The sequence below is a fragment of the Colidextribacter sp. OB.20 genome (assembly GCF_009911595.1).
Taxonomy (GTDB): domain Bacteria; phylum Bacillota; class Clostridia; order Oscillospirales; family Oscillospiraceae; genus Lawsonibacter.
The window spans coordinates 1-56,838 of record NZ_QWKG01000023.1 but is presented as its reverse complement, the minus strand read 5'-3'; the positions used below and the strand labels follow the sequence as shown (position 1 = coordinate 56,838).

At 58.6% G+C, this 56,838-nt stretch carries 54 protein-coding genes (1 of these 54 only partly in view); 12 read left to right on the top strand and 42 right to left on the bottom strand.

The window, feature by feature from the left end:
* The 8 genes from D1641_RS07605 to hsdR form a co-directional block, all read right to left on the bottom strand.
* Positions 1-698 carry the 5' portion of a viral replication protein gene (locus D1641_RS07605; RefSeq protein WP_243149309.1) on the bottom strand. Its footprint begins 256 nt before the window's first position, so the window shows 698 of its 954 coding nt (coding positions 1-698); its start codon is at positions 696-698; its stop codon lies beyond the left edge, outside the window.
* Positions 699-845: 147 nt separating this feature from the next.
* Positions 846-1,166 (bottom strand): hypothetical protein, encoded by a 321-nt coding sequence (locus tag D1641_RS07600; protein ID WP_160664297.1) that lies wholly within the window; start codon positions 1,164-1,166, stop codon positions 846-848.
* Between the two features lie 141 nt (positions 1,167-1,307).
* A complete protein-coding gene (locus D1641_RS07595; protein ID WP_160664295.1) occupies positions 1,308-1,730 on the bottom strand; it encodes a helix-turn-helix transcriptional regulator in 423 nt (140 codons plus the stop codon).
* A gap of 799 nt (positions 1,731-2,529) precedes the next feature.
* Positions 2,530-4,245 (bottom strand): hypothetical protein, encoded by a 1,716-nt coding sequence (locus tag D1641_RS07590; RefSeq protein ID WP_160664293.1) that lies wholly within the window; start codon positions 4,243-4,245, stop codon positions 2,530-2,532.
* Between the two features lie 234 nt (positions 4,246-4,479).
* Positions 4,480-5,481: a hypothetical protein gene (locus tag D1641_RS07585; RefSeq protein WP_243149308.1), complete on the bottom strand. Its 1,002-nt coding sequence runs from the start codon at positions 5,479-5,481 to the stop codon at positions 4,480-4,482.
* 9 nt (positions 5,482-5,490) lie between these two features.
* Positions 5,491-6,810, bottom strand: coding sequence for a restriction endonuclease subunit S (locus D1641_RS07580; RefSeq protein WP_160664291.1), 1,320 nt, complete (start codon positions 6,808-6,810; stop codon positions 5,491-5,493).
* Positions 6,810-8,228, bottom strand: a complete 1,419-nt coding sequence (locus D1641_RS07575; protein ID WP_160664289.1) for an N-6 DNA methylase — start codon at positions 8,226-8,228, stop codon at positions 6,810-6,812. Before D1641_RS07575 ends, D1641_RS07580 begins: the two co-directional genes overlap by 1 nt.
* Complete coding sequence (hsdR, locus tag D1641_RS07570; RefSeq protein WP_160664287.1) at positions 8,225-11,491, bottom strand: type I restriction-modification system endonuclease; 3,267 nt, start codon at positions 11,489-11,491, stop codon at positions 8,225-8,227. The genes D1641_RS07575 and hsdR overlap by 4 nt, the downstream gene beginning before the upstream one ends.
* A 65-nt stretch (positions 11,492-11,556) precedes the next feature.
* Between hsdR and D1641_RS19145 the strand changes: the two genes are divergently transcribed.
* Positions 11,557-11,724 (top strand): hypothetical protein, encoded by a 168-nt coding sequence (locus D1641_RS19145; protein ID WP_201757283.1) that lies wholly within the window; start codon positions 11,557-11,559, stop codon positions 11,722-11,724.
* A 39-nt stretch (positions 11,725-11,763) separates the two neighbouring features.
* Here D1641_RS19145 and D1641_RS07560 read toward each other — a convergent pair whose 3' ends face one another.
* The 7 genes from D1641_RS07560 to D1641_RS07535 all read right to left on the bottom strand — a co-directional run bounded on the left by D1641_RS07560 (position 11,764) and on the right by D1641_RS07535 (position 17,113).
* Positions 11,764-12,615: an SPASM domain-containing protein gene (locus D1641_RS07560; RefSeq protein ID WP_160664285.1), complete on the bottom strand. Its 852-nt coding sequence runs from the start codon at positions 12,613-12,615 to the stop codon at positions 11,764-11,766.
* 53 nt (positions 12,616-12,668) lie between these two features.
* On the bottom strand, positions 12,669-13,163 hold the full coding sequence (locus D1641_RS07555) for an amidase domain-containing protein (RefSeq protein ID WP_160664284.1): 495 nt from the start codon (positions 13,161-13,163) through the stop codon (positions 12,669-12,671).
* Positions 13,164-13,220: 57 nt separating this feature from the next.
* Entirely contained in the window at positions 13,221-14,006 is a 786-nt protein-coding gene (locus D1641_RS07550) for a helix-turn-helix transcriptional regulator (protein WP_160664282.1), read from the bottom strand.
* A 155-nt stretch (positions 14,007-14,161) separates the two neighbouring features.
* On the bottom strand, positions 14,162-15,016 hold the full coding sequence (locus tag D1641_RS07545) for a GyrI-like domain-containing protein (protein WP_160664280.1): 855 nt from the start codon (positions 15,014-15,016) through the stop codon (positions 14,162-14,164).
* A gap of 111 nt (positions 15,017-15,127) precedes the next feature.
* Positions 15,128-16,096: a class II fructose-1,6-bisphosphate aldolase gene (gene fba, locus D1641_RS07540; RefSeq protein WP_160664278.1), complete on the bottom strand. Its 969-nt coding sequence runs from the start codon at positions 16,094-16,096 to the stop codon at positions 15,128-15,130.
* A gap of 129 nt (positions 16,097-16,225) precedes the next feature.
* Positions 16,226-16,396: a hypothetical protein gene (locus D1641_RS19140; protein ID WP_201757282.1), complete on the bottom strand. Its 171-nt coding sequence runs from the start codon at positions 16,394-16,396 to the stop codon at positions 16,226-16,228.
* 156 nt (positions 16,397-16,552) lie between these two features.
* Positions 16,553-17,113 carry a YdeI/OmpD-associated family protein gene (locus D1641_RS07535; protein WP_160664276.1) on the bottom strand — a complete coding sequence of 187 codons (561 nt, stop codon included), beginning with the start codon at positions 17,111-17,113 and terminating at the stop codon, positions 16,553-16,555.
* A gap of 164 nt (positions 17,114-17,277) precedes the next feature.
* Between D1641_RS07535 and D1641_RS07530 the strand changes: the two genes are divergently transcribed.
* Both D1641_RS07530 and D1641_RS07525 read left to right on the top strand, forming a co-directional pair.
* Positions 17,278-18,516, top strand: a complete 1,239-nt coding sequence (locus D1641_RS07530; protein ID WP_160664274.1) for a 6-phosphofructokinase — start codon at positions 17,278-17,280, stop codon at positions 18,514-18,516.
* A 130-nt stretch (positions 18,517-18,646) separates the two neighbouring features.
* Positions 18,647-19,078 carry a GyrI-like domain-containing protein gene (locus tag D1641_RS07525; RefSeq protein ID WP_160664272.1) on the top strand — a complete coding sequence of 144 codons (432 nt, stop codon included), beginning with the start codon at positions 18,647-18,649 and terminating at the stop codon, positions 19,076-19,078.
* Here D1641_RS07525 and D1641_RS07520 read toward each other — a convergent pair.
* Positions 19,068-19,955 (bottom strand): radical SAM protein, encoded by an 888-nt coding sequence (locus D1641_RS07520; protein WP_160664309.1) that lies wholly within the window; start codon positions 19,953-19,955, stop codon positions 19,068-19,070. The genes D1641_RS07525 and D1641_RS07520 overlap by 11 nt on opposite strands.
* Positions 19,955-21,127 carry a DUF6348 family protein gene (locus D1641_RS07515; RefSeq protein ID WP_160664270.1) on the bottom strand — a complete coding sequence of 391 codons (1,173 nt, stop codon included), beginning with the start codon at positions 21,125-21,127 and terminating at the stop codon, positions 19,955-19,957. Before D1641_RS07515 ends, D1641_RS07520 begins: the two co-directional genes overlap by 1 nt.
* Before the next feature lie 135 nt (positions 21,128-21,262).
* Here D1641_RS07515 and D1641_RS07510 point away from each other — a divergent pair, with 135 nt between their 5' ends.
* From D1641_RS07510 to D1641_RS07500, 3 genes are all read left to right on the top strand, one after another.
* Positions 21,263-22,507 (top strand): DNA polymerase IV, encoded by a 1,245-nt coding sequence (locus tag D1641_RS07510; protein ID WP_160664268.1) that lies wholly within the window; start codon positions 21,263-21,265, stop codon positions 22,505-22,507.
* Positions 22,508-22,707: 200 nt separating this feature from the next.
* Positions 22,708-23,736: an inorganic phosphate transporter gene (locus D1641_RS07505; RefSeq protein WP_160664266.1), complete on the top strand. Its 1,029-nt coding sequence runs from the start codon at positions 22,708-22,710 to the stop codon at positions 23,734-23,736.
* Positions 23,737-23,934: 198 nt separating this feature from the next.
* Positions 23,935-24,666 (top strand): ZIP family metal transporter, encoded by a 732-nt coding sequence (locus D1641_RS07500; RefSeq protein WP_201757287.1) that lies wholly within the window; start codon positions 23,935-23,937, stop codon positions 24,664-24,666.
* A 105-nt stretch (positions 24,667-24,771) separates the two neighbouring features.
* Here the strand turns inward: D1641_RS07500 and sigG are convergent, their stop codons facing one another.
* The 7 genes from sigG to D1641_RS07465 form a co-directional block, all read right to left on the bottom strand.
* Positions 24,772-25,542: an RNA polymerase sporulation sigma factor SigG gene (gene sigG / locus D1641_RS07495; protein ID WP_160664261.1), complete on the bottom strand. Its 771-nt coding sequence runs from the start codon at positions 25,540-25,542 to the stop codon at positions 24,772-24,774.
* Positions 25,543-25,725: 183 nt separating this feature from the next.
* Positions 25,726-26,166, bottom strand: coding sequence for a DUF523 domain-containing protein (locus D1641_RS07490; protein WP_160664259.1), 441 nt, complete (start codon positions 26,164-26,166; stop codon positions 25,726-25,728).
* A gap of 125 nt (positions 26,167-26,291) precedes the next feature.
* Positions 26,292-26,543, bottom strand: a complete 252-nt coding sequence (locus D1641_RS07485) for an IreB family regulatory phosphoprotein (protein WP_160664257.1) — start codon at positions 26,541-26,543, stop codon at positions 26,292-26,294.
* Positions 26,544-26,657: 114 nt separating this feature from the next.
* Positions 26,658-27,860 carry an MFS transporter gene (locus D1641_RS07480; RefSeq protein WP_160664255.1) on the bottom strand — a complete coding sequence of 401 codons (1,203 nt, stop codon included), beginning with the start codon at positions 27,858-27,860 and terminating at the stop codon, positions 26,658-26,660.
* 238 nt (positions 27,861-28,098) lie between these two features.
* Positions 28,099-28,611: a hypothetical protein gene (locus tag D1641_RS07475; protein WP_160664253.1), complete on the bottom strand. Its 513-nt coding sequence runs from the start codon at positions 28,609-28,611 to the stop codon at positions 28,099-28,101.
* Positions 28,608-31,559 carry a DNA translocase FtsK gene (locus D1641_RS07470; RefSeq protein ID WP_160664251.1) on the bottom strand — a complete coding sequence of 984 codons (2,952 nt, stop codon included), beginning with the start codon at positions 31,557-31,559 and terminating at the stop codon, positions 28,608-28,610. Before D1641_RS07470 ends, D1641_RS07475 begins: the two co-directional genes overlap by 4 nt.
* Positions 31,560-31,733: 174 nt before the next feature.
* On the bottom strand, positions 31,734-32,597 hold the full coding sequence (locus D1641_RS07465) for an undecaprenyl-diphosphate phosphatase (RefSeq protein WP_243149307.1): 864 nt from the start codon (positions 32,595-32,597) through the stop codon (positions 31,734-31,736).
* 197 nt (positions 32,598-32,794) lie between these two features.
* Between D1641_RS07465 and D1641_RS07460 the strand changes: the two genes are divergently transcribed.
* Positions 32,795-33,976, top strand: coding sequence for a nucleoside recognition domain-containing protein (locus D1641_RS07460; protein WP_160664249.1), 1,182 nt, complete (start codon positions 32,795-32,797; stop codon positions 33,974-33,976).
* Positions 33,948-34,226, top strand: coding sequence for a hypothetical protein (locus tag D1641_RS07455; RefSeq protein ID WP_347707398.1), 279 nt, complete (start codon positions 33,948-33,950; stop codon positions 34,224-34,226). The genes D1641_RS07460 and D1641_RS07455 overlap by 29 nt, the downstream gene beginning before the upstream one ends.
* Positions 34,227-34,270: 44 nt before the next feature.
* Here the strand turns inward: D1641_RS07455 and D1641_RS07450 are convergent, their stop codons facing one another.
* Positions 34,271-34,729, bottom strand: coding sequence for a hypothetical protein (locus tag D1641_RS07450; RefSeq protein WP_160664247.1), 459 nt, complete (start codon positions 34,727-34,729; stop codon positions 34,271-34,273).
* 10 nt (positions 34,730-34,739) lie between these two features.
* Positions 34,740-35,984 carry a glycosyltransferase family 2 protein gene (locus tag D1641_RS07445; RefSeq protein WP_160664245.1) on the bottom strand — a complete coding sequence of 415 codons (1,245 nt, stop codon included), beginning with the start codon at positions 35,982-35,984 and terminating at the stop codon, positions 34,740-34,742.
* Between the two features lie 161 nt (positions 35,985-36,145).
* Here D1641_RS07445 and D1641_RS07440 point away from each other — a divergent pair, with 161 nt between their 5' ends.
* Positions 36,146-36,379 (top strand): YlmC/YmxH family sporulation protein, encoded by a 234-nt coding sequence (locus D1641_RS07440; protein ID WP_160664243.1) that lies wholly within the window; start codon positions 36,146-36,148, stop codon positions 36,377-36,379.
* Positions 36,380-36,433: 54 nt separating this feature from the next.
* On the opposite strand, the gene D1641_RS07435 is transcribed toward D1641_RS07440, so the two are convergent.
* The 7 genes from D1641_RS07435 to D1641_RS07405 form a co-directional block, all read right to left on the bottom strand.
* Positions 36,434-36,631: a hypothetical protein gene (locus D1641_RS07435; RefSeq protein ID WP_160664241.1), complete on the bottom strand. Its 198-nt coding sequence runs from the start codon at positions 36,629-36,631 to the stop codon at positions 36,434-36,436.
* Positions 36,632-37,017: 386 nt separating this feature from the next.
* Positions 37,018-40,737 carry a helicase-exonuclease AddAB subunit AddA gene (gene addA / locus D1641_RS07430; protein WP_160664239.1) on the bottom strand — a complete coding sequence of 1,240 codons (3,720 nt, stop codon included), beginning with the start codon at positions 40,735-40,737 and terminating at the stop codon, positions 37,018-37,020.
* Between the two features lie 145 nt (positions 40,738-40,882).
* The gene (locus D1641_RS07425) at positions 40,883-41,716 is read right to left on the bottom strand and encodes a pyridoxamine kinase (protein ID WP_160664237.1); all 834 of its coding nucleotides are present in this window, start codon (positions 41,714-41,716) and stop codon (positions 40,883-40,885) included.
* 20 nt (positions 41,717-41,736) lie between these two features.
* On the bottom strand, positions 41,737-42,564 hold the full coding sequence (locus tag D1641_RS07420) for a hypothetical protein (RefSeq protein ID WP_160664235.1): 828 nt from the start codon (positions 42,562-42,564) through the stop codon (positions 41,737-41,739).
* A 33-nt stretch (positions 42,565-42,597) separates the two neighbouring features.
* Positions 42,598-43,278 carry an alpha/beta hydrolase gene (locus tag D1641_RS07415; RefSeq protein ID WP_160664233.1) on the bottom strand — a complete coding sequence of 227 codons (681 nt, stop codon included), beginning with the start codon at positions 43,276-43,278 and terminating at the stop codon, positions 42,598-42,600.
* A 13-nt stretch (positions 43,279-43,291) separates the two neighbouring features.
* A complete protein-coding gene (locus D1641_RS07410) occupies positions 43,292-43,654 on the bottom strand; it encodes a hypothetical protein (RefSeq protein WP_160664231.1) in 363 nt (120 codons plus the stop codon).
* Entirely contained in the window at positions 43,651-46,986 is a 3,336-nt protein-coding gene (locus D1641_RS07405; RefSeq protein WP_160664229.1) for a PD-(D/E)XK nuclease family protein, read from the bottom strand. Before D1641_RS07405 ends, D1641_RS07410 begins: the two co-directional genes overlap by 4 nt.
* A 148-nt stretch (positions 46,987-47,134) precedes the next feature.
* Between D1641_RS07405 and D1641_RS07400 the strand changes: the two genes are divergently transcribed.
* The 3 genes from D1641_RS07400 to D1641_RS07390 all read left to right on the top strand — a co-directional run bounded on the left by D1641_RS07400 (position 47,135) and on the right by D1641_RS07390 (position 49,948).
* Complete coding sequence (locus D1641_RS07400) at positions 47,135-47,725, top strand: TetR/AcrR family transcriptional regulator (protein ID WP_160664227.1); 591 nt, start codon at positions 47,135-47,137, stop codon at positions 47,723-47,725.
* Positions 47,726-47,900: 175 nt separating this feature from the next.
* A complete protein-coding gene (locus D1641_RS07395; RefSeq protein WP_160664225.1) occupies positions 47,901-49,436 on the top strand; it encodes a sodium/proline symporter in 1,536 nt (511 codons plus the stop codon).
* Positions 49,437-49,681: 245 nt separating this feature from the next.
* On the top strand, positions 49,682-49,948 hold the full coding sequence (locus tag D1641_RS07390) for a DUF6514 family protein (protein ID WP_160664223.1): 267 nt from the start codon (positions 49,682-49,684) through the stop codon (positions 49,946-49,948).
* A 3-nt stretch (positions 49,949-49,951) separates the two neighbouring features.
* On the opposite strand, the gene D1641_RS07385 is transcribed toward D1641_RS07390, so the two are convergent.
* From D1641_RS07385 to D1641_RS07345, 9 genes are all read right to left on the bottom strand, one after another.
* A complete protein-coding gene (locus D1641_RS07385) occupies positions 49,952-50,074 on the bottom strand; it encodes a sodium pump decarboxylase gamma subunit (RefSeq protein ID WP_160664221.1) in 123 nt (40 codons plus the stop codon).
* Between the two features lie 15 nt (positions 50,075-50,089).
* A complete protein-coding gene (locus D1641_RS07380) occupies positions 50,090-51,235 on the bottom strand; it encodes a sodium ion-translocating decarboxylase subunit beta (RefSeq protein WP_160664219.1) in 1,146 nt (381 codons plus the stop codon).
* A gap of 338 nt (positions 51,236-51,573) precedes the next feature.
* Positions 51,574-52,461, bottom strand: coding sequence for a helix-turn-helix transcriptional regulator (locus tag D1641_RS07375; RefSeq protein WP_160664217.1), 888 nt, complete (start codon positions 52,459-52,461; stop codon positions 51,574-51,576).
* 75 nt (positions 52,462-52,536) lie between these two features.
* Positions 52,537-52,902, bottom strand: a complete 366-nt coding sequence (locus tag D1641_RS07370) for a thioesterase family protein (RefSeq protein ID WP_160664215.1) — start codon at positions 52,900-52,902, stop codon at positions 52,537-52,539.
* 111 nt (positions 52,903-53,013) lie between these two features.
* Positions 53,014-53,820, bottom strand: a complete 807-nt coding sequence (locus D1641_RS07365) for an ankyrin repeat domain-containing protein (RefSeq protein WP_160664213.1) — start codon at positions 53,818-53,820, stop codon at positions 53,014-53,016.
* The gene (locus tag D1641_RS07360; RefSeq protein ID WP_160664212.1) at positions 53,817-54,023 is read right to left on the bottom strand and encodes a DUF4177 domain-containing protein; all 207 of its coding nucleotides are present in this window, start codon (positions 54,021-54,023) and stop codon (positions 53,817-53,819) included. The genes D1641_RS07365 and D1641_RS07360 overlap by 4 nt, the downstream gene beginning before the upstream one ends.
* A 72-nt stretch (positions 54,024-54,095) precedes the next feature.
* Positions 54,096-54,761: a TIGR03936 family radical SAM-associated protein gene (locus D1641_RS07355; RefSeq protein WP_160664210.1), complete on the bottom strand. Its 666-nt coding sequence runs from the start codon at positions 54,759-54,761 to the stop codon at positions 54,096-54,098.
* The gene (locus D1641_RS07350) at positions 54,754-56,592 is read right to left on the bottom strand and encodes a TIGR03960 family B12-binding radical SAM protein (RefSeq protein WP_160664208.1); all 1,839 of its coding nucleotides are present in this window, start codon (positions 56,590-56,592) and stop codon (positions 54,754-54,756) included. The genes D1641_RS07355 and D1641_RS07350 overlap by 8 nt, the downstream gene beginning before the upstream one ends.
* A 63-nt stretch (positions 56,593-56,655) precedes the next feature.
* Positions 56,656-56,838 (bottom strand): hypothetical protein (locus D1641_RS07345; protein WP_160664206.1); only part of this gene is annotated, 183 nt, incomplete at its 5' end.

Below are 56,838 nucleotides of genomic sequence, written 5' to 3'. Positions count from 1 at the left end.
AATTCTTCAAAAACAAGTACTTTTTGCCCGTGATAGGCGTCAAACCGTAGTCCTGTCCTACCTCCGTAATCAGTCAGGCGGCAAATCTCCGCTACTGGGTGTTTGGCGAAAATTCCTCGGGTCTTGCCGGTCCCAGTATCTCCATATAGATAGTGGACTTTCAGCTCCCGGCTTTCTGTACGATACCGCTCTGATTGCAAGCTCTCCCGCAAGCTATCAATATCCCTGCCCTTAAACGCAAATCCGGGATTGTTTTTAATGATCTCCACAGTAGTAAAACCATCCGTCACATCCTGGAGCAGCTGAAACATCTTAGGGGCGCTCTCTTCTGCAGGAGTTGGCATGGAACCAAATTCCACAAAACTTCCATCCACTCTTGTCTCGGCTTTTGCGGTCTCCGCCCACTTGCCCTCTTTGCGGATATAATCTCGATTTTCCTGGGCCGTCCCATTAGCCCTGTCGATATGGGCGGGAGGAAACCGGCGTTTGACAGTTCCAAACCGCATCGGAGAATGTGAGTACAGAAAAATATGTGTATGATAGGTTCCAGTACTGGCAATTTCATCGGCCAGACAGAAGTAGTCAGGGCGAAACAGCTGCAACAATTCGAGGATACGGTGGTGATCCAGACCACAGGTTTGTGGATTGTTGATGGTTATCATCCATTTTCTGGACTGTGTATTCATATTCTCTGGCATAGTTGTTTTCTCCTTTTGCTACTGCTACTCCGCTCGCATGGGTAATACTACCCATGCGAGCGAGGGCAGCGCGGCGTGACCGCCGGGGGACATCTCCCCAAAAGGCGAGCTGTCTACCCCCGTCTGCCCCACCGCGCCGCCTTTGTGTCATGCTTTGCGATTGACCAGAGCGATCCCGGTGGCTTTTGCGGTAAAACGCACCCCTTCCTTGGTCTCGTAGACACCGACTTCCAGGCCGGAGAACTCCACCTCTGCGAAGCCATCCGGCTTGTCCATCAGCTGCTTGCCGTCAATTTTGACGCTCAGCTTTTCCAGGGCGTGCTCCGGCAAGGCAACGACATAGCGGTAGCCGGTCAGCGTATCCGTCCTCTTTCCGTCTTTATACTCGTAGGCAGGTGCAATGTCCACCAACAGTTTCTTGGCACCCAGTGATGCAGGATCAATGCGCAGGTCTCGGATATTCAACATAATAATTCCTCCAAAATGATGATTTGTCGCGGCGTCGGCCAATTACCTCTGCAATCTCGACTGCATGGCCATCATAGCAAAAGGCGGAGAACAAAACCTATTCCAAAAAGGAATAATTTCGTTCTCCGCCTGTCTCTCTTTTTAGTCCAGATTTGCGTTGGGCAGTTCTGTAAACTTTCTTTCTCTTAGATACGCATCCGCATACTCCAAAATCGTTGATAAATTTTGAGGAGTTGTATCATAAATGATCTCTTTCTTGGAATAAATCCGAATCAATTCCAAGTAGGCCTGATGAGCCGGTTCCGCTGGTGAGAATGCTCTCTCCTGGCGCGCAAGCAGGTCACAAGTTTCATCCTCATTCAGTCCAAGGGCCAGACAAATACAGACAAGGGTATCAACACCGACATTCTTGATTGCCCCATTATAAATCTTGTTCAGACGCGACTGATTGATCCTGGCGCAGACAGCCAACCTGTTTTGGCTCAAGCCCACTCGATCCATATAGTAATTTAGATAATCTTTGAAAGGTGCTGTTTTAGCTGGTTTGGTTGCGGAATAGGCCATAGGCCTGTCCTCTCCGCAAAATCATACCATATAGCTTCAATTTATATATAAGTCCCGCTGCCGGAGGTGATAGACATGAATAAGGGAAATATGCCATAGGTAAAGAGCGCAAAAGAATATGTCATACGCATCACCTCCCTGGAGAAGATTGCCGGTGGATAGGAACTACCCCCGACATCAGGAATAAATGTCATGTGAAACAGAAAGAGCACAGCTCTCTCAATGAGCTGCACTCTTTCAAAATCTTAGCATTCAACGCTATACATTTTTTGATTTCTGGAAAAGGGTATAATTCCCCCTTTCCCCCATACTTCCTTCGTATCATCAGCAACCTCACAGCCGCGTCGCTGTGTGCCAACGATAGGCGGACTCGCTCCTCCTCATTCCGTGGATCATACGGAAACGCTCACGCCCGCCCATCATCCGCCAGGACAAGCGTTTTACATTCGGCAACTGGTCATCATTTCTGACGCAATTCGGGCAATTCTAGTAAAAGCGGAGTTGACCAGAAAACACCTTAGCAGGGTACGCCTCCCTGCATGTCCTCTGCTCCGCTGGGCAATATATGCTTTCCCACGAAAGCTGCCCTCATTCCTCATGCACAGCCCATCCATAATTCCCGGATGCACTTATGGCCCGCTCATAACGCCGGGTGGCAAGCTGGCGTATCAAAAATTGTTTTCGTTTCTACAAATCCGATCTATTGTCCAAATCGAATTTGCATATACGCAATCTTTGATAGTTAAATAATAGATTATTCTGGTACAGATGTCAAGTGTCCTACAGTTATTACTAGCATTCATAAAATCTCTACTTCGCGTGCAGTTAAAGTAGTGTTATTCAGTTTTGACGGGATGAAACGGACTCGATCTCCGACATGAAACCGCACTTTTTTACCAGATGCTATTACTGCATCTGTTGTTATAAAATATGACTGGTTATCAGAACCTTCTACAAAACCATTGAGGGATGCTTTGTCAAGATAGGTGATTCTCCCTTCAATTTTTCCTCTTAATTCAGATTGAATAAGTATTTCATCTGATAGTTGAGCTACGCGCTTAATTGGTTCTCCCAAAACTGAACTACGTGATTTGTCTATTTTCTCAGAATCTTTAACATAATGTGTTGGAATATCTTTGTAGATACAGTATGCATAGTCAAATCCATATACTGTGCTTTGACGACCACTCCCGGCCTGCCTAATATTGATAACATTGTATTCTTCTGATAAACTTGTATATTTATTTACAATAGTTGATTTGTTTGGAAAGGTAAATTTATAAGTAGACCTACTCCGGCAAACTTTTGCTAAACGCCCAAGAAATTCTTTATCTGAATCTTGATACTGCCCCTCCATTTCAGATCCTTGCCTTGCCAAGGATTCTAAAACATCCTCTACAGTAATTCGGTCTGTTCCATGGCAGCGTGAATATGCATAGGTCATAGAAGAGTCTAATAAATGAACCAATCTACGCATATTTCCTTCAGAAGCGTTAATTAATTGCTCAATAAGAATTTGATCTTCTCTAGATATCTTAAAAACATCTTCGGCATGACATTTTTCTCCATAAGATTTTTCAATATATCGTTCAATTAACGAAACAGTTTTTATCATAAAGTTTTGAAATTGAACATTATTATTCGATACATCACATTCTAATTCAATAATATCTCCATAACGAGTTTCTTTAAGAATATCAGAATAAGAATGTGGGTAAACTGCAAGTTTTGTCCGAACATAGGGAAGCGTACGTAGTTGATTCATTAGAGTTTCAAAAAATGAATCACCTACGTCAGTATTCTTGAAAAAGTTTTTGTCTATTGACCCAACCTCATCAAAAAGGATCAGTAACTTTCCACTGAAAGGACTCAAAAGTCGCTGGCACGTATCCACCACATTTTGGAAAGAGGGTTTATCCCTACGCTTCATTTCACAAACATCTGATGACTCATAATTTGTACAAAGTTCCACAAAAGAGGCTGTAATACTACCTTCAGTCGTAAAACTTTTAGATACTTTTTCGATATATTCATCTGCAGTTAATTTTCTTAGTTTCTCAAGTATCTGTAAAAGTTCTTTGTCAGTCGACCAAAGACTGCATATTGTACACGCTCCCGTATGTAGCCTATAAAGTTCATCTGTAGACTGTAAATGTTTACAAATAGAAACTATTTCTTCAATAATTTTAACTATTATAGCATAATATATATTTTCTGAATTGTGCATATTTTGAAAATCACTAAGCCTAATATATACTGGTAAAACAACAGGACTCGAATCTAATAAGCATGGAACAAGTATATACAAATAATATGCATAATTTGCCCGTAAATACATCGTTTTTCCCGATCCCATTTTTCCTTTAATGATACTATTAGAAAATTCAAATGGACCAATCAGTCCATCAGTAGGATCAATAAATAAGTCCAAAACATTCTCTAAATCATATTCATCAGCATTACGCGTTTTAAAGGGGCGAGAGAGATAAACCTTTTCTAGTTCTTTTTCTGTCATAAGAATCTCCTTTTTGTATCAACAATATTACACAGTTAAAATTCTCTCTATCATCTCTACCGAGCTCTCCTCGCCCGGCTCATTCCTCCCCAGTTCACCACAGAGCACACGGACTAAGATTACCTTTTTCATGGTGTCAATCTAAGACAGGACAGCTTCGTCGGTTTGCTTAGCTAACTGTCCCTCACTAAAAAGGCTAAAAAGCTGAGTGATTTCCTTCTTCATCAGAGAAGATTACTCAATCGTTGCAATGATCCGCTTCTGAAGTAATTCGGGAATGTCATCTTCTGTCTCCCACATAATCGTATTTTTCTGTGCTATATCAAAATGGAGCTTTACCCCTTGTTTGCACAACTGAATGACAGGTTTCCCTAAACCCATAGAATATCCTTCCTCGAAGTAGGCACCATTGTTCTGATGTGTCAGGTCAACCACAACGAATTTGCTATCCCTAATATACTTCAAGAGTTCTGGTGTAATAAAATCATTGTGCTGAACCTCGTCAATAAAAATGGCGTGGTATTCTGCTGATTCAATTCCCTTGCGGATAGCCTCCCGCAACGGCCTTGTCTCATCTCCAAATTGCATAGCAACAAGAACATTTCTGCCACTTGCCGTGTATCTTTGAATCTCATCAATTCTGGCGTATCCATAAGGCGTAAGCGTAAATAGTTGGGCTGCAGCAAATGGTTGTTTTCCTCTATCCGCAATAAGTCCTTGCTGTATCAGACAACTGATAATGAACCTAGCTTCAGCTTCTAATGTATCACCTTTTCTTGAAACATATTGTCCATTCACAAAATCATATCTGTCTATGAAAAGAAAACTGTAAAGCGTTTGCGGTGTAAAGTGAATGGTTTGCCCAATGTGTGGCGCGTGTTTATGCAGATACAGTAAAACCAGGTCTATCTTTTCTGCAAAACTCCTTGGATACCATGCCTCTACGATTTCAGAATCTATATGTACAGGGTGGCCCTTTCCCTCTTTCTGTAGTTCGTCACAGACTTCTCTGCTTGCTGTCGTATAATATCGCTGTTCAAAATCACTTGCAGGGTAAGCATTATGTGCCAGAAAAGCTGCAAGATGGTTCATGTTAAAGCCTTGCTCTTTCCAATAAATGTCAAGCTGATATTGACCACATACGGGGCAACGATAAAAAGTCAAATATAGGTCATGGTTATAACTGCTCGGGACTTCTGTGCCGCAAACTGGGCATATCTTTTTCTCTTCTTCCATAATATCTCCTTATAATGCCTTTTTCACCAATTCCCCCGCCCATTCCTCCGCTGGATCATTCGTCCCCAGCTCGCCCCGGAACGCACGGGCCAGGATGGATTTTTTAATGAGTTCGATTTGAGCAAGGGCGGCTTCGGCGGCTTCTTTGGCTTGTTGTTCTTTGCCTAAAGACTCATTAAGCGTATGAACAATTTTTTCCTGTTCAGAAATCGGAGGCACATTCAGTTGGACCTTTGAATATCCCTTCACGTTAAAGTGGGCTAAGGCCATGCCCCGCTTGCCCTCTGTAACTGATTGCTTCCCTAATGGCGAATTGGTAAACAGGCAAAGATAGTTAGGTAAAATAAGTTCTTGATTCGGAACCGCAATTAAAATATCTATAGCATTGTAACCATCAAACTTTTCGGACACAACACAAGCTGTACCCGGATTACCTGAGCGAACGACTAAAACATCACCCGTATGGACAATGCTTCTTTTGTTGTTAACCATGCCTTCTTCGTTTAGATATACCCAATCAAAATCATCTATTCTATATTCTCTAACATTTGCAGATCTGAAAGCCGGTGTTCCCTCATTTTTGTCAGTGTAATATTGGGAAGGCTTAATAACAATTCCAACCTTAACATCATTACATACACTACCAACAGTACAACGTTTCCAGCTCTCCATCCCCACCCCATACTCTTTTCTCCACCGCTCCGTCAGCTCCCCCGTAAACGCCTTATGCAGAATGGCGGACTTCCGCAGTTCAAAGCTGTCTACAACCGCTTGGGCCTTTTCCTTCGCCTCATCCAGCTTGGCAAACAGGCTTTCTATGCGAGAGACAATACGGTGTTGCTCGGAAAGAGGCGGAACGGGAATACTAAATTGCGGAAATAGCGGATAGTGTCGCCTGTATCCCATGTTAGGGATTTCTACAGACTGTAACGCAAAAAAGAAGGCTCTTGTATCATAGAATGTTTTAGGTGACAAAACTTTCACACTATCTGCACCTTGTGAGAAAGGAAAATCAATGTACTTTATGCATCTTGTATGATCTCCAAAAATAATAACAGGTAATTCTCCTGAATAAGACATACTCTCATCATCTGTATAACCACCGACTAATTCTTGCCCTTGGTCAACTATGGCTAATTTCCCATTTTTTAAATATTTTTTACTTTGTACCTTCTTCTTACTATCAGTATGGTTTTCAAACGAAGTGAGTAAATGAATCCAGCACCAATTCCCAGGAATCGGATACGGTTGCTCCTCTGCCGGCACAAGGGCTTGTTGCAGTTTTTCTTCTGGCGATAGTTCTTTTGCCGCCTTTTTCCCCCTTGCCATCACTCCACCTCCGACAGGGCCTTCAGCTCATTCACCACACTTTGCAAGAGGTCCACCGCCTCTTCCAGCTGCGCAATGGCCTCCTCGCCGCTCTCAATCGGGTCGGGCAAATCATCATAGTCAACCACAGAATCATCCCGTATCAAACCCAAATCCAGGCTGTTGCCCTTCTGGGCAATCTGCTCCCTGGTGAACACGCTCCACCGCTCATCCTGCACAGCCTGGCGGTCTGCGGCCTCAAACGCCGCCTCAAAGTCTGCGAAATGCTCCGTTTTCAGCGGGGTTGTCTTACCGAAGGAGGGCATATTGGTACGAAGATCATAGAACCAGACCTCCTTGGTGTTGTCCTTATCGGTACGGCCCCGGGTGAAAAACAGCACGTTGGTTTTAACGCCCTGGGCGTAGAAAATGCCGGTGGGCAGGCGCAGGACGGTATGTAAGTTACACTTGTCCATCAGGTCCACCCGGATTTTCTCCCCATCTCCGTCGGCAAAGAGCACGTTGTCCGGCAGCACCACAGCGGCCCTGGCTTTCCCGTTGGTCCGCAGGCTGCGGTAGATGTGCTGGAGGAAATTGAGTTGCTTATTGCTGGTGGAGTAGGTGAAGTCGTCCCGGGTGGCACGCTCGCCGCCCTTTTTGGTGCCGAAGGGGGGATTGGTCAGCACCAGGTCAAAGCCGGACATCTGCTTGCCGAAGTTGGACAGGGTATCCCCCAGCAGGATTTGCCCGCCCATGTCGTGGAGCATAGCGTTCATCAGGGCCAGCCGGTGGGTGTCGTGGACCAGCTCACAGCCTGTAAAGGCATCTCCCTTTTCAAACTTTGCGGTGTCTGCGTCCAGGTCAAAGAAGTCGTCAGTTTGTTCTTTCACATACCGATAGGCCGCTATCATAAAGCCGAACGTGCCGCAGGCGGGGTCGTTGCACCGTTCGCCGGGCTGGGGCTTCATCAAGCGGGTCATCACATCAATGAGTACCCGGGGTGTGAAGTACTGCCCCGCTCCAGATTTCTTCTCGTTAGCGTTCTTCTCCAGCAGGCCCTCATAGAGGTTGCCCAGTCCCTCCTCTCGGGCGGAGTACCAGTCCAGACCGTCGATAGTGGTGATAATCTTTTCCAAATTCTTGGGCTCATCAATGTTGGTGGACGCCCCTTGGTAAATCTCCCGGACACGACCTGTCCCGTTCTCCCCTAGGTGGGATAGCAGGTCTTTATAGAACTTTTTCAACTCCAGACCGCTCTTAACAGTAAGCTGGTCCCAGCGGTAAACATCTGGAATCTGCTCCTCTGCCCCAGTCTCCTTGGCCATCTTCAGAAACAGGATGTAGGTCAGCTCTGTGACATACTGGTGATAGGTAATGCCATCGTCACGCAGCACATTGCACAGGTTCCATAGTTTTGATACGATTTCCTGAGTGGTCATGCGATTCTCCCCCCATCGTCGTACAGGTATTCATTCAGTTCCAGCACAACACTTTCCAGCCGATTTTGGAACACTTTATTGATCTTTACAAACCCGCCGACACTTTTAAAACGGCTGTCTTCATCAAAAACGGTAACATTCAAGACGGATTCCTCCATCAGATATTTCTCCATCTTGGACAGCCAGTTTAGCTCCGCCTGGGTAAAATTGTGGGCCTTTTTCAGCTTGTCCACTGCCCTACGGATACGAGCCTCATGGCTGATGAGCTCCGCACCGATGGCGTACCGGCGGATGAGGCTGATGATGTCGGCAGCAATCTCCTCGTTGGTCAGTTCGGAAATGGCCGTATTGAGCTGCTGAACGGTAAAGCCCTCCCGATCCAATGTCAAGCGCAGACTTTTCAGGCTTTCCCGGGTCAAATCTCTCGGGCGAGTACAGACAATATGCAGCGCGGCGATCTCATTCATATTGGCCTGCACATAGTCTGAGAAAGCGTCCAAATAGTCCTCTGGGCGACTCCCGCCCCCATAGCCCCGGGTATGGCTGACCAATTCATCCTCCGCGTCAGAGATCACAACCGGCCTACCACCTCCGCTCCGCTCTCCCTGAAGCAGGCTGAACAAGTCACGATGGTCTAAAAGGCAGCGTTTGGCCTCCTCCGGACTCTTCTGGAGCAGGTCGTCAATGAACTGAGACGGGTCCTTTCCTCCGGTCATGCTGATGAAATGCTCCAAGGTCTGGCCGCTCAGTCTGCCTTTTTGCCGCTGTAATTTAGCGGTAATCTGATTGACCTGGTTTCTGATGTGGCTCTCGTCCTCCATCTCCTCCAGCCCGTCCAGCAGTTGAGGATAAGTTATAGCCGGATTGGCCGCCACGGGCTTCATGGTGTTCACTGGGTCCAGCGACTCATACACCCCGACCGGGTCGTAGATTTCAAAGTGGGTTTTGTGAATTTTGGGACACAGCCGGGTCGCCCGGCCCAACATCTGCTCGAACAGAATACGGGACTTGACCCGCCGCATAAAGACCAGCGTTGTGATTTCCGGCACGTCGATCCCGGTGGTCAACAGGTCCACCGTGACCGCGACGCTGGGGAACCGTTCGTTCTTAAAACGTTTGATGGCGTCCCGCACCTTTTTTGGGTCCCCCCCGCCCACGCTGCCGGTAATTTTCATCATCGCATCGTTGTCCACATCCTGTTCAGCGTAGATGTTTTTCAAAATATCCACGATCATGTCAGCATGGGCGTCGTTCACCGCATAAATCAGAGTCTTCCCTTGCTCATCCACATTTTCCGGATCAATGTCTCGGGCAATCTCCTCCAAAACCGTGCGGTTGAAGTTTTCATTGACAATTTTACGGTTGAAATCCTCAATCTCAAAGTCCAGCTCGTCCTCCAGCTGCTCGCTGTTGGTAATCTCGCCGGTGAGCGGGTCCAAAACCATCAGGGTATCCCCCGCATCGTAATGGATGCCCTCGTCCCGCAGCTTGGTATGAAGGTTATGGGGAGCGTCGTGATCCACCAGAAAGCCCTCGATCACTGCCTCGCGGTATGTATACTTGAACACTGGCTGACCAAAGATTTCGGTAGTCTGAAGGGCAGGCGTCGCCGTCAGAGCGATTTTCACTGCATCGAAATACTCAATCACAGCCCGATATTTGCTCTGGTAGTCCCGCTGGTCCATGTAGAGGGTCTCGGTATCTCCCATCTCCCGGTCCAGGAGGTAGCCCCGGTGGGCCTCGTCCACAATGATGAGATCATAGTCGGTAATGGCGGGCATGGTTTCCCCATCGTTATACAGGATGCGCTTGACCATTCCCTGAACCGTGGCAATCTGAACACGAGTTTCCCGGTCGATGGTCTTGTCCTGCAAGCCCTTGATGTTATAAAGTTCATCCAGGGTCATCAGTTCGGCCAGCTTGACTTCCTTGAACACGTCCTGAGCCTGCTCTCCCAGAGCTGTCCGATCCACAAGGAACAGAATCCGGCGGAAACGCTTTGTCTCCAGGAAACGGTAAATCAGGCCCAGCACCGTCCGTGTCTTTCCGGTTCCGGTGGCCATAGCCAGAAGGACGGTACGTTTCCCGTCAACAACTGCCTGTTCCGCCGCCTGGATCGCCTTTAGCTGATAATTGCGCAGATTTAGTCCGTCCTTATCCTGCAAGAGCTTGTAGGGCATGGACTGTAAAGCCTGATTGCCTGCTTCTATATTTTTCCCCAAAAGTTCCATAATTCCCTCTGGGCTGATCCAGCCCCGCAGAGCTTTCGGAGCGTTGGAGGGACGGCGTAAATCCAAAAACCAGATACCGGACTTGGTTTTCATCTGCTCCAAATAGGGGCGGCCATTGGTGGCGAAGGTAAAAGGAACCTTATAATTTCCCCAAATTCCAATCTGATAGGGGGCGTCCTCTTTCCGGATACAGCGTGGGTAGTCCTTCCCCTGATAGTCCAAAACAGAGGGAATGTCCTTATGTTCTGCTTTAGCCTCAATAACGCCTACAAATTGCAATCCGACGAACAGCGCATAATCTACCCGCCCATAGTTCCCAGCGGTAGAATCTGTGGGCCATTCTGCAATGGCAAGATTCCGACCCTTAACTGGCCGGGCACCTTTGGAGTACCGGATATTTTCGGTGTTGGCCTCCCACCCAACTTGGCGCAGCTGATGGTCGATGAGGTAGCGGGTCTCTGCCTCTGACTTCTGCCGCTGATTGGCTGCCCGGCTAGCCTGTTGGCGTCGGATAGCCTTTGCGACTGGGGCGGCTACGGCTGCGGCCTGCTCCGCCTGCTCTGCCAGTCGTTTTTCCTCCTGTCCCTCCGCCGCTTTGTCTGCCGGAGGAATCTGCTCCCGCTCGGAGGGCATCACAAATTTCTGGCTTTGATAGCTCCAATCTCCATAGGTCTGCATGAACCACTCACACAAGCTGTGCGCCATTTGAAGCAACGCCTTGCCGTCGGAAACAGACTCATAATTATCGTGGGCGGCCTTGTTCCGAATCTTGCGCAGCGCATGGAGGATACCGACCAGATCCTTGGTCAACAGCCCTTCCCAGGCCAGGACGTTAATCCGCTCAACTGCAGAATTTTCCCTGGGCAGAGCAATTTTGTCATAGGTAAACATCAGATTAACAATAGTTTCGCCAATAATGCCCAGTTTTATCAGACAGGAATTGGAATCTGAATAGAGATACGCTTCCGCTGTTTTTCCGAGCTTAGCCAGTACAGGAAAATCTTTCTCCAAAAAAGCAAAATTGCTTTCCATAGCTTGTCCACCTCTTTTTTGCGGCAATCTTTTGCAATTTTATCCATTATAACCTATTACCGCAGATGGCGCAACGCTATTTTTTATTTGTCAGCAGCTCCGCTCCCCCATTCTATCCTGTTGGCACTGGCGAATGTCTGCGGCTGTGCAAGGAGAAGATGGACGCCCGGAACGTCTATCTCACCAACCCCGCCTTCGACAAGCTTCAGCCTCAAAACAACGGCAGAGGCTGACAAAAAAGAGAGAGGTCCAACAAGGACCTCTCTCTTCTTCTATTGAAATCGCCGGGCAAAGCCGCACCGGCGGCACAGCTCCTCCTGAGCCCTCCGCCGGGAAAAGCCGTCGTAAATAGCCTGGGCCCGAGGGCTGTCCAAAATTTCCTCCAGCGTCTGTGTATAGAGGTTCCCCAAGGGGATATCCCCCTCATGATCCAGGCAGCAGGGCACCACTGTCCCGTCCCACAGTACGCCCACCTGGTCTCGCAGGCCGTAGCAGAAGGACTGCTCCCCCTGCTCCGGGGCGGACAGGTCAGGCCATCTGAACCGCTTCCCCCACTCCAGAAAGACGTTGGAAGCCAAGGTCGTCCCCTGGCGCCCCTCCCTCCATGGCCCGGGAAAGGCTTTCTCTAACGCGGCCAAAATCCTTCCGTTGAGACAGTTATCGCCTTTTATGTCCGCCCCGTCCAGGTTCCACAGGCGCAGGGCACATTTTTTCCCCTGTTCCCCGGCCCTTTTGGCAAACCGGATACACTGCTCCAAATAGCGGTCCAGCCCGTCCCCCTCATTTCCCTCAAAGGAGTGAAGGGAGACGCTCACCTTCTCCACCGCCGGACTGGCACACAGCAGTCCGCCCTGCTCAGGCAGCAGGGTCCCATTGGTGGTAATCATCACCCGAAAATCCAGGTCCGCCCCAATCTCCAAAATCTCGGCCAGCTGGGGGTGGAGCAGGGGCTCCCCCATCAGGTGGAGGTAGAGATAGGCCGTATGGGGCCGAAGCCTCCCGGCCAGCACACGAAAGCCCTCCAGAGACAAAAAACCCGCCCTGCGCCTGTTTTTTGGGCAGAAATCACAGGACAGATTGCACACGTTGGTAATCTCCAGATAGGCCTTTTTCAGCTGCCGCATCACTTCGCCCCTCCTCTTTATGGAGCCATCCTACCACAAAAAGGCAGCGCCGGTCAAGAATTTACCCCTAAAATGTGGATGAAACGGATGTCACGGATGGGATAGGTGGACAGCGGCCGGTAGTCCGCGTCGTCGGTGTGGGCGGCCACCAGAATGTTCTCCGGCAGGGGCGGGCTGTTTACCGCCACAATCACCGGGTTGTGGGCAAAGCCGGCCCCGAAGCTGAGCTGGACAAAGTCCCCGGGCTGAATCTGATCTACCGTCACATCCCGGCCCACCGGGCCGGGACGCTCCCTGCTCCGGGTGAGGTAGTTGTAAAAATACTGAACTCCCGTCCAGGCCGGGGCCCGGCTGTACTGGCTGTTGTAGTACCAGCCGAAGGTGGGAGTGCAATCCATCACCCCGGCGCCGGCATAGAGGCACTGGGAGGCGAAGTTGGTGCAGTCGCCTCCCAGCTCGTCGAAGCTGTAAAAATCCGGGTTCCGGTGGTAGGCCCAGCGGTGGGCGTAGGCCACCGCTGCCTGGCGGTTATAGGGGCGCAAAGTCATAGGGAAAACCTCCTTGTTTTCCCTTATATTATGCGGATGGACAAGGGAAAGTGCCTGTCAGCCCAGCGCCCACTGAATCACATCTCTGACCCAGCCCCACATGTGGGGAAGCTCCGATTTTACTGTGCGCCAGACGTCCTCAATGTGGCAGCCCTGCTCCCGAATATAGGCAAACGTCCCTTGGGCCTCATTGGTCCCTATCGCCACATGTCCGAAGGCGGAGCCGCCGATGGCCAGCCCGTTGGACCAGGCTCCGCCGCCAATGGCCAGGTAGTTGGAAAAGGCCCCGCCGCCAATAGCAAGCCACTGCCCCACAGCACATCCGCCCACCGCAAAGCCCCCAACGGCCAGTCCGCCCAGTGCGAACAGTCCGAGGCCGCATCCTCCCAGGGCCAGCAGCAGGCCCAGGCTGACGCCTCCAAAGGAGAGCAGTCCCAGGGAGCAGCCGCCGACGGCCACCACCCCCACAGCGCAGTTGCCGATGGCGATGATCCCTTTAGCCAGCCGGGGCCCAAAACCAAAACGGATGTGAATCAGCGGCAGGCCAAACACCTTTACAGGACTGATGTACTCATATAATGTGCCCCAGGTACATACCCTTGCCGGCTTCTCAGCCACCTCCCAGGAGTCCGGCCGCTCCCCCGCCGCCTCCAGGCCTACCAGCTGGTCGATCGACATGCCAAAGAGCCGGGACAGCTCCACCAGCTTCTCCAGCTCCGGGGTGCTCTGCCCCATCTCCCACTTGGAGACTGTCTGCCGGGTGACGCCGACTTGATTACCCAGCTCCTCCTGGGACCACCCCCGCTGTCTCCGCAGGGACATCAAATGCTCCGCAAAATTCATAGGGAAAACCTCCTTTATCTGCCTCCACCATAGCAGATTCACCCCTGTGCCGTCAACCAAATGCCCCTGGAAATCTGTCAACTAAAGTTAACATGGCCTGAAACACCCCTGCAAAATAGCTTTCGCAGGGGTGTACGGTCAACAAAAACTAGGTTTTATTTACCGGTTGCCCTCTGGACAGGCAGCCAGACCTGGAACTGTTGCTCCTCCGCTCCGGGCTGGCTCAGATAGACCTCCACATCCGGGGCCTGCGCCCACTCGTAGCCGGAATCGGGCAGCCACTCGGTTACAATCCGCTTTTGCAGCTCTTGGATGGCTATGGGGTCCTGACTCTGTCCAGAGAAAATCGCCCACTCGGCGGCAGGGACGGTCCATTCATACATCTCTGGCGGAACTGGCACAGAAGACGCCACCGCGATGTAGTAGTAATTTTCCTCCTCCCGGTGACAGGTGCTTACGCCTAACACTCCAGGAGTTTCAAGGTCCATCATAGGAATCAGCTCCCCCAGCCGGGGTCCCACCTCCCCCCAAAACCTGGGGACAATCTGAAAGCTCTCCTCCGTGTCCACCGGCAGAGATGTGCGGAAGCCCACAATGCGGAACGCCTCCCGCCTGACAATCTGATACTCCATTTCTGTATCTCCCTTGAGTACAAATTTGAAGCGGATGCGCGGAAAGGCTTTTAGCTTTACACCATCTCGCTTCGCCATGGACGGCGCCACGCCGTGAATCGCCTGAAAGGCCCGGTTGAAGGCCGTAGGTGAGTCGTAGCCATAGCGCAGCGCCACGTCCAGCACCCGCTCCCCATCCCGCAGGTCGGCCGCCGCCCGGGTCATGCGCCGCCGACGGACATACTCCTTCAGGGGCACTCCGGCCAGATAGGAAAACATCCTCTGAAAGTGGTAGGCGGAGCACCCGGCCAGCCGTCCCAGCTCCTCCAGCTGAAGCTCCCCCTCCAGATTCTCTTCCAGGCAGTCCAGCGCCTGATTCCAGTCTTTCAGCCAATCCATAAAAATATCCACTCCTTGTACTCAAGTATACCACCTCTCCCCCGCCCCATCCTCTCTTTTCAGGTGCAGAAAAAGGGAGCGCCGAAGCGCTCCCTTTTAAACGCGGATGAGTTAGGCCTTGCCGTTGCAGCCCAAGACGTCCACCAGCTTGTGGCGGACCAGCTCCTTGATGTTGGCGCGGGCGGGCTTGAGGTACTGCCGGGGGTCGAAGTGGTCGGGGTGCTCGTTGAAGTACTGACGGACGGTGCCGGTCAGGGCCAGACGCAGGTCGGAGTCGATGTTAATCTTGCAGACAGCGCTCTCAGCGGCCTTGCGCAGCTGGGACTCGGGAATGCCCACGGCGTCGGGCATCTTGCCGCCGTTCTCGTTGATCATCTTCACGTAGTTCTGGGGCACGGAAGAGGAGCCATGGAGCACGATGGGGAAGCCGGGCAGGCGCTTCACGACCTCATCCAGGATATCGAAGCGCAGCGGAGGGGGAACCAGCTCACCCTTCTCATTGCGGGTGCACTGGGCAGCGGTGAACTTGTAAGCGCCGTGGCTGGTGCCGATGGCGATGGCCAGGGAGTCGCAGCCGGTCTTGGAGACAAACTCCTCCACCTCTTCGGGGCGGGTGTAGTGGGAGGCCTCGGCGGAGACGTTCACGTCGTCCTCCACGCCGGCCAGAGCGCCCAGCTCGGCCTCAACGACCACGCCGTGGTCGTGGGCGTACTCGACCACCTTCTTGGTGCCCTCGATGTTCTCGGCGAAGGGCTTGGAGGACAGGTCGATCATGACGGAGGTAAAGCCGTCGTCAATGCAGGACTTGCAGGTCTCGAAGCTGTCGCCGTGGTCCAGGTGGAGCACGATGGGAATCTCGGGGCACTCAATGACAGCGGCCTCCACCAGCTTCACCAGATAGGTGCGGTTGGCGTAGGCCCGGGCGCCCTTGGAGACCTGGAGAATCACAGGGGCCTTCTCCTCGCGGCAGGCCTCAGTGATGCCCTGGATGATCTCCATGTTGTTGACGTTGAAGGCGCCCACGGCGTAACCGCCGTTATAGGCCTTCTTGAACATTTCTGTAGAAGTAACAAGGGGCATAGGAATAACCTCCTTAATAATTAAGTCTCCTTTATTTTACCACATTTTCCCCGGATTGCAACATACAACCGGGAAAAAACTCCCGCCGGACAGGCAGGAGTTTTGTGGGATTTGTGAAGAAATTCAGTGTCAGTTCAGCGTGATATCCTCAACATTCACGCCCAGAGAGGACAGCTTCGCAATGGTTAGCTTCAGCACGTAGTCAAGGGCCGGATTTTCATAATCGCCATTCGCCTGTTTGATTCGCTGCAAATCACCATAATGCTCGATTGTCATAGTGACCAATTCTTTATCCGACATAATAGCATCTCCTTTCATTGGCACGATTTGGTTGAACTGCTGAATCTATTATAGCAGATTAGGCAGCAAGTGTAAACCCTATTCATTTTCAATCAGGGCAGTAAAATTTAAAAACTCCCGCCGGACAGACTTTGCTTTTGTGGGATTTGTGAACGGTTACATCGGCCTCAGATTTTGGTTGAGCCGGTCCACCATCCAGGCGATCCGTTTTTCCCGCCCGGCAGCCGTCTTGGCGTCGAAATACGCCCGGGTGTAGGTTTTCCTGACCGACAGGGGCATGGCCTGGAAGTTTGTCCAGGCGGGCTCATGCCCCTCCAGCAGCGCGGATACAGCGGAAATCTGCTCCTCGGTGACCGCCATGGGGTTTGGCGCGTCCCACTGGCCGTTCTTTTTCGCCTCTTCTATTTTCTGCCGGCCGAACTCAGTCATAAGCCCCCGCTCCTCCAAGCTTTGGACCAACGCTTTGTTCTTTTCCGACCATTTACTCTTCTCCCGGCGCATGGAAAAGTATTTTTTGTAGGTTTTGCTGTCGATGCTTTTCATCTGTCCGTCGATCCACCCAAAGCACAGCGCCTCCTCCAGTGCCTCCCCCGCCGTTACCGTTTTCGGCCCGCCGGCTTTACCAAATAAAAGCCAGATACCGCCGCTGGACAGGCAGTATGCCTGAAGCCACTCTCTAAATTTTTTTCTGTCAGTAAATACCATCATATCGCTCATAATTTCCACCTCTTTTCCCTGTGATTTTACTACCTCTTGCCCCGTAATTCAAGACAAAGTCAGCTATTCTTCCCGTTTACAATGGGAGAAGTTTTTGCTATAATATCCCTGCTAAAAATATTACCCATTCCACAAAGGATATTTTGAATTTGGAGGTAATCAACATGAGCAACACATTAAAGGGCGCCCTGATTATCGGTCAGTCCGGCGGCCCCACCTCGGTCATCAACGCCAGCGCCTACGGCGTCATCCGCACTGCCCTCGACTGCCCCGACATCACCGCCGTCTACGGTGCGGCCCACGGCATCAAGGGCGTACTCAACGACAAGCTGTACAACATGGGCCAGGAGGACGCCAAGGAGCTGGAGCTGCTGCTCAACACCCCCTCCTCCGAGCTGGGCTCCTGCCGCTACAAGATCGCCGACCCCGACGCCGACGACACCGACTACAAGCGCATTTTGGAGATTTTTAAGAAGTACGACGTGCGCTATTTCTTCTACAACGGCGGCAACGACTCCATGGACACCTGCAACAAAATTTCCAAATATATGCAGAAGGTTGGCTATGAGTGCCGCATCATGGGCGTGCCCAAGACCATCGACAACGACCTGTTCGGCACCGACCACTGCCCCGGCTTTGCCTCCGCCGCCAAGTATATTGCCACCTCCTGCGCCGAGGTGTATAAGGACGCCCGGGTATATGACACCGGCATGGTGACCATCATTGAGATCATGGGCCGTCACGCCGGCTGGCTGGCCGGGGCCGCCGCCCTGGCGGGCGTGGTGGGGTGCGCCCCCGACCTGGTCTACCTCCCCGAGGTGGACTTCGATATGGACAAGTTCCTGGCCGATGTAGACCGCATCTTCAAGGCCAACGGCAACTGCATCGTGGCCGTCTCCGAGGGTATCCACTACGCCGACGGCTCCTTCGTCTCTGAGGCCAAGACCTCCGCCACCGACGGCTTCGGCCACGCTCAGCTGGGCGGTCTGGCCGCTCTGCTGGCCAGCGTGGTCAAGGAGAAGACCGGCGCCAAGGTCCGGGGCATCGAGCTCAGCCTGCTCCAGCGTTGCGGCGCCCATGTGGCCTCCCGCACCGACATCGACGAGTCCTTCCTGGCCGGCAAGACCGCCGTGGAGGCCGCCGTGTCCGGCGAGACCGACAAAATGGTGGGCTTTGTCTGCACTCGGGATGGTGGCTATAAGTGCGAGACCAAGCTGTTCAACCTGTCCGAGGTGGCCAACTTCGAGAAGAAGGTCCCCCTGGAGTGGATCAACGCCGAGCACAACGGCGTGACACAGGCCTTCATCGACTACGCCCTGCCCCTCATCCAGGGCGATGCCAAGGCCCCCACCGAGCAGGGGCTCCCTCGTTTCGCCCGCCTGAAGAAGGTTCTGGCAAAGTAATTTTCCAAGTCAAAGGCCCGCCCTCCGGGGCGGGCCTGTTTTATTTAAAAAATGCTTGAAATTCATTTTAATTGCCTGTATTATCAACTTATCTGGCCAGAAAATTAAATATAATTTGGAGGCAATTCATTTGAAATTCGAGACATTTCAGGGCATTACCATAGCCTATATGCGCCGCATTGGGGCATACGGACCCGAAAATCGTCAGCTAATGGAGAATTTGAAGGCTTTTTTAGCGCAACACGGCCTATTTCACGAGAAAAGCACCATATTGGGTATCCCGCTGGATAACCCGGCCATCATACCTGCGGAACAATTAAGATATGATGTCGGCCTGATCGTCCCTGCACATGCAGCCATTCCCCTTCCCACCCGCAGCATTGATGACGGAACATACGCTGTCTTTGAAGTTCAGCATACACAGCAAGGCGTATCATCCTTTTGGCAAAATATTGGACAGCTCACCTTGTCCATTGACAATACAAAACCGATCATCGAACGTTATTCTTCCCCAAAAATCGCGGAGCATCTATGTGAGTTCTGTATCCCGATCATTCGTTAAAAAAGCTCAGCTGCCGGTCCTCATAGCTCCGGGTAGCAACTGAAACAATGTGCTTCATCTCATACAGCAGGCCCAGCTCCCGGCACCGGGCGGAAAACAACTCCCACAACTCCTTCGCCCTGGGGCTGGAGCAGTAGTAGCGGGAGCCATAGCGCTTCCGATACCTCTCCCCCATCCCGGGAAAGGCCCGGTCCAGACCGTTTAGGAAAAAATTCCGCTGGCCCTCCCGCATAGTGACCCCGAAGGCGGCGTAGACAAACCTCGCCCCCGCCCGGGCGGCGCTGTCCACCACAGCCAGGACGTTCTCCGGCACATCCTCCACAAAGGGCAGGACGGGCATGAGGAGCACTCCGGAGAAAATCCCCGCTTTGGACAGCTCCTCCAGGGCTGCCAGGCGGCGGCTGGGCGGGGGCGCGTGGGGCTCGATTTTAGCGGCCAGGGCGTCGTCCGTTGTGGTAACTGTCAGCTTGCAGATCACCGGGGAGTGGTCCTGAATCATCAGAAACAGGTCCACGTCCCGGGTGATTAAATCGCTTTTTGTGGCTGCCGCCACCCCGCACTGGTAGGCATCAATGAGCGCCAACGCGTGGCGGGTGAGCTGGAGCTCCTTCTCAAAGGAGTTGTAGGGGTCGCTCATGGAGCCCATGGTGATAAAGGCGGGGCGTACCTTCCGGGCCAGGTCGTCCCGGAGGATGCGCAGGGCGTCCGCCTTGGCCTTCACCCGGTCGAAATCCGGATTTTGGTAGCAGGCGCTGCGGCTGTCGCAGTAGAGACAGCCGTGGCAGCAGCCCCGATAGATATTCATAGTGTGGTCGGCGCCGAACCACTCAGTGGACTTGTTCCGGTGGAGCAGGTGCCTGGCAGGGATATATTCCATTACCACAGCTGATAGTGCTCCGAGACCATAAAGGCCTGGGACATCATCAGGTCCTCCAGCTTGCTCCCATTATTGACGGCGTTGTTCAGGGCGTGGAGCATGGCGCTGGTGCCCGCGATGGACATGATCTGGTCCTTGCCGGGCCGGTCCTCCTGAAAGTGGTCCATAATGGCACTGTACACCGGGGCCCAGGCCCGGCACTGGGTAAACCAGACCGAGGTCTGCCCATGCCCGTGCCGGCTGATGCTGAACTGGCTGGTCACCTTCACCTGCGGCCAGACCACCTGGGCCATCAGCTCGGGCAGGAAGCCGAACACGTCCTCCGCCAGGGAGGGGTCTGGGGCGGATTTTTCCAATTTCTCCCGAATCTGGTCATACTTCGCCCCGCTCTCGAACAGGCGGATGGCCTGCCGGGTCAGGTCCTTGACCTGACTCCAGGTGTAGGGGCAGGCGGTGTCTCCGTCCTGGACCAGGACGATGTACTGCTTGGCGATCTTCACCGGCGCACCCTCCAGCGGCCAGCTTTTGGCCAGCTGAACCATGGTCTCGGTGAGCTCGGGGACAATCCAGCCGTTGATGCGCACCTCACAGGAGGTGTCTCCGCCGCCCAAGTGGGCCGCATAGAGCTTCACCCAGTAGACCTTCTGGCTGCCCAAACAGCCCAGCACCGCCTTCGCCATCCGGCTCCACAAATCCCGCCCCTCCGGCGGCTCCTGGGCGTTGGTCAGCAGTACGCCGGAGACGCTGGCCTTGAAGCGGTGGGTCCTCCCCCAGAGCTCCACTGGAGGCTCCGGCTCCCCCTCGCCCCGCAGGGCGGGGAGCAGGGCGTCCAGCACCGAGTCTACGATCTGCCGGGCGGCGTACCGGGCCTTGTCCTCGTCCCGGTCGGCCACCCCGGCGGTGGATTCCACCAGAGGACCGAAGAAATCCGGGTGCTCCAGAATGGCTTCCATGCGAAACTTGGGGCCGTCCAGGTCGGGAAACTCCACCCGCATCGTCAACCCGCCGCAATGGGGGAACCGCAGCTTCTCCCCCTCCAGCGCCGCGCCGGGCACCAGCTCCACCACCTGGCGCAGAACGCGCTCCTCCAGAGAGATACCCGCCTCCGGCACGCTCTGCACCGGCTGGGCCACAGAGGTCTCCCCACTCTTTTTCTTGAACCATCCAAACATATGCCGCACCCAATTTCCGTATCTTGAATGTCTGCATTATATCAAACACAGCAAAAATTGTCAAGAAAAAATTAGAACAAAAGTTTGACTTTTTCTCCGCACTGCTGTATAATGGCAGCAAAGGAGGGTGCGGCCATGGACCGGGTCATTTTTCACTGCGACTTGAACAGCTTTTATGCCTCGGTGGAGCTGCTGTCCCACCCGGAGCTGCGCCATCTTCCGGTGGCGGTGTGCGGCGACCCAAACAGCCGCCACGGGATCATTCTGGCCAAAAACGAGCCCGCCAAGGCCTTCCAGGTCAAAACCGCGGAGACCATCTGGCAGGCCAGGAAGAAGTGCCCCGACCTGACCCTCCTCCCCGCCCACCACGGTCTGTACCAGGAGTTTTCCCGTAAAGTAAATTCCCTTTACCAGGAGTACACCGACCTGGTGGAGCCCTTCGGCATCGACGAGAGCTGGCTGGACGTCACCGGCACCCTCCACCTCTTCGGTGGGGATGCCAAAATATTGGCCGACCAGCTGCGGAGCGAGGTGCGCGGCCGCTTCGGACTGACCATCTCGGTGGGGGTGTCCTTCAATAAGGTGTTCGCCAAGCTGGGCAGCGACTATAAAAAGCCGGACGCCACCACCGTCATCACCCGGGAAAATTTTCGGGAGCTGGTCTGGCCCCTCCCGGTCACTGACCTGCTCTATGTGGGCCGGGCGGCGGCACGGACCTTTGAGCAGTTCGGAATCCGCACCATCGGCCAGCTTGCCGCCTTCGACCGGGAGCAGCTGTACACCCTGCTGGGGAAAAATGGCGCTCAGCTCCACAGCTTCGCCTGCGGCGAGGACAGCTCCCCTGTGGCGCCCGCCGGACAGTACACGCCCCCCAAGTCCATCGGCAACGGATACACCTTTCCCAACGACCTCCAGGGCCGGGAGGAGATCCGGGCGGGCATTGCCCAGCTGGCTGACCAGGTGGCGGTCCGGCTGCGCAGGCACTCTATGAAGTGTCAAGGGATTTCCCTTTCCATCCGGGACCCCAGCTTCCGGGACATCAGCCGCCAGACCCGGCTGGACCCGCCCACCGATCTGGCCCGGGAGCTGACCCAGGCGGCGGCGGCCCTGGTGGACAGCTGCTGGAACATGTCCGCCCCGGTGCGGGCCCTGACGGTCACCGCCATCTATCTCATCCCCGCCATGGAGGCCAGCGCCCAGCTGGACCTGTTTTCCGCCGGCCAGGAGGAAAAGCGCCGGCGGCTGGAGAGGCTGGAGGGCGCCATGGACGCCATCCGGTCCAAGTATGGCCCTGGAGCCATCGCCCCCGCCTCCGCCCCTCGGGACCCGGGCCGGGAGCGCCACGCCCCGCCGCCAGGGGGAAGTTCTTTTCTTTTTTGAAAAAGAAAAGAACCAAAAGAAAAAATTTCTGGAAAAACTGCGTTTTTCCTCTTCGCAAACAGAGGGCCTGCTGGTTCAACGGAGAAAAAACGAAGTTTTTTCCAAGGTTCTTTTTGCCTCTTTTTCTTTCAAGAAAAAGAGGCAATCCCCGTACTGCGCGGCGCCGCAGCCGCATAAGCTGGGGCATGGAGGTGTTGTCCATGCCCCTCGCTTTTGTCGATTTTCTGCGCCAGCTGGTGGAAAACCCCGCCCTGCTCGGGACGGTTCTGCTGACCCTGGCCGTCCTGCTGGTCAACGGCTGGACAGACGCCCCGAACGCCATCGCCGGGGCGGTGGTGACGGGGGCCCTCCCCTTCCGGCCGGCGGTGGTGCTGGCGGCGGTGTGCAACTTTCTGGGGGTGCTGTGCGTCACCTCGGTGAACGCCTCGGTGGCCGAGACGGTGTACTCCATCGCCTCCTTCGGCGGCGGGCCCAGGGCCGCCCTCACCGCTCTGTGCGCCGCCATGACGGCCATCGTTCTGTGGGCCGGGCTGGCCTGGTTTTTCGGCATTCCCACCAGCGAGAGCCACGCTCTGGTGGCCGGCATCTCCGGGGCGGCGGTGGCCCTGGAGGGCTCCTTCTCCTGCATCCGCTGGGGCTGCTGGGCCAAAGTAGGGCTGGGCCTGCTCCTGTCCGCAGCCGCCGGCTTTTGGGCCGGACGGGCCGCTTACCGCCGCCTCAAGCCTGTAAAGGCTTCTCCCCGTACACTTCGCCTGGCACAGCTACCTGGGGCGGCCGCAGCCTCCTTCCTCCACGGGGCCCAGGACGGCCAGAAGTTCATTGGCGTCTTTCTGCTGGGGGCCGCCCTGGCCCAGGGCCGGGCGGACGAGGGGACCTTCGTAATCCCTCTGTGGCTCATGATCCTGTGCGCACTGTTCATGGCTCTGGGCACTTTGATGGGAGGAAAGCGGATCATCGACACTGTGGGCCGTGAGATGGTCTCTCTGGGGCCCCGGGAAGGGCTGGCCGCCGATCTGGGCAGCGTCGCCTGCCTGCTGGGGGCTACCCTGCTGGGCCTGCCCGTCTCCACCACCCACACCCGCACCTGCGCCCTGCTGGGGGTGGGCTCCACCGGGGGAAGCCGCCCCGACTGGGCTACCGCCGGAAAAATCGCCCTGGCCTGGGTGCTCACCTTCCCCGGCTGCATGGCCATCGGGTACTGGATGGCAAGGGTGTTTTTGGTGATGTGAGGGCCCTGCGGCCTGTTTTTCCAGATTCTTCCGTATACTCGGACGGCGCGCCCTACAGACACCTCTGCCCCTCCTCATACATAGCCTAATCTGGAAGCAACCGTACAGGCAAATGCCTGCGAGTCTTTCAGAAAGGGTTCATACATCGTGTTACAGGCACTTACTTGGGCCGCCGGGGGTACGGGCTTCACCGCTCTGATGACCGCCCTCGGGGCCGCTGTGGTATTTTTGTTCCGGGGCAAGGCCTCCGGGGCGCTGCATCGGGTGATGCTGGGCTTTGCCGCCGGCGTGATGATCGCGGCCAGCATGTGGTCGCTGCTCATCCCCGCTATTGAGAAGGCGGAGGAGCTGGGCCAGACGGCCTGGCTTCCCGCCGCCGGAGGCTCCGTTCTAGGCATCGTCTTTCTGCTGCTGATGGACTTCCTCCTCCCCCACTTCGGACCGGAGTCCTTTCACCGGGGGACCAGTCCCAGCCGTACCGCCCTGCTGGTGCTGGCGGTCACCCTCCACAACATCCCCGAGGGGATGGCGGTGGGCGTCTCCTTCGCACTGGCCGCCCAGAACGGCGACACCGCCCTCCTCACCGCCTCCACCGCCCTGGCCATCGGCATCGGCATCCAGAACTTTCCAGAGGGGGCGGCCATCTCCCTGCCCCTGTATCAGGAGGGGATGAAAAAAGGGAAGGCCTTCCTCATCGGGGCGCTGTCCGGGGTGGTGGAACCCGTCTTTGCCCTGCTCACCGTGCTGGTGGCCGGGACGGTCCAGCTGGTTCTCCCCTGGCTGCTGTCCTTCGCCGCCGGGGCCATGCTCTATGTGGTGGTGGAGGAGCTGATCCCTGAGGCCAACCTGTCCCAGGGGGGCCACTCGGGCACTCTGGGGGTCATGGCCGGGTTTCTCATTATGATGATTTTAGATGTAGCGCTTGGTTGACATAAGACCGCCCCCCAAAAGAGGGCGGTCTTTTCTTGATTGACTTTCAACAGCCTTCCTGCTGGAAGGCTGTTCCACTGCGGTGGGACAGGAGAGTCCCTTTGCTCACATCTCCTTCCGAATCTGCCGCAGGGCGTTCTTCTCCAGCCGGGAGACCTGGGCCTGGGAGATGCCGATCTCGGCGGAGACCTCCATCTGGGTCTTGCCCTGAAAAAAGCGCATGGAGAGAATCTTCCGTTCCCGCTCGGTGAGGTGGCCCACCGCCTCCTTGAGGGCGATACGCTCCACCCACATCTCGTCGTTGTTCTTGTTGTCCTTCACCTGGTCCATGACGCACACGTTGTCCCCGCTGTCGGAATACACCGGCTCATAGAGGGACACCGGCTCCAGGATGGCATCCAGGGCAAAGACCACGTCCTCCCGCTTGATGCCCAGGATTTTGGCAATCTCCTCCACGGTGGGCTCCTTCTGGTGTTGGGCCATATAGGCCTCCTTGGCCTGGAGGACCTTATAGGCCGTGTCCCGCATGGCCCGGGACACCCGCATGGTGCTGTTGTCCCGGAGGTAGCGGCGGATCTCCCCCACGATCATGGGCACCCCGTAGGTGGAAAATTTCACGTCCAGCTCGGTATTGAAGTTGTCGATGGCCTTGATGAGCCCGATGCACCCCACCTGAAACAGATCGTCAGCGTTCTCCCCCCGGTTGGAGAAGCGCTGGATCACCGACAGCACCAGCCGCAGGTTTCCGGAAATCAACTCCTCCCGGGCCTGCATGTCTCCCGCCTTGGCCTTCCGCAGGAGCGCCTGGGTTTCACTGCTCTTCAGCACCTTCAGCTTGGATGTGTTGACCCCGCATATCTCTACCTTGTGCTGCATGACTGACAAAACCTCCCGCCCGGTATACTGTTTCCAGTATTTCCGAGGGGAGGTCTTTCATACGGGGTGAGCCGGTTCTAAATTTTTTATCGTCAGACCGTTTTCGATGGATTTTTAAGGGCCGGCGTTGTAGGGCGGGACGACTCGGCCCGCCGGTGCTCCAGGGTCGGATATCATCTGCCCCTACAGGTACAGCGACGCCTGCAAATGCTCCTCGTCCATCACCTCGATGCCGGCGTCGGCCAGCAACCGGGCGGCAATCCCCCAGCCGGGGGTGAGGGTGTGGGTGAAGGCGCCGTTGTAGATCTCCCCATTGCCGCAGGAGGGGGACCGGGCCTTTAAAATAGCCACGGTACAGCCGTTCTCCCTGGCGATCTCCAGGGCCCGCTCCGCCCCCGCCCGATAGGCGGCGGTGACGTCCTGGCCGTCCCGGGTGAGGACACGGCCGTCCGGTTGTATCTCGGCGGGGGGCCGGGGGACGTCCAGCCCGCCCAGCACCTCCGGGCAGACTGGGATCAGGTTATGCCCCGCCCGGTGCAGTTCGATGATCTGCCGGTCCAGGCGACTCTGCCCGTCATACCGGCAGGGCTCCCCCAAAAAGCAGTGGCTGACCAGGATGTTCATATGTGCTCCTCCCAAATGCAGGGCGGGACGGCCCGCCGTTTTATCCGTTTCAGGCGGCGTGCCCGGTGGCGGTCACGCCTACAGCAAAAACGGCCCGCCGGTGGGCGGGCCGCTGTGGCCATGCTTTAGTGGGTCAGGTAGTACCTGACCAGTGTCTGGAGCAGCTCGTCCCTGTCCGCCTTGCGGATGAGGGCCCGGGCGTTGTTGTGATTGGTGATATAGGTGGGGTCCTCGGACAGAATATAGCCCACGATCTGATTGATGGGGTTATAACCCTTTTCCTGCAAGGCCTGATAGACCGTGGTCAAAATGGCCTTGATCTCCATATCCCGCTGGTCTCCAAGGCTGAATTTACGGGTATAGTCCATCTCGTCCATATTGCTTCCTCCTACTTGCCTCCAAGTCGGGAGGCTGTCTGTGTCTAGTCTACTCCAAAACCCTTCCGCTGTAAAGGGTTTTAGTAAAATTTAATATAAATGAAATATTTCGGCTCAGGGCCGCCCCTCGGTCATGGCTGCCGCCGCCACCTGGAGCAGGGCGGACAGGGCCGCCAGGTAAAAGACAAACTCCACTCCCCAGGCGTTCCAGATCAGGCCCATGATGGGGGAGGCAATGATGGCCATCACATGGTCCACGCTTAGCCCCACCGACAGGGTGCGGGTGACCTCGCTGGGGTCCAGGGCGATGGCGCGCATCATATAGGAGTGGACTATGTTAAACTGCTCGAAGAGAACGCACAGCACATAGACCCCAAAGACCAGCCAGGTAAGGGGGTCTCCCAGGTCGAAGGTCCCCCCTGCCAGCATCCCGGCCAGCAGGCCCATGGCCGCGAAGGAGACGGCGATGTAGGCGGCCTCCACCCACAGCATCCGCTTCACGCCCAGCCTGTCCAGCATTTTTCCGATGAACGGAGCGGCCCAGGTGCCCGCCAGGTGGACCACAATGGTGAGCAGGGCCACCGTGTCCGCCCCCTGCCCCAGCAGGTTGATGATGACCCAGGGGGCGAATACAATCTTGATCCGCTTCTGGCAGCCATAGGCCAGTGTAACCATGTAATAGGGCATGTACCGCTTCCGGAAGAGCAGCCTGTGGTTCTTTACCGCGCCCTGCCGGAGCATCAGCCGGGCCATCAGCGCCAGCAGGACCACCGCCCCGGCGGTGCAGACGGCGCCCAGGGCAAAGGGCAGGATGGTCCCGGACTGGAAGCTGAAAAAGCCTGTCCGAAAGCCGAAAAAGACCATCACCGCCGCGATCATGCTGAACAGGGTGGTGACCCCCTTGAACCTTCCAAAGGTAGTCCCCACCTTGTCCTTGTCCGCCAGGTCCATGGAGATGGCATCGTTGAGAGGCATGAAGAAGTGCATCCCCAGAGAGTGGATGAACAGAAAGACCAGCATGGTCCCGTAGCCGGGAGACAGCCAGCCCATGACAATCAGCCCCACCAGCACCAGGACCTGGGCCGCCACCGCCATCCACAGGTTGCCCAGAAAGCCCAGGGCGGCCACCAGCACCATGCACAGGATGCCGGGGCTCTCCCGGGGAATCTCAATAAACCCCCGCTGGACGGAGTCGATGTGAAAGACCTCGTTGAAGTAGTTGGAAAAGATGCTGCTGCCCAGGCCGTTGGCCAGGGCGGTGAGGGCCAGCACCGCCACAAAAAGGCGGACTGCTCGCTGCCGGTTTTGTTCGGTCATAATACGATCTCTCTCCTGAAACAAACTCTCATCCCCCACAGGGCAAGGCCCCTTTTGAAAGGAGCTGTCAGCCGCAGGCTGACTGAGGATTGCCTTTTGCGAAGCAAAACATACGCAGTAAACCCAAGTTTGTAAAACCTCATTTGCTTCGCATATTTTGGCTTCGCCAAAATGCAATCCTCCGCCCCAGTGTGCCCACTGGGGCACCTCCTTTCAAAAGGAGGCTTTTGGCGTTTCCCTAAAAGGCAATATCTTTAAATCTGGTCCCGTCGATCTCCTCGTCCAGCAGCCGGATACCCACCCCGTTATCGTTGAGATCCTCCTCTGCCCACTTGCGGTTGAAGAGCAGATACAGGCAGCACCTTCCGTCGTAAACATCCTCCATGATGCTGTCCGACGCAATCACCACCGTCTCCAGCTCAATCCATTTGCACATCTCCTCCACCGTCTCGATCTCGGGCCACCAGGCGGCGAACTCCTCCGGGTCGTCCGGACCGTAGGCAAAGCGCTCCTCCTCGTTGTAGTAGCGGATGATCTCCTTGACAACAGCCCACTGCAATTCCGGCCACTTTTCCAGGAAGGCGCGGCAGGTCTCCCGCTGGCAGTGGGAGATTTCGGTCTGGCTCTCGTTGCACGAGTCGATCATCAGGCCGATCTCCTGATTCTCCCCCAAAAAATCCAGCTTCAAATGGCCGTTCCAATAGCCGCAGTCGTCAAAGTCCAGTTCTCCGAATACTTCATCTGTTGTCACAGCGTATCCTCCTCCGCCCGGTCCAGGGCGTCGTCCACGTCGAAGGGGGGAACGTCCCCTGCGAGGGGCGCGTCCTCCGCCGGAGGGGGGGCTGCGGCCGCGCCGCCCGGGGGGGTGACACCCTGGCGGTATTTCAGCTCCTGCCACTGCTCCTTGGTGATGAGCAGCTGCCGGGGCTTGGAGCCCTCGAAGGGGCCTACGATCCCCTTCTCCTCCAGCTGGTCCACCAGCCGGGCAGCCCGGGCATAGCCCAGCTTCAGCCGCCGCTGGAGCATGGACACAGAGGCCTGGCCCGTCTCCACCACCACCTCGGCGGCGGCGTCGATGAGCTCGTCGAACTCGCTGTCCACGTCCTCCGGGGCGGAGCCGCCCACGCCCTTGCTTCCCTTGTCCTTCTCGGCGGCGTTGTGCTCGATCTCCTCCATCACGGTGTTGTCATACTGGGCGGCGCCGCTGTTCTTCTTCACAAAGTCCACCACAGCGGCCACCTCCTGGTCGGAGATAAAGCAGCCCTGAACCCGGGTGGGCTTTCCGGACCCCAGAGGAGCGAAGAGCATGTCTCCCCGGCCCACCAGCTTCTCGGCGCCCTGGGTGTCCAGAATGATCCGGGACTCCATGGCGGAGGCCACGGCGAAGGCGATTCTTGAAGGGATGTTGGCCTTCATCAGGCCGGTGATCACGTCGGCGGAGGGCCGCTGGGTGGCAATCACCAGGTGCATCCCGGCGGCGCGGCCCATCTGAGCCACCCGGCAGATGGACTCCTCCACCTCCTTGGCGGCCACCAGCATCAAATCTGCCAGCTCGTCGATCAGGACCACGACGGCGGGCATCTTGTCCATGCCCTCCGTCCGGGCGGCCAGGGCGTTGTACTCCTCCAGCTTGCGCACCCCCACCTCGGAGAAGGTGCGGTAGCGCTTCATCATCTCGGTAACCGCCCACTGGAGGGCCCCGGCGGCCTTCTTCGGGTCGGTGACCACGGGAATCAGCAGGTGGGGAATGCCGTTGTAGATGCCCAGCTCCACCATTTTGGGGTCCACCATGATGAGGCGGACCTCCTCCGGGGTGGCCTTATAGAGCAGAGAGGTAATGATGGTGTTGGTACACACCGACTTGCCCGAGCCGGTGGTGCCGGCGATGAGCAGGTGGGGCAGCTTGCCGATGTCGCCGATGATGGCCTGTCCGCTGATGTCCTTGCCCACGGCGAAGGAGGTTTTGGACTTGCTGCCGGTGAAGCTGGCGGAGCCAATTACCTCGTGAATGCTCACCGGGGAGACCACCTTGTTGGGCACCTCGATGCCCACCACCGAGATTTTGTCCGGGATGGGGGCGATACGCACCCCCGCAGCCCCCAGGGCCAGGGCGATGTCGTCGGCCAGGTTGGTTAGCTTGTTCAGCTTGACCCCCTGCTCCAGGGCCAGCTCATACCGGGTCACCGAGGGTCCCCGGACCACGTTGACGATGTTGGCGTCGATGCCGAAGGAGTGGATGGTGTCCCCCAGCCGCTGGCGGTTGGCGTTCAGCTCCCCCAGGGCCTGTCCGCCGATCTCTCCCCCGCCCTCCTTGAGCAGGGACAGAGGCGGATACTGGTAGGGCGGCACCCCCTGATCCATCGCCTGTTGAATCTCCTGGTCCACCTGTGCGGCCTGGACGGCCGCCTCCTTCGCGGTCACCTTCTCCATTGCCGGAGCGGTGGCCGGCTGGCCGCCATTCATCCGCACCACCGGAGGTGTGGGCGGCAGGGGAGGCAGCGGGGCCTCCGGCGGGGGGGTATGGGGGCGGATACCATCCGCACGTTCTCCCCTCGGTGCGCCTGCACCCTGGAAATGGACCTCACTCCCCCGCTCTCCCGGTATCCCGTCCCCATCCTGGAGGCCGACGGCATCCGCCTGCTGCTCCGGCAGTGCATCTGCATTGTACGGGCGGATAACATCTGCCCCCGCAGACGGGCCGCCCGGATGGGTAATGGGCTCCGGCTTGGAGATGACGGGAAAGCTGGGGTCCATGGTCGGGGTGTGACCCACAATAGACGTCCTCTGTTCCTCCGGCTCAGAGACAATCTCCTCCGGTTCCTCCGCCTCCTTGGGCCGCAGCAGCTGGTCGGGGGTGGGCACCCGGGGGGTGCGGTTGAAAAAGCCTTTCTTCCGCTTCTCCTCCCTGGTGGGCATCCTGTCCACCAGGGGGCCGTCCTCCTCCATCGGGATGTCGATGGAGGAGCGGGAGGCCGCCCGGGACGCGGGCTGCTGAACGGACTCCTCATAGCGTGGCTCCCGCTCTCTCTTCCGCTCCCGCCTGGGGGCAGGCTCGGCCCTGGGTTCATACTCATACTGTGGCCGGCTGAGCACCCAGTCGGCCACATCCACCACCGTGCGGTTGAAGGCGGCCAGCCCCGCCAGCAGGCCCAGCAGAAGAAAGACAATGGCCGCCCCAAACCTGGTAAACAGGGAGACAAATCCCTGTCCGAGCACGCCCCCCAGCGCCCCTCCGGACTGTAAAGCCTTTCCGCTTTCCAGCAGGCTCCCCCACAGCTGGGCGTTCCACTCCAGGGGCTGGGCCAGCAGGGCATGGAAGAAGCAGGAGAAGATCAGGGGCAGCAGCAGGGCGCAGGTCAGCCGCAGCCGCACCGGCCTGCCCCGGTGGAACACCAGGATGTAGGCCCCCAGCGCCAGGGCGGGCGGGGTCAGCCAGAAGCCATAGCCCAGCAGGCTCTTGATGAGGCCGCAGAACAGGTCGATGAAGATGGCCTCCATGTTGAAGTAGCCCAGGCCGGCGAAGATGGCCAGCAGGAAGCAGACCGCTCCCCCGATCTCCCGGCGGTAGGGCTGCTTGGGGGGCGGGGCCTGACGGCCCTTTCCCTTGGGCGCGGCCCGGCGGCCCCCCGTGTTGGAGGAGGAGCGGCTTCCCCCGCTGGACGCGGCCCGGCTCCCCCCTGTTTTCTTCTGTGTCGCCATTATGTAAACTTCCTTTCCATGGGATAAAAGCCTCCCTTCGCAAAGGGAGGGGAACCGCCGGGCAGAGCCCGGTGGTGGAGGGTTTTCCTCAATCGAGGCCCATCTGTCTTTTGGGGAGAAAACCCCCAGTCACGGCTTCGCCGTGCCAGCCCCCTCCGCGAAGGGGGCCTTATCTTACATCGGGGAAGCTGTGGGCACAAAGCTCCAGCCCATGATGTTCAGCAGGATGAACAGCGCCCCAGCTCCCCAACAGTAGAAGGCAAAGAAGCCAAACCGGCCCTTGTCGGCCAGCAGCTTGACCAGCTGGATGGAGAAGTATCCCACCACCGCGGCCACGGCCATGCCAAGCAGATACTTGGGCAGGTTCTCCTTAGGGACGCCCCCCTCCAGCTCCATCACGTCCAGCACCTTCAGGAGGGTGGCCCCCAGCACGGCAGGCAGGGACATGAGAAAGGAGTACCTCACAGCAAATTTCCGGTCAAAGCCCCGGACCATGCCGGCGGAGATGGTGCAGCCCGAGCGGGACAGCCCCGGAATCGTGGCGCAGCCCTGAGCCACACCCACAATCAGCACATCCAGGAGGGTGGCATTCCGGGCGGTCTTGTGTCCCCGGGCCATCTGATCGGAGAGAAACAGGATACAGCCGGTGATTAGCAGAGCCACGCACACAAAGAGGGGATTATTGCCGAAGGCCTCCACCCTGTCCTCAATGGGCAGCACCAGGAACAGGGGCAGGGTGCCCACGATGATGAGCAGCACCATCCGCCTGGCCTCGGGCGGGTTGCCCCGGTAGCTTCTGTGGGAAAACAGGTCGCCAAAGAAGCAGAAAAACTCCACAATCATCTCCCAGATGTCCCGCCAGTAGACCACGCACACCGCCAGCAGGGTGGCGAAGTGGAGCAGGACGTTGAACAGCTGGTCGGGCTCCTCCATGCCGAAGAAGTGCTGGAACAGGGTCAGGTGTCCCGAGCTGGAGATGGGCAGAAATTCGGCCACGCCCTGAACAAAGCCCAGAATGACAGACATAAAATAGGTCAAAAGGTTGTACCCCCTTAAACGGGCCAAAAGCCCATAAAATCACTTAATACTATACTTAATACTATATTAGCACAAGCCCGGGAAAAATACCAGTGTTTTCTTCGGGAGCGGGTTTTTCCCTCCCGCCATGGGACAGGCAAGAAATCTCCCCTCCCCGCATATCCTCAAAGAGGATTTTTTCAGGGAGGGGTACGGCTATGGGAAGGCTTGTGGGCAAGGCGCGGTATCGGGATATCCTGCTGGGTGCGGGGCTGCTGTGGGCCACTCTGGCTCTGGTGCTGTGGCCGGAGCAGGCCATAGGGGCTATGCGGGACGGCATCGCCCTGTGCGGCAACGTGATCCTGCCCTCCCTGTTCCCCTTCTTCGTGCTGTCCTCTCTGGTGGTGGAGCTGGGCATGTCCCGGTATCTGGGAAAGCTGCTGGAGCCGGTGATGGCTCCCCTGTTCCGGGTCAACGGCAGCTGCGCCGCCGCCCTGGCCCTGGGCTTTGTGGGGGGCTACCCCGTAGGGGCCCGGACGGCCATCCAGCTGTATGAAAACGGCCAGTGCTCCCGCACCGAGGCAGAGCGGATGCTGGCCTTCTGCAACAACAGCAGCCCCGCCTTCATTCTGGGGGTGGTGGGGGCCGGGGTGTTCGGCAGCGGAGCGGCGGGGCTGCTGCTCTACCTGGCCCACCTGCTGGCCTCTCTGGCGGTGGGACTTCTGTTCCGGTTCTACAGGCCCGGCGAGGGCCCCCGGACCAGCCGCCGTGTGGGGGCCCAGTTCCAGACCGCCAGCTTCCCCAGAGCCTTTACCCACTCGGTCACCGGGGCCCTTCAGTCCACCCTGAACATCTGCGCCTTCGTCCTGTTCTTTACCGTGTTCCTGCGCATCCTGGCCTACGCCGGCGTTCTGGGCGCCGCCGCCCGGCTGCTGTCCGCCCTCCTGGCCCCTCTGGGGATGGACCGGACCTGGGCGGAGCGGCTGCTCACCGGGCTGGTGGAGCTGTCCTCCGGGGTGTCATCCCTCACCGACGGCACCCTGTCCGGCCGGCTGTCTATGGCGGCCTTTATGCTGGGCTGGGCGGGGGTGTCCGTCCACTGCCAGGTGCTGGCCTTTCTGGGGGACAGCGGTCTGTCCATGGGGACCTACTTCACAGGCAAGCTGCTCCACGGCGCCATCTCCGCCGGGCTGGCCTCCCTGCTGTTCCGGCTGTTCCCCGCAAGCAGCCCCGCCTCCTTCTACCTGGCCGAGCAGACCGAGGCCATCGCTCAGCTGGACTTTCAAAGAGCCCTCACTCTGTCCGCCGCAGCCGCCTGGGGGGTATGGCTGGCCTTTTTGGCCCTAACCGTCTGGGTAGTGCAAAAAAACAGTGGCAAAGGGCGGCGGACTATGGTATAATGGTCACAGTCAAACCAAAAGAAAGGGGTGCGCCGCCATAAAACTGTTTCAGACCGCGATTGAGCCCCGATGCGCCTACTGCGCCCGGGGGCGTGAGCTGGACCCGGGGCAGATCGTCTGTCCCAAAAAGGGCGTTATGTCCGCCGGCTCCCACTGCGGAGCCTTCCGCTATGACCCGCTGAAACGGGTGCCCCCCCGCCCCGCGAAGCTGAGCACCGCCAACCTGAACGAAGAGGATTTTAAGCTTTAGCCGGAACAGAGCAAACCGCCGCCCCCTGTGGGGCGGCGGTTTGTTTATGTCTCCAGAAGCTCTGCCGTGTAGCGGCCGCCATCCTCAAAGAGGGTCATCGCACACGCGCTTCCATACTCTATCGGGATGGCTACCGGCTCTGTGGTATCCACGCTCTCTTTTTCTCCCTTCCTGAACGGGGACAGAGCAATGGAAAATTGGGATACGTCGTCTCCCTCCTCAAAATCATCGGGAGAAAATCTCAGCGTAAAGGTGTACGTGGTGTCCTTTCCGTTCTCCAAAACAGCCTGCCTGCCCATACTGCGGCGTTCTCCGTCCACATAGGCAGCATATGAGATCTGATCGATATCCTTATCCTGACAGACAATATTGATGACAAATTGATCCTCGGGAACCTCGGCATTATCTGGTGTGCCGCTGTCCTTCTGCGCTGTCCGGCCGGCACAGGCAGCCAAGCTTGCCATACAGGCCAGAGCTAAAAAAACGGTCAAATACTTTTTCATTGCTTCCTCCTTATCTTCCCGGCAATTCGGGCGCCATGCCGCGGGTGTGGCGAATCTCCTTCCAGACGGTGGTCTTTTTCCAGAAGCTGGCGGCCGTGATGGGCAGCCAGGTGAGGAGGAACAGCCAGTAGGTACACAGGCCCTTCCACAGCCGGCGGTCCCACTTGCCCTCCAGGGTGAGGACAATTCCGGCAGCCACAGTGGCGGTGAGGGCGGCCCAGGCGATATTGCCGCAGGCCCCCGTCAGGGCCAGGACCAGGGACTGTAGGACCGTTTTCCCTCCCAGGGCGGCGGCCAGGGCGGTACAGACCAGCCCCGCCAGGGCGGACAGCTGGTAGGCGGGCATCAGGAGGGTAAACTCAAAGTCGAACAGAGTCAGCCGGGGCCGCAGGGCCTGCTCCTCCCCCAGGCCGGGCAGGTAGCGCTGGGCCACCTGCAGGGTGCCGCTGGACCAGCGGCGGCGCTGAGTGAAGGACTGCTCCCAGGTGAGGGGCTGCTCGTCGTAGGTAATCGCCTTGGGGACATAGGCCACCCTCTCCCCCGCCAGCACGGTCTGGGCGGTGAGCTCCAGATCCTCGCTGATGGTCTCGGAGCGCCAGCCGCCCAGCCGGTCCAGCAGCGTCTGAGTCACCATGAAGCCGGTGCCGCCGATCATGGCGGACACCCCCAGCCCCGCCTTGCCGCCGTTGTGGAAGCGGTCCATCATCCAGTAGTAGATGGAGGAACAGCCGGACACGGCGGTGTCGTAGGGGTTCTTGCTGTCCCGATAGCCCTGGGCTGCCTGAACTCCGGTCATCCGGGCGTTGTTCATCTCCGCCAGGAATCGGGAATCCACCACGTTGTCCGCGTCAAAGACCAGCCAGGCGTCATACCGCCGGCCCCGCAGGCGGTTGTAGGCGAAGCGCAGAACCTCCCCCTTGCTCTTCACCGGGACGGTGCACTCCAGCACCTTGGCCCCGCAGCTCCGGGCCGCCAGGGCGGTGTTGTCGGCGCAGTTGTTGGGCACCACCCAGATGTCATACAGCTCGGCGGGGTAGTCCTGCATCAGCAGGCTGTTAATCAGGGGCCCGATCACCAGCTCCTCGTTCCGGGCGGCGATCAGGACCGCGAATTTTGTCCTGGCCGGATGAAAGCCATAGTCCATGGGCCTTTTGACGCAGGCCAGGCTGGAAATCAGATACCACAGCCCCCAGATTCCCATCAATACTCCCATTGTGCCCGTCAGGGCCAGCGCGGCAGGAAACATCCAATCCATATCCCGCTCCTCCTCTCGTTGTTCTGTCCACAAGGATAGCAGGGCTTTATTAAGGACAAACTAGTAGGAAAATTAAGATTTCATAAAGGTTTTCTTAAAGGCATTGGACAGCCCCGGCCCCGCATATTCTGAACTAAAACTTCTTTTCTGGAGGGGCAGGTATGGAAACTCGGATCGCGGAGCTGCGGTACAAAGAGGTCATCAGCGTGGAGGACGGGACACGCTACGGCTACGTGGGGGATATGGAGGTGGACCTGGGTTCCGGCCAGGTCCGGTCCCTCATCGTCCCCGGAAAGCGGCGCTTCTTCGGCCTGCTGGGTCGGGAGGAGGACAAGATCATCCCCTGGACCGCTGTCAAGCGCTTCGGGGAGGACATTATTTTGGTGGAGAAATAAGGACGGCCCGCTCCGAATTGGAGCGGGCTGACCTTGTAATCGTCCTGGCGGTGGTTACATCTCTTTCGCAGCCCGCCAACCCATAGCTCTGCCAAATAAAAACGTATAGCAGATCGCCCCACAGGTGTCCCGGTCCGCTACGTCGCACAGAGCAAGGATATCATTCATTCCAATCTGATAATCCACATCCGCTTTCTTGTCCATCCCGGTCTGCTCAATATACCGCTTGATTTCTTTAATAATAGGCTCCATTCCGAAAGACCTCCTTGATTTTTACCGGGAGATATGGCATAATCAGATTTACCAAACCTCCGGGTATGGTATGATAACGGATTCGCTCAACTTTCGACGGGAGGGCGTTTCCGTTATTTTTTGTCCAATCCATCTTTCACAAGCCTGATTCCCTTGTTTACAACATCGGTCCTGGAAATGTCAAGCCGCTTGGCGCATTCGTCAAGCAGTATCAATTCCTCCTTGCTCATACGAAGCTGTAAGCTTTTATCCCGCTTGCTTGTTCCTTTGATTGGACGTCCTGTCCTTGGCAACACTTCTTCACCTCACTTTTGCCACCGCTTTATTATATATTATGCAGTTGCAAAAGTCAATAAGATTTCAGAAAAAGCTCATAATTGATGCCGCTACAGCTCCACCGCCGTATCGGTGGCGAAGAACCACAGCACCTGCCGGTTGACGGGCTTTCCCAGGATGGCGGACAGGGCCTGGCTGTAGGCGTTGAGCTGGGGGCGGTACTCCCGGGCCCGGTCCAGCTCCCCGCCGGGGCGGACACGGTCGCTCTTGAAGTCCACCACGATGATGGACCCGTCCTCCCCCTCAAACCAGGCGTCGATGACCCCCTGGAGGAGGACCTCCTCCCCCCTGCCCTCGGGAAAATAGTTCAGGGCGGAATCCAAAACGGAAAATTTAAACTCCCGCCGGCACCGCTCCCCCGCCGCCGCCATAGCCCGGCCCAGGGGGCTGGTCAAAAAGGCGGACAGCCGCTCCGGCTCCACCGCCTCCCGCTGGAGCCGGGTGAGGAAGCCGGCCTGGGTCAGCCGGTCCAGCTCAGCCTCCACCGCCTGGAGGCCGGGGTCCATGTCCAGAGGCAGGTACTGCATAGCCAGGTGGAGGGCGGTGCCCCGCTGGGCGGGGGTGAGGCCCCGGTCCCGGGCGATAAAGCTGGGCCGGGTGATGGGCTGGCCCTTCTCCCGGGGCTGAACGGTCTCCTCCGCCGCCTCCCGGTCCAGGGTCCGGCCCTTGAGCTGGGTGGCGGTGAGCTTGGAGGGCAAATTGGCCGCCGGGAGGTGGGGGTAGACCCACCGCAGGCGGGCGGACAGGTCCTCGTCTACCACCCCCTCCTCCGCACAATCAGTGTAATGTCCTTCTGCTTTACGCTCTTCTCTCAGAGAGGCCCCGTCCACCCAGCGGATGTCCCAAGCGGGGCCTGTAAGGCGCGACGGCCCGGCCCACCCTGACGGAACGGCCTGATTATCGCAGGACGGCGGGCCGGGGTCGTCCCGCCCTACAGACACCCCGGCCAAAGCCCGGAGCCCCTCTCCCTCGGGCCGGGTGAGGGCATAGAGGAGCACCCAGGCGCCCACGCTCTGCTGTCCCTCCAGGGACAGGGGGGTAATGGGCAGGCTCTCCCCCAGCCGGGCCAGAGCGTCCGCCCCCTCGGTGAGGGCCAGGGTGAGGATCAGCTTCTCCCGGGCCCGGGTCATAGCCACATAGAGCAGCCGCAGCTCCTCAGCCATCATCTCCCGCTCCAGCTGGCGGGCCACCGCCCGCCGGGCCAGGGTGGGGTACTGCACCATCCGCTCCCGGTCCAGCCCCGTGGGCCCCACCCCCAGGACGGGGTGAAAGAGCACCGGGCGCATCAGGTCATCCCGGTTGATCCGGCGGCCCAGGCCGCACACCAGCACCACCGGCCGCTCCAGCCCTTTGGAGCGGTGGATGGACAGGATGGACACCCCCTCCCCCTCCCGGCCTCTTCTAGCGGCGCTCCCGATCTGGCCGCCGGCGGCCCGCAGCCGGTCCAGCCGCAGGAGGAACTGGAACAGGGTCCGGCATCCGCTGTTTTCCAGCTGGCCGGCCAGGGCATAGAGGGACAGCAGGTTGCTCTGCCGCTCCGCCCCGCCCTCCATGGCCCCGAAGATCCCCAGCAGGTTGGTCTTTTCAAAGATGTGCCACATTAGCTGGCGGCAGGTCTGGTCCCCCGCCCCAAAGCGCAGCTGCTCCAGCTGGTCCAGAAAGTCCTGGCACTCCCGGTCTCCGTTTTCGGCGGCGTGGGTCAGGACGGTGTAGAAGTCCCCCTCGCTGTCTGCCCGGAGGAGGGCCAGCTTGTCCCCGGAGAAGCCGTACACCGGGGAGCGCAGGGCGGCAATGAGGGCCACATCCTGCCGGGGGTTGTCCACAATCTGAAGAATAGCCAGGGCCACGTTCACCTCGGTGGTCTCGAAGAAGTCCCCGCCGCCGTCGGCGGTCCAGGGGATGCCCTCCTCGTTGAGGGCCTGGAGGTAGTGGTGGAGCACAGGGCCCGGGCTGCGCAGAAGGAGCATCACATCCGAGGGCCGAAGCCGCCGCAGGCCGTCCCCCTCCTCCACCATCAGGGGCTCCTCCAGCAGCTCCCTCACCCGCCGGGCGGCGAACCGGGCCTCCAGCAGGTCCTTGTCCTCCTTCTCCCCCTCCCGGGCCTCCAGGATGGACAGGTCAATGGCATCCAGCTCCAGGGCGTAGGGGTCAGACCTATAACTGAACGGGCCGCCGAGGTCGTCGGCCCCTACAGTAGGGCGGGACGACCCCGGCCCGCCGTTTTCCAGAAAAGCCTTTCCCGGCACCAGGGCCTGGTCGTCGGTGTAGTCCAGCTCCCCAAATTCAGTTGACATAATGCTCCGGAACAGGTCGTTGCACCCCTCCAATACCTGGGGCCGGGAGCGGAAGTTCCGGGACAGCACCCGCCGCCGGGGCTGGCCCTCCTCCGCCGCCTCTCCATCGGGAAAGCGGCGGTACTTGTTCAAAAAGATGGTGGGGTCGGCCAGGCGGAAGCGGTAGATGGACTGCTTCACGTCTCCCACCTGGAACAGCCTCCGGCCCCCGCCGGAGACGGCGTCAAAGATGGCGTTCTGCACCTGATTGGTATCCTGATACTCGTCCACCAGCACCTCGTCATACCGTGCGGACCAGTACTGGGCCAGGGGGGTGGGCTGTCCCCTCTCGTCCGTGAGCAGCTTCACCGCGAAGTGCTCCAGATCGGAGAAGTCCACCAGCCCCCGCTTTGCCTTTTCCCGGGAAAAGGCGGTCTGGAAGTCCAGCACCAGGTCCATCAGGGCCTGGACGGCGGGCCGGGACAGGGCCAGCTCCTCCAGCAGGGCGGCGGTGTCCCCGGAAAAGGGCTCCGCCGCCTTGTCCAGTATCTTTTTACACCGCTTCCGGATGGCCTTCATCCGCTCTCCGGCCTGGACAGTCCGCTCCTCCTCGAAGGGACTGAGGGCTATGGCGCGCTTCCGCTTCCGGCCCGCGTCCGGGAAGGCGACGGGCAGCAGGGCCCCCGCTCCGTCCCAGGTTTTGGCGGACAGAAGCTCCTCTAAATTCTCCAGCGTCCTGGAGATGGATGGGGCGTAGTTGACCTGTAACAGCTCGTCCTCCTGGCACAGCGCCAGGGCCTGGGCCATCCGGTCCCGGCAGGAACGGGCCTGACGCCGGGTCTCCTCCAGCAGCAGGGCCCCCCAGGGGGTCTGGGACAGGTCGGAGATGTCCCCCAGCTCCCACAGCCTCTTCTGCTCCTCCAGCCAGCGGGCCGGATTGGGGTGGCTCTGGACCCGGGCGAAAATATCCAGGGTAATCTGGGCCAGCCGGCTGTCGTCCCGCCCGGCAGACAGGGTATCCACCAGACAGGCGAAGGGGCTGTCGGGGGACAGGTCCTCATACCGCCTGTCCAGCACCTCCTCCAGCACCTGGGCCATGAGAACGCGGCTCTCCCCCTCATCACACAGACGGAAGTCCGGGTCCAGGTCCAGGAGATGTCCGCTCTCCCGGAGCATCGCGGCGCAGAAGGCGTGAATGGTGGAGATCTGGGTCCGGTAGACCAGCACGGTCTGGCGGCGCAGGTGGCCGTCGTTGGGCGTCTCCGCCAGCCGGTCGGACAGCTCCTGGCCGATGCGCCCCCGCAGCTCCGCCGCCGCCGCCTTGGTGTAGGTGATGACCAGGAAGCGGTCGATGTCGATCCTCTCCCCGGCCACCCGGTCCAGCAGCCGCTCCACCAGCACCCGGGTCTTGCCCGAACCCGCCGCCGCCGACACCAGCAGCTCGCCGCCCCGGTCGTCTACAATCCTCCTCTGTTCGTCTGTTAAAGGAAAGGGCATAGGAATTACACTCCTCTCTTTGCGGCGTCAATGCAGGGGCGGACAATGTCCGCCCCTACAGGAACACCCCTGTGGGGCACGACGACCCGGCGCGCCGCGGATTGCTCCGGCCTCCGAAGGAACGGGCCGCCGGGGTCGTCGGCCCCTACTCCGTCAGCACGCTCAGATACTTCTCGATGCGGATGCCGTTGTTCCGTTCGGCCACGTCCTGCTCCATGAAAATCAGCCGCTCCAGCAGGTCTACCGCCCTCCGGACAGCCTGAGGCAGGGTCCGTCCCCGCAGCAGCTGGCCGGTGAGCAGGGAGGTGAAGATGTCCCCGGTGCCCGGGAAATGGGCCTTGATAAATCGGTATGGGACGGTGAAGCACTCCCCTGCTTTGCTGTCAAAGCCCCAGACCACATGCCGGCCTGTCTCCTTCTCCCGGCCGCTGGTGATGACCGCCGACTCAGGGCCGAGCGCCCTCAGACCATCCAGCACCCGGCGGGTCTCCCCGCCGGTCAGGGCCTCCTCCCCCTCAAACAAGCCGGTGAGGAACTCCGCCTCGGTCAGATTGGGGACGATTATGTCCGCCGCGCCGAGAAAGCGTCGCATGTTTTCCACCGTCTGTCGGGTGGATCCGTTGTACAGCTTGCCACCGTCCCCCATGATGGGGTCGGTGACCACCAGAAAGCCCTCCTTCCGCTGGCTGTCGATGAAATCCCGGAGCAGGTCCACCTGGTCCGCCGAGGCCAGAAAGCCGGTGGTGACACAGTCGAACTGAAAGCCCAGCTCCTTCCACACCCGTATGGTCTCACGCATGTAGTCCGTGGTGTCCAAAACGGAAAATTTCCCGTAGTCGAAGTTGTTGGACACCAGGGCGGTGGGCAGATTGTAGATGCTGTGCCCCATGTTGGACAAAATGGGCAGCATCCCTGCCAGCCCCATCTTACCGCAGCCGGGCATGTCGCCGATGATGAGTATATTTTTACTGTTTTCCATGTTTTTCCTCTTTTAACCGCTTATTGAAGAATATTTAGCTTCCGATAGGCCTTCAGGCGCTCCAGCAGCTCAGCGTTCGGGAGCTCCCCGCACTGCTGTAAAAAGAGAATATCGCTTTTAACCCGCTCCGCCTCCCTGCGGGTGCGCGCCATATCCTCCGGAGTCTTGGCTCCGGTTCCATTTCGCAGCTCCCAATATCTCTTTTTATCCTCCGGATAACGGGCACAGGCCTTCTCCAGCTCGTCCAAAGCATGGAAATAGTCCTTTTGTGTCGCCTTCTTTGCCCTGTACAGCTTCAAAGTATCCAGTACCATTTTCTTAACAGCGGCAACATCCTCATGCCGGGCCGCGACGTATTCCGCCACTGTCTGCTGGTCTGCTTCGGTTTGGTTCAGAAAGTCCCGCTCATACAGCTCACACAATTCAACGCCGATTTGATAGATGTCCCCATACTCGAAAGGGTTCTTTCGACGGCAGATTCCTTCCAGTGCTTCCGTAAAGGGGCTGATGTAATCGGGAAAGAGTATTTCAACCGCGTATTGCTTCCAGCCTCTGAACCGGCCGCTCTCCCATTTATCGACATATCCCTCGCACCAATTGGCCAGCTCGTCCAGCTCCTCACCGCTGATGGTCCCCTCCCCGGCAAGCGCGTTTTCCAGGGCCTCCAAGATTTTCTGAAAATATTTCGCCCCTGTTTTATCCGACTTTAGAAAATAGGAGGTGTAAATCCGCTCCAACGCCATCAGACACAGGGCCAGCTGCTTATCTGGGGGCAGGGTCTCTTCCTCCTGTTCCAAGGGGGCTAGCAGGGTCTCTCTGACATATTTGTCCAACTCTATGCTGTTCATTGTCATATCCTCCTTTTGTCCGCTGCTCGCCAGCTACGGCTGCAAAAACTTCAGTACCACCGGGTTAAACGCCTGCCAGTTCCGCCGGGCCACAAAGTGGTCGCCGGGGAGAATAACCAGCTGGCTGCCGGAGATGGATTTGGCGATGAGCCGGGTGTGGCTGTCCCGGATCATGTCCCGCTCTCCCGCCACCACCAGGGTGGGTATGGTCAGGGCGGACAGGCCGGCCGGCTTGATGTGGGGCTGGGTGGTCATCAGGTCCAGCAGCTCCCACTTGAGCCGGGCCTTTTTGTCAAACCGGCGGATGATCTGGAGCAGTCCCCATCCCAGAACAATGGGAATCTGAATAGAGAGCTTCACCCCGGAGGGGTACAGGTCGGCTCCGTTGAGGATGAGTTTTTCCACATACTCCGGGTACTTCAGGGCAAAGAGCAGGGCGATATTGGCCCCGTCGGAGAAGCCCAGCAGATGACAGCGGCTGATCTCCCTGCTGTCCAAAAATTCCTTCAAATCCTCGGCAAACTGCTCCAGGGTAAAGGGGGCCGCCCCCCTGGGAGACTGTCCGTGGCCCCGGGTATCCAGAGCAATCACCTGATATCGCTCCGAGAAGGGACCCATCTGATACTTGAAGTAGGTGTAATCCTCCCCGTTGCCGTGGAGCAGGACCAGAGGGAAGCCCTGTCCGGCGACGGTATAGCTGAGCTGAATGTCCATCCTTACCTCCCAATTACCACTCGTCGTCCGCTTCAAAGTCCTGATAGTAGGCAATGAAGTTTCGGACAATTTCCTCCCTGGAATTGACAAATTCCTCCTCGACTCCGCCGTTTTTCAGGCTTTCGATCCACTCTCCGTCCACCATACAGCCTACGTCCATGTTGATGCTGTACTTGGCCCGCTCCAGAAGGGGAACATCAGTCACATCCCCGATGCAGTACAGGTAGCCGCACAGCAGCCGGATATATTCCGAGCTCCCCTCCTGAAAGTCCTCTATTTCCAGCTCAATCAATTCCCGTATTTCACCCTTGGGGATGGAGACAAAATCAAATCCATACTTTTGAATCAGCGCTTCCGCTCTCTGTTCGTTTGTCATGTTTCCTCCTTGACCTGCTCCCAAAATTCCTCCGCGCTCACCCGGGGCAGCCAGCGCTTGCAGTCGCCCCCCCGGCCCGGCTCGAAGTGGCAGGCGGCGGCGTAGTCGCAGAAGCGGCAGGCGTTCTTGTCCGGGCCCCGCCAGAAGGGGTCGGCGGCGATGCTCCCTGCGGCCAGCTCCTGACAGATGTCCTCCAGCACCCGCTGGATATGCTTTCCCAGCCGGCCCAGCTGCTCGGCGGAGGCCAGCGCCTCGCCGGATATTTCTCCGCTGCTTTTGCTCACCTTCAAGGGCAGGAATCGGTACCCCCCCTCGCCCCGGACCTCCATGGCGTCCAGCACCCGCCGGTCGTCGATGACAAGGCCGCTGCGGGTCAGCTCTCTGTCTACCTTCTTTTGCAGCTCCTCATCGCTCATAGACCGGCTGCCCCGGATGACGGCCTCCCGAGCGGGGAGATAGAGCACCCCGTCCCCCTCCACTGGAAGTCCGTAAAGGGCTTGTCCTTGACGCTCCAGGGTGAACAGGTAGAGGAGCATTTGCAGACCCAGACCGTTCCACACCTCGGTAAGATCGAAGGTCTTTCGGCCCGTCTTGTAGTCCACCACCCGCAGGTGGAGCCGTCCGCCGTCCACCCAGCCGTCCACCCGGTCCACAAAGCCGGTGACACTGATGGTCACCCCGGCAAAGGTCAGCTCCACCGGGGGCAGGTCCTCCCCCCTTCCGAAGCCCAGCTCGAAGGAGACCGGCTTGAATTTGGAGGCCAGCAGCTCCTCCGCCACATTGTCCACCACCGCCTGGACCGAGCGGAGCAGCCGGCGGAACAGGTACTGAAACCGGGCGGACTGGCCCTCCAGCCCCCCCAGCTCCTCCGCCGCATAGCGGTCCACCGCCTCCCGGGTCAGCTTTTTCAGCCTCCTCCTTCGGGCGTCGCTGTCCTCCATGCCGGGGATGGCGGTCTGGGAGAACATCTCGTCCTGGAGGACATGCTCCAGCACGTAGTGGACAAAGGTGCCGTACTCAGGGGCTGTAAAGCCAGCGGGCTTGCGGGGCTCTGCCCCCAGGCCGTAGCGCATGAAGTAGGAGAAGTGACAGGATTTATATTTGTCCATCCGGGAGGCGGACATGGCCACCCGGCGGCCATACAGCCGGTCCACAGCCTGCCGGGACAGCCTGCCCCGCTCCCAGGCAGCGGCCCGATCCAGCCGGGCCGTCTGGGCCTCAAAGCCGGGCAGGCCCTCCAGCGCTTTCCGCACGCCCTTGCTCCGGCCCGCCTGCTCCAGTGCGGGGAGCGGGGCCTCCAGCCGGAAGGCGCCGGACAAATCCTCCTCCCGGACCGGCTTCACATCGGAGAACAGCAGCCCCAGCCGCCCCACCAGAAAGCTGGGGCGGCACTCCTCCCCCTCCGGGCCCTGGGCGGGCCAGGTTACCACCAGCTTTTGGCTGGGCTGGGCACAGATCTGATAGATGGTGGTCATCTCCCGGTAGAGCAGGTCCCGCTGGGACTGGGCCAGCTCCAGGCCGTAGCTGGCCAGCAGGGAGCGGTCGTCGTCAGACAGCAGGCCTGGGGCGGCGCTCGCCTGGGGCAGGGAGGCGTCATCCGCCCCCAGAAGAAAGAGCACCTTTACCCTGCGGCCTGTCTGACGGGTGGTCTCCCCCGCCGTCACCCGGTCCAGAGAGACGGGGATGGTGCCCACGTTGTACTGGGACAGCACCAGCCGGAACAGCAGGGCAAACTCCTCCAGCTCCATGGGGGTGTCCTCCAGCAGAAGGGCGCACTGCTCCAGAGCGCCGCATAGGATGTCCCACAGCTGGCGGTACTCCTCCGCCAGGGCGGGCCGGCCCCGGCGGTGGAGGGTGTTCACCTGGTCCTCCAGCCGGCCGGGCAGACCGATCTCCTCAAAAAAGCTGTAAAGGGAAACCGCCTGCCCCCGCCCCGTCTTCTCCTTATTTTTCCGCAGGGTCTCCAGAGGGGCGGACACCTGACGCCGGGCGGCGTCCACCCGGGCCAGCAGCGTCCGGTCCGCTTCCTCCCAGGCCACGTTGTAACCCTTGGGGTGCCAGGACCAGTCCTTGCTCTGGGTCCAGCGGCTCCCCCGGATGTCCCATTTCAGAACGTAGTTCTCCAGCAGGTCGATGTCCTCCTGAGGCAGGTCGGTAAGGCCGGTCTTGAGATACCGGAACACGTCGTCATAGCGGTAGCCCCCCGCCACCGTATCCAGGGCGGCGGTGACCAGGGCCAGCACCGGCTTTTCCAAAATATCCGTCATGGCGGAGGAGAACACCGGCACCCCATACCGCCCGAACACCGACTCCACCAGATCCTGGTAGGCCCCGTAGTTCCGGGCGGCCACGCCAATCTCCCGGAAGCGGAGCCCTTCCTCCCGGGCCAACCGGAGAATGCGTCCGGCGACCCACTCCACCTCTCCCCGAAGGGTAGATCCCTGGAACAGCTCCACCGCCCCCTGGCCGGGGACGGGTGGATGAGCATCCGCTCCAAACAGGGCACGCTCCAGATGGACCAGCGGCTCCGCCTTTTCTTGAAAATCAGTGACAAGGTGTTCTACTTCACAGCCAATTCCATCCTTCTGAGCCAGCCGGATCAGGGCGGCGGCCGTTCTGCGGGCGGGAGAAAAGACCCCCTCCCTGTCCCCCTCCAGGCGGTCGCAGGTGAGGGTGACCGTCACCGAGTGGGCCTGGTCCATAAGGATGCGGAGCAGCTCCCTCTGTTGGGGTGTGAAGTCGGTGAAGCCGTCCAGCCAGATATCCTTCCCTCTCCCCCAGCCGCACCGCTTCAGCTTGTCCGCCGCCCGGGTGAGCCGGTCCCGGGGGTCGAGGGCGGTCCGGGCGGTGAGGGCGTCGTACTCCCCGAAGATCAGCCCCAAGTCCCGAAGCTTGTCCCCCTCCGGGCCGGATGCCTCCTCCCCCGCCCGGATCAGCGCCTGAGACGGGACACAGCAGCTCTTCAGCTCGTCCGCCGTGGCGATGAGGGAGGTGAGAAAGGCGGGACGCCTGGAGGGCCGGCCATAGACCTTCAGCTCGGGGGCCGCCGCCTGCACCGCCCGGTACATGAGCAGCAGCCGGCCGCCGGCGTCCAGCTCCTCCTCCCCCAGGCCCCCCGCCGCCTGAAAGATCCGGTTGGCCAGCCGGCTGAAGGACAGCACCTCCGCCCGCAGATTGATCCGGGGGCCGCCCGTCCTGCACAGAGCCCGCTCCACCTCGTGGGACATCTGTTCGGGCACCAACAGCACCTGCTCTCTCTCCGCCTTACACAGCCGGCTCAGCACGGCGGTGGTCTTTCCCGACCCGGCCCGGCCCAACAGCAGCTTAAACACAGCCCGTCCCCCCTTTTCATGTTTGAAACAGTATACCACACCGCCCCTGAAAATGGAAGTGTCCCGGCATGGACTTGACCTTTTCCTCATTCTTCGATATGATAATGCAGAAGTCCACAGGGCCGCGCAGGCCGTCAGGAGGTTCACCATGGCGAAAAAAAGGGTCCGGAACACCCGGGGAAAGATCATTGACGCAGCCTGGCAGCTGTTCTATCGCCAGGGCTATGACGACACCACCGTGGAGGAGATTATCGAGGCGTCGGGCACCTCCCGGGGCTCCTTCTACCACTATTTTCAGGGGAAGGACGCCCTGCTTTCCACCCTGTCCGACGTCTTTGACCAGAAGTATGAGGACCTGATCGAAACCATCGACCCGGAGATGGACCGCTTCGACCAGCTGATGTACCTCAACCGGGAGCTCTTCACCATGATCGAGAACTCCATCTCCCTGGATCTGCTGGCCCGGCTGTACTCCTCCCAGCTGGTAACCCGGGGGGACAAGTCTCTGCTGGATCACGGCCGCACCTACTACAAGCTGCTGCGCCAGATCACCCTCCAGGGCCAGGAGCGGGGGGAGCTGCGGGAGGATGTCACCGTCAATGAGATCGTCCGGGCCTACGCCCTGTGCGAGCGGGCCCTCATCTACGACTGGTGCCTGTCCGCCGGAGATTACTCCCTCACCCGGTACAGCACCGACATGATGCCCATGTTTTTGCGGGAGTTTCGGAAAAGTTTGTAAGAAGGTACAAATCACTATAATAAAAAATGTACAGCTTATTTTTATTGATATTTCAATATAAATAAGCTGTTTTTGTGTCCTTTAGTACGGAGTATATTCTGTATTGTATTCTTGTTTTAATTCTGCTATGATAACAACAATTCGCCGCCGAGGAGCGGCTTTTGGAGGGAGTTTTATGACAATACCGCAAATTCTGATCTGCCTGACCATTGTGCTCTACCTGGCGTTTATCACCTGCGTAGGCGTCTACTTTAACCGCAGGGGAAGCGGCGCCAACACGGACGAGTACTATCTTGGCGGCCGCAAAATGGGCCCGCTGGTGGTGGCCATGAGCGCCGAGGCCTCCGACATGAGCGGCTGGCTGCTCATGGGCCTGCCCGGACTGGCCTACCTCACCGGCGTGGCCGAGCCCTTCTGGACCGCTGTCGGTCTGGCTGTGGGCACCTACTTCAACTGGCTGCTGGTGGCCAAGCGGCTGCGCCGCTACTCCGCCAAGCTGGACGCCATCACCATTCCCAGCTTCTTCTCCAAGCGCTATAAGGACGACCGCCGCATCATCTCCTGCATCGCAGCCGTCATCATCGTGATTTTCTTCGTCCCCTATGTGGCCTCCGGCTTCAAGGCCATCGGCACCCTGTTCAGCACCCTGTTCAATGTGGATTACCATGTCACCATGCTGATCGGTGCCACCATTATTATTATCTACACCGTGCTGGGCGGCCTGGCCGCCGTGGCCACCATCGACCTGATCCAGTCCATCGTTATGTCCATCGCCCTCATCTCCATCGTCACCTTCGGCATCATCCAGGCTGGCGGCTGGGGCCAGGTTGTGTCCAACGCCCAGGAGATGACGGGCTACCTCAATGTCTTTCAGGGCTATAACACCGCCACCGGAGAGACGGGCACCTACGGCACCCTGGCTATCGTCTCCACCCTGGCCTGGGGCCTGGGCTACTTCGGCATGCCCCACATTCTGGTCCGGTTCATGTCCATTGAGGACGAGGAGAAGCTGACCATCTCCCGCCGTGTGGGCTCCATCTGGGTGGTCATCGCCATGGGTGTGGCCGTTCTCATCGGCATTGTTGGCTTCGGCGTGTCCAAAGCCGGCATGCTCGCCACTCTCACCACCAGCTCCGAATCCGAGACCGTTATAATTCAGCTGGCCGATCTGCTCAGCCAGTACGGCGTGTTCTTCTCTCTGCTGGCCGGCATCACCTTGGCCGGCATCATGGCCAGCACAATGTCCACCGCCGACTCCCAGCTGCTGGCCGCGGCCTCCTCCATGTCCGAGGACCTGCTGCACGGCTTCCTGAACATCAAGATGGACACCAGGTCCTCCATGCTGGCCGCCCGGGGCACCGTGGTCCTCATCGCTATCGTGGGCGCAGCGCTGGCCTGGAATCCAAACAGCTCCGTGTTCCAGATTGTTTCCTTCGCCTGGGCGGGCTTCGGCGCCACCTTCGGCCCCGCCATGCTGTGCGCTCTGTTCTGGAAGCGGAGCAACCGCCAGGGCATCATGGCCGGGCTGGTGGCCGGGGGCGTGATGATCTTTGTCTGGAAGTTCCTGGTCCGTCCCCTGGGCGGCCTGTGGAATATCTATGAGCTGCTTCCCGCCTTCCTGGTGGCTCTGCTCGCCATTGTCATCGTCTCTCTGGCTACCCCCGCTCCGGAGGCGGACGTGGTAAAGGCCTTTGAGGAGTATGACCGCTGACACACAGCGATAAAAAAGTCCTTTCAGACGACAAAAGACCCCGCCGACGGTGGGGTCTTTTGTCGTTTCGTGAAATTTCCACGATATTAACCTGTTCTGCGACGGGTTCCGGCAGGCACGGCCCCACTTTGTGTCGAAACATGTCATATAAGGTAGTTATTTGCGATATCTTTCCCTTTTCCAAATCATGTAAACACTATATAATGTGCCTGTCAAATGAAATACATGAAAGGAGGCACAATATCATGGAATTAGAGATCGCAACCCGCCAGTGCCTGGACCAGACAGGAGTCTGCCGCCGCTTCCACTATTTCCTCACCATCGGCTATGAGGAAACCTCCCGCATCTTCTGCGAAAGCTACGGGGTGCGGATCTCCGAGGAGGGAGGTGATGAGACCAAAATTTCCGCCATTACCACCAGCGCCTCTCGCATTGACGAGCTGCTCACCCTGCTGGTGGACAACCGGGTAGGCCCCACCGGACTCAGCGACGTGGTAGCGGACTGGCTGTGACAGTCACTTCCCGCCGCCCAGCTTCTGCATCAGAATCACAAACAGGGCGATGACGCCCAGCACCACAAAGATGCCCAGCATCCCCTGGCCCAGCATTTCAAGGGCCTGTATCAAATCAGCACTCATTTTCCGCTCCTCCTGTCAGCCCAAGTTGGCAAAGTATTGCAGCACCACGCCACCCGCCACCACAGAGGCGATCTGCCCCGACACGTTGGCAGCAATGGCGTGCATCAGCAGATGGTTCTGGGGGTCGGCCTCCTGGCCCAGCTTCTCGATGACCCGGGAGGACATGGGGAAGGCGGAGATGCCCGCCGCCCCCACCATGGGGTTGATCTTATTACCGGGAGTGAAGAGGTTCAGCACCTTGACAAACAGAACTCCCACCACCGAGTCCAGCACGAAGGCCACCAGGCCCAGGCCCATAATCATCAGGGTCTGCCACTGGACGAACCGCTCGGCCTGCATGGAAAAGGAGATGGTAATGCCCAGCAGCAGAGTAATGAGGTTGGCAAGGTCGTTCTGGGCGGTGTGAGACAGGGTGGACAGCACCCCGCACTCCCGGATCAGGTTGCCGAACATGAGGAAGCCCACCAGCGCCACCGAGGCGGGGGCCACCAGCCCGGCGATAACGGTTACCACAATGGGGAAGAGAATCCGCATCCGGCGGGTGACGCCCTGGGGCCGGTAGGGCATCCTCATGGCCCGATCCTGTCTGGTGGTCACCAGCTTGATTGCGAAGGGCTGGATGATAGGCACCAGGGCCATATAGGAGTAGGCCGCCACGGCGATGGCCCCCACATAGTTGGAGCCCAGGGTCTGGGATACCAGCAGAGAGGTGGGGCCGTCGGCGGCGCCGATAATGCCGATGGAGGCGGCGTCCTTCAGGTCGAAGCCCAGCAGCACGGCGATGATGATGGTCAGAAAGATGCCCGCCTGGGCCGCCGCGCCGCACAGGAACAGCTTGGGGTTAGCCAGCAGGGGGCCGAAGTCAATCATGGCCCCGATGCCGATAAAGAGAAGGATGGGCATGGCCTCGCTGGCCTCGATGCCCGTCTCGAAGAGCCACTGGATGATACCCGGGGTCTCCCCCATGGCCTCGCTGAACTGGTTGATTACGCCGGACAGGGGCAGGTTCACCAGGATGGCCCCGAAGCCCATTGGCATGAGCAGGGCGGGCTCGAAGCCCTTCTCAATGGCCAGATAGATCAGCAGCGCGCCGATGCCATACATCACCAGCTGCCGCCAGGTGATGGACATTAGCCCCTGCCAGAGAAATGAAAAATCCATACTTCTGCACTCCTTTTTGGTCGGGATGCCGGGCTCTGCCCGGACCCGCCAGGGCTTTGCCCTGGAGCCACCGCCCTTTAAAAAGAGCGGCCCTAAACTTTTTCTGTCTGTATATCTTTTCCGGTTTTGTGCTATCTATTAAAAAAAGACCTGCGCTCCGATGTTCGGAACGCAGGTCTGGTCATTTCAGGCACAGCCAGAGCGGCCTCACGGACCGCACATGCTTGTTGACTGGTGCCGCGCAACTGGTAAGGCGCGCCGACTACTCCCCTTTGTTGTAAAGGGCATGTTACCACATCCCCTATGCCGTTGTCAAGAGGTTTCCAGCATAAATTTTCCTACCGGCCGTCCACCTCTAAAATTCCCTTGACGGCCCCTGTCTCGCAGTTGTACCAGAAGTATCCGGTGTGGTCCTCCCCCGCGCTGTCCTCAAAGTCGTAGTAAATCAGCATGGAGGCGCTGTCCGTCCCCCACTGCAAAAACTGGTACTTGATCTCAGGCCAGCCGTCAGGGGTGCTGTAGCCGTATTTGCGCAGCTCAGTGGCCTCCACCCCCATAGAGAGATAGGCGTTCAGGTTGCTGGATGAATTTCTGTCCAGCCAGCTCAGGGTCAGGCGGTTTTCATCAGCATAGTCCAGGGCCAGGACGTATTTTCTGCTGTCAGGCGACCACCAGAGGCCCTGATAGGTACAGTCCCCGTAGATGACCCGCCACTGCAAACCGTCCTCCTGCTCTGTAATGATCGAGACGCCCTCCTTTAAGGGAAAGAAGTGGTTGGACAGATCCTTGCTGTACACCGTGGCACAGATTTTCCCATCGGGGGACGCCACCTTGTCCAAAATGAACAGCCGCCCGCTCCTCCACAGGAGGACACCGGCAGTCAGGGCGGCGGCAAGGAGAAGGACCGCGGCGATAGCCAGATACTTTTTCCGGACGCCTTGGACCTTGCGCTTTACCTCGCTCTTCGAATAGCTGATGATCTCCTTGGCGCTGGCCTCCGGCTCCTGAGGCGCTTCGGCCCGCTCCCCCTGGATGAGCTCCACGATGGAGACCTCTAAAATCTCCGCCAGGGGCTCCAACAGGGAGATGTCGGGGGCACAGACGCCGCGTTCCCACTTTGAGACCGCCCGGTCGGTGATGTGCAGCTGGTCAGCCAGCTGCCTCTGGGTCATTTCCTTCTCTTTGCGCAGCTGCTTAATGAAGCCGCCGGTTTTTACATTGTCCATGGAATTTCGCACCTCCTGCCTGGAATCATACCGCCTTCCAGGCAAAAAGTCACCAAACCAGCGGTTGAGTTGGGCTTAACTCTGGCTCCGGTCCTTCTGGGGCACCATAATCCGCAGGTGAGAGCCCTCGCCGCACTTGCCCTTCTCGTCGTGGACCTCGATGTCAAACCACATCTTCCGCCGCTCGATAGAGCGCAGGGTGGCGGTGGCGGTCACCTGCATGCCCACAGGGGTGGGGGCCAGATGGCGGATGTGGGCCTCCGCTCCTACGGTAGTGACCCCCTCATCCAGATATTCCTGGGCCAGCTCCAGGGCGCAGGCCTCCATCAGGGCCAGCATGTTGGGGGTGGAGAGAATTTTTGCGCCGGCGGCCCCGATGCGCTTGGCGGTCATGGTGTCGTCAACCGTCCAGGTCAAACTGTGCTGGGTAGGCTTGTCCATTTTTCGCATCTCCTTTTCTGTAGGGCGCGACGACTCGGCGCGCCGTTTTATTTCAGAGCGGCGTGCCCGGTGGTCACGCCTACATGCGGGCGGATAATATCCGCCCCTACATCACATCTTTTGATAGTAGGCCCGCAGAATGGGCTCCAGCTCCCGCCATTTGGTCTCGTACATCTGGCGGTAGTCCTCCACAGAGTAGTAGGGCGTAACCAGCCGCTCCTTTCCCCGGTATGTCTCAGTGTGGGGCTTGAACATATCGGAATCCGGGTCCAGGCCGCGCAGGCCGTCCAGCAGCTCCCGGCCCTCCTCCATATTCCGCAGGATTACCGAACTGCTTGGCAGACCGTCCTTGTTGGGCGGCCTGAAATCGTGGATATCCGCCCCGTGCTTGAGAAGCTCGTCCAGCACGGCTTTCAGCATCTCCCGCAGCCGGCGGTTCTCCTCCTTGGCCGTCTCCACACGGTAGCTGGGAAAGGAGTCGTGGGCAAACTCATCGTACTGCTCCAGGGCGTGCTGCCAGGCGGTGCCGCCATAGGAGGTCTTCTGGTTGGGGTCCATCCCCATGTCCAGCAGGCGGCGGAGGAGCAGAAAGTAGCCCTTACTGCGCTCCGGGCCGGGGCCCACGGTGTGCCGCGCCCGCAGAAAGCACTGGCCGATGGCGTCATACCAGATCGGGGCGCCGAAATTGCTGCCGTAGGGGTTGATGGCGTCCGCAAAGTTTACGTCCGCCCCCCGGTCCAGGAGCAGGTGGGCCACCTCCAGGTTGTCGCTTTTGATGGCCACCATCAGCGGCGACTGGCCGTCGTCCTTCTTGGGCGGGGCCTTGGCCAGGCAGGAGATCAGGTCGGGTTTTTTGTCCAGAATGGCGGCGACCTCCTCCAGATTGCCCCGGCGGATCATGGTAAACAGTTTTTTCACGGCAGTTCCTTCTCAAAAACCAGGTCCATCTCCGACACGACCCCGCCTCCCAGCTGGGTGACCGGGATGGTGCCCACATACCGCCAGCCGTCCTTCGCCCGGCGGTTGATCGTCTCCCGGTGTCCCTTGGTCTCTGTCTTGCTGCTGGCCCACTGGACCCGGCCGGTGTAAACGTGGATGCGCTCGTACTCATAGGTATACATAATATCTCTCCTTCCTCCAATTTACTCCGTACATTTCGCCTGCGGCGAAAGACAATCCCCCACTCCGAAGCTTTATCGGAAGGGCCTCCCCTCCCCGTCCAGCACCTCCCGGCGGTGGAAGGTGACAAAATCGGGGGCATACTGGGGGTACTCGCTGCAAAAGGTGGAGCGAATCAGCTCCGGGTTGAGGCCGGGATTTTGGGCGGAAACCACCAGGTCCAGGGTCATGGTGTCGCTCTGGCACTCAATGCGCCAGCTGCGCACCAACGGGATGATGTCAACCTCCGTAAAGCCTGCCTTGGCTTTGTTTGACTTCTTCTTCACCACCAGGCTATCCCGGCTAAACAGGGCGGCCATAGCGGGCTCGGCCCCCTGGGGCCGGCCCTCCGAGTAGTCAAAGGTCATAATATAGTTGACATAACACAGTTCCTTCAGCTTTCGCTCCGCCCGCCAGCACTGGTAGACCGCGATCCCCTCCGGCATGGCGGCGGTGAGCCGCTCCGGGACCTCCTCACAGCTCGTCCCCTCCAGCAGGCCGAACTCCAGAATTTCACACTGGCTGGAGTATCCCACCGACAGAGGCAGGGCGATGGACACGAAGGGGTGAGGATTGAAGCCCTCGGTGTGCTTGATGGGAATTTTGGCCCGGGTAAAGGCTCGCTGGAAGGTGCGCATCAGGTCCAGATGGGAGATATACCGGGCCCGCCCGGTTTTGGAAAACAGCAGCCGGTCAGCCACAGGTCCTCCCCCCTTCCAACAGCTTGCTCGCTCCGCAGCCGGAGCAGCGGGTGCGGCAGTCGGGAGTGGTCGCCGACTGATAGCACAGCTCCCGCTCACGCCACAGAAAATCAGCGTTCACGCCGGTGGACAGCCGGCACCAGGGGAAAATCTCATCCCTAGACCGCTCCCGGTGGGCATAAAAGTCTCCGTCCAGGCCGCAGGCGGCCAGACCGTCCAGCCATCGCTGGTAGTCGAAGTACTCGGTCCAGGAGTCCATCTTCCCCCCATGCTCCCACACCCACTCCAGCACATCGGCCAGCCGCCGGTCCCCCCGGGACAGGACGGCCTCCAGATAGCTGGTCTGGGGATCGTGCCAGTTGTAGGTGATGGACTTGTCCCGCTTCAGGGCATCCCGCAGCAGGTTCACCCGCCGCTGATACTCCTCCACAGGAATCTGGGCCTCCCACTGGAAGGCGGTGTGGGGCTTGGGGACAAACCAGGAGGTGGACACGGTGATCCGCACCCCCCGGGCCTTGTTGGGGGAGTACTCCCGCCAGGTGAAGTAGACCTTCCGGGCCAGGTCCGCGATGCCCAGTACGTCCTCGTCGGTCTCGGTGGGCAGGCCCAGCATGAAGTAGAGCTTCACCCCGCTCCAGCCCCCGGCAAAGGCGGTGCGGCAGGATTGGAGCAGGTCCTCCTCCCGCAGGTTCTTATTGATGGCGTCCCGGAGGCGCTGGGTGCCCGCCTCGGGAGCGAAGGTGAGCCCGCCCCGACGCACCCGCTGGAGCCGCTCCATCAGGCTCATGGAGAAGGTGTCCGCCCGCAGGGAGGGCAGGGACAGCCCGATGTCCCGGGGAGCACAGTAGTCCAGCAGCTCGTCGCACAGGGGGAGCAGGTCTGGGTAGTCGGTGGAGGACAGGCTGGACAGGGTCATCTCCTGATAGCCTGAGTCCTCGATGGCCTCCCTCCCGTATTTTGCCAGCAGCTCCGGGCTGCGGGAGCGTACCGGCCGGTAGGCGTATCCCGCCTGACAGAACCGGCACCCCCGGATGCAGCCCCGGAAGAGCTCCAGCATCACCCGGTCGTGGACGATCTCGGTGGAGGGGATGATGGTTTTTACCGGGAAATAGGCCTTGTCCATGTCCTGGACGATCCGCTTGGTGACCAGCTCGGGCGCGCCCTCCAGGGCCCTGACCTCCTCCAGGGTGCCGTCCGCCCGGTAGACCGGCTCATAGAGGGAGGGCACGTAGATGCCCTCGATTCTTGCCGCCTCCCGGAGGAGCTCCTCCTTGGACCAGCCCTCCTCCTTGGCCTGGAGGTAGAGGTCGATATACTCCAGGGTGACCTCCTCCCCCTCCCCCAGGATAAACATATCCACAAAGGGGGCCAGGGGCTCCGGGTTGTAGCAGCAGGTCCCTCCCGCCACAATCAGCGGGGAAAAATCATGCCGGTCGGCGGCGCGCAGGTCCAGTCCCGCCAGATCCAGCATATTCAAAACATTGGTATAGGCCATCTCATAGCCCAGAGAGAAGCCGATGATGTCAAACTCGGCAATGGGGTCGCCGCTCTCCAGGCCATAGAGGAGCAGGCCTTCCCGGCGCATCTCCTCCTCCATGTCGCCCCAGGGCGCGAAGCAGCGCTCACACCAGACATCAGGCCGCTCGTTCATCACACCGTAGAGGATGCGGCAGCCCAGATTGGACATGCCGATCTCATAGGTGTCAGGGAAGCAGAGGGCATAGCGCAGGTCCACCTGGCCCCTGTCCTTGACAACGGCATTGTATTCCCCGCCCGTGTATCGGGCCGGCTTCTGTACATTCGGCAGGATATGCTCCAAGGTACGATTCATCTTGTAACCCCCAGATTTTATCAGACATATTATTGTACCTTTTTCCCGCCTGTATGGCAAGCATTATTTCCTGTTTTTGCGGGGAATACTTCCTCCCAGGCAGACAGCCAGCAGCCAGGCGGCGGCCAGCAGGAGGGTGACATTTCCGCTAAAGCCGGCCAGCAGCAGCCCTCCCGCCAGCGCCGCGGCGGTGCACAGGGCGTCCAGCCGACCGCCCGCCCAGGCGGCCAGGTCCGGACCGGCCAG

Coding starts and splice junctions, on each gene's coding strand:
- D1641_RS07600 (WP_160664297.1), bottom strand. CDS start 1,166: ATGTTGAATATCCGAGACCTGCGCATTGATCCTGCATCACTGGGTGCC.
- D1641_RS07595 (WP_160664295.1), bottom strand. CDS start 1,730: ATGGCCTATTCCGCAACCAAACCAGCTAAAACAGCACCTTTCAAAGAT.
- D1641_RS07590 (WP_160664293.1), bottom strand. CDS start 4,245: ATGACAGAAAAAGAACTAGAAAAGGTTTATCTCTCTCGCCCCTTTAAA.
- D1641_RS07585 (WP_243149308.1), bottom strand. CDS start 5,481: ATGGAAGAAGAGAAAAAGATATGCCCAGTTTGCGGCACAGAAGTCCCG.
- D1641_RS07580 (WP_160664291.1), bottom strand. CDS start 6,810: ATGGCAAGGGGGAAAAAGGCGGCAAAAGAACTATCGCCAGAAGAAAAA.
- D1641_RS07575 (WP_160664289.1), bottom strand. CDS start 8,228: ATGACCACTCAGGAAATCGTATCAAAACTATGGAACCTGTGCAATGTG.
- hsdR (WP_160664287.1), bottom strand. CDS start 11,491: ATGGAAAGCAATTTTGCTTTTTTGGAGAAAGATTTTCCTGTACTGGCT.
- D1641_RS19145 (WP_201757283.1), top strand. CDS start 11,557: ATGGCGCAACGCTATTTTTTATTTGTCAGCAGCTCCGCTCCCCCATTC.
- D1641_RS07560 (WP_160664285.1), bottom strand. CDS start 12,615: ATGCGGCAGCTGAAAAAGGCCTATCTGGAGATTACCAACGTGTGCAAT.
- D1641_RS07555 (WP_160664284.1), bottom strand. CDS start 13,163: ATGACTTTGCGCCCCTATAACCGCCAGGCAGCGGTGGCCTACGCCCAC.
- D1641_RS07550 (WP_160664282.1), bottom strand. CDS start 14,006: ATGAATTTTGCGGAGCATTTGATGTCCCTGCGGAGACAGCGGGGGTGG.
- D1641_RS07545 (WP_160664280.1), bottom strand. CDS start 15,016: ATGGATTGGCTGAAAGACTGGAATCAGGCGCTGGACTGCCTGGAAGAG.
- fba (WP_160664278.1), bottom strand. CDS start 16,096: ATGCCCCTTGTTACTTCTACAGAAATGTTCAAGAAGGCCTATAACGGC.
- D1641_RS19140 (WP_201757282.1), bottom strand. CDS start 16,396: ATGTCGGATAAAGAATTGGTCACTATGACAATCGAGCATTATGGTGAT.
- D1641_RS07535 (WP_160664276.1), bottom strand. CDS start 17,113: ATGAGCGATATGATGGTATTTACTGACAGAAAAAAATTTAGAGAGTGG.
- D1641_RS07530 (WP_160664274.1), top strand. CDS start 17,278: ATGAGCAACACATTAAAGGGCGCCCTGATTATCGGTCAGTCCGGCGGC.
- D1641_RS07520 (WP_160664309.1), bottom strand. CDS start 19,955: ATGGAATATATCCCTGCCAGGCACCTGCTCCACCGGAACAAGTCCACT.
- D1641_RS07515 (WP_160664270.1), bottom strand. CDS start 21,127: ATGTTTGGATGGTTCAAGAAAAAGAGTGGGGAGACCTCTGTGGCCCAG.
- D1641_RS07510 (WP_160664268.1), top strand. CDS start 21,263: ATGGACCGGGTCATTTTTCACTGCGACTTGAACAGCTTTTATGCCTCG.
- D1641_RS07505 (WP_160664266.1), top strand. CDS start 22,708: ATGCCCCTCGCTTTTGTCGATTTTCTGCGCCAGCTGGTGGAAAACCCC.
- D1641_RS07500 (WP_201757287.1), top strand. CDS start 23,935: ATGACCGCCCTCGGGGCCGCTGTGGTATTTTTGTTCCGGGGCAAGGCC.
- sigG (WP_160664261.1), bottom strand. CDS start 25,542: ATGCAGCACAAGGTAGAGATATGCGGGGTCAACACATCCAAGCTGAAG.
- D1641_RS07490 (WP_160664259.1), bottom strand. CDS start 26,166: ATGAACATCCTGGTCAGCCACTGCTTTTTGGGGGAGCCCTGCCGGTAT.
- D1641_RS07485 (WP_160664257.1), bottom strand. CDS start 26,543: ATGGACGAGATGGACTATACCCGTAAATTCAGCCTTGGAGACCAGCGG.
- D1641_RS07480 (WP_160664255.1), bottom strand. CDS start 27,860: ATGACCGAACAAAACCGGCAGCGAGCAGTCCGCCTTTTTGTGGCGGTG.
- D1641_RS07470 (WP_160664251.1), bottom strand. CDS start 31,559: ATGGCGACACAGAAGAAAACAGGGGGGAGCCGGGCCGCGTCCAGCGGG.
- D1641_RS07460 (WP_160664249.1), top strand. CDS start 32,795: ATGGGAAGGCTTGTGGGCAAGGCGCGGTATCGGGATATCCTGCTGGGT.
- D1641_RS07450 (WP_160664247.1), bottom strand. CDS start 34,729: ATGAAAAAGTATTTGACCGTTTTTTTAGCTCTGGCCTGTATGGCAAGC.
- D1641_RS07445 (WP_160664245.1), bottom strand. CDS start 35,984: ATGGATTGGATGTTTCCTGCCGCGCTGGCCCTGACGGGCACAATGGGA.
- D1641_RS07440 (WP_160664243.1), top strand. CDS start 36,146: ATGGAAACTCGGATCGCGGAGCTGCGGTACAAAGAGGTCATCAGCGTG.
- D1641_RS07435 (WP_160664241.1), bottom strand. CDS start 36,631: ATGGAGCCTATTATTAAAGAAATCAAGCGGTATATTGAGCAGACCGGG.
- addA (WP_160664239.1), bottom strand. CDS start 40,737: ATGCCCTTTCCTTTAACAGACGAACAGAGGAGGATTGTAGACGACCGG.
- D1641_RS07425 (WP_160664237.1), bottom strand. CDS start 41,716: ATGGAAAACAGTAAAAATATACTCATCATCGGCGACATGCCCGGCTGC.
- D1641_RS07420 (WP_160664235.1), bottom strand. CDS start 42,564: ATGAACAGCATAGAGTTGGACAAATATGTCAGAGAGACCCTGCTAGCC.
- D1641_RS07415 (WP_160664233.1), bottom strand. CDS start 43,278: ATGGACATTCAGCTCAGCTATACCGTCGCCGGACAGGGCTTCCCTCTG.
- D1641_RS07410 (WP_160664231.1), bottom strand. CDS start 43,654: ATGACAAACGAACAGAGAGCGGAAGCGCTGATTCAAAAGTATGGATTT.
- D1641_RS07400 (WP_160664227.1), top strand. CDS start 47,135: ATGGCGAAAAAAAGGGTCCGGAACACCCGGGGAAAGATCATTGACGCA.
- D1641_RS07395 (WP_160664225.1), top strand. CDS start 47,901: ATGACAATACCGCAAATTCTGATCTGCCTGACCATTGTGCTCTACCTG.
- D1641_RS07390 (WP_160664223.1), top strand. CDS start 49,682: ATGGAATTAGAGATCGCAACCCGCCAGTGCCTGGACCAGACAGGAGTC.
- D1641_RS07385 (WP_160664221.1), bottom strand. CDS start 50,074: ATGAGTGCTGATTTGATACAGGCCCTTGAAATGCTGGGCCAGGGGATG.
- D1641_RS07380 (WP_160664219.1), bottom strand. CDS start 51,235: ATGGATTTTTCATTTCTCTGGCAGGGGCTAATGTCCATCACCTGGCGG.
- D1641_RS07375 (WP_160664217.1), bottom strand. CDS start 52,461: ATGGACAATGTAAAAACCGGCGGCTTCATTAAGCAGCTGCGCAAAGAG.
- D1641_RS07370 (WP_160664215.1), bottom strand. CDS start 52,902: ATGGACAAGCCTACCCAGCACAGTTTGACCTGGACGGTTGACGACACC.
- D1641_RS07360 (WP_160664212.1), bottom strand. CDS start 54,023: ATGTATACCTATGAGTACGAGCGCATCCACGTTTACACCGGCCGGGTC.
- D1641_RS07350 (WP_160664208.1), bottom strand. CDS start 56,592: ATGAATCGTACCTTGGAGCATATCCTGCCGAATGTACAGAAGCCGGCC.